This window comes from Acinetobacter sp. RUH 2624 (assembly GCF_000162375.2).
Taxonomy (GTDB): Bacteria; Pseudomonadota; Gammaproteobacteria; order Pseudomonadales; family Moraxellaceae; genus Acinetobacter; species Acinetobacter nosocomialis.
Genome location: NZ_KI391940.1, coordinates 1 through 57,671 on the forward strand (window position 1 = coordinate 1; position 57,671 = coordinate 57,671).

50 protein-coding genes, 2 tRNA genes, 2 rRNA genes and 1 pseudogene (1 of these 55 running past the window's edge) are annotated in these 57,671 nt (G+C 40.1%); 18 read left to right on the top strand and 37 right to left on the bottom strand.

The window, feature by feature from the left end:
• Positions 1-22 precede the first annotated feature (22 nt).
• The 4 genes from HMPREF0014_RS22095 to HMPREF0014_RS22110 form a co-directional block, all read right to left on the bottom strand.
• Positions 23-2,913, bottom strand: a 23S ribosomal RNA gene (locus tag HMPREF0014_RS22095).
• Positions 2,914-3,261: 348 nt separating this feature from the next.
• Positions 3,262-3,337 (bottom strand) — tRNA-Ala (locus HMPREF0014_RS22100).
• 55 nt (positions 3,338-3,392) lie between these two features.
• Positions 3,393-3,469: transfer RNA gene (locus HMPREF0014_RS22105), tRNA-Ile, on the bottom strand.
• A 59-nt stretch (positions 3,470-3,528) separates the two neighbouring features.
• Positions 3,529-5,066: ribosomal RNA gene (locus tag HMPREF0014_RS22110) — 16S ribosomal RNA — on the bottom strand.
• The 16S and 23S rRNA genes sit together here with 2 tRNA genes alongside, the layout of an rRNA operon.
• Positions 5,067-5,637: 571 nt before the next feature.
• Between HMPREF0014_RS22110 and HMPREF0014_RS22115 the strand changes: the two genes are divergently transcribed.
• From HMPREF0014_RS22115 to HMPREF0014_RS22145, 7 genes are all read left to right on the top strand, one after another.
• Positions 5,638-6,537, top strand: a complete 900-nt coding sequence (locus tag HMPREF0014_RS22115; protein ID WP_004883104.1) for a VacJ family lipoprotein — start codon at positions 5,638-5,640, stop codon at positions 6,535-6,537.
• 115 nt (positions 6,538-6,652) lie between these two features.
• On the top strand, positions 6,653-7,621 hold the full coding sequence (gene gigA, locus HMPREF0014_RS22120) for an RsbU family protein phosphatase GigA (RefSeq protein WP_002054548.1): 969 nt from the start codon (positions 6,653-6,655) through the stop codon (positions 7,619-7,621).
• Between the two features lie 102 nt (positions 7,622-7,723).
• The gene (gigB, locus tag HMPREF0014_RS22125) at positions 7,724-8,245 is read left to right on the top strand and encodes an anti-anti-sigma factor GigB (protein ID WP_000103065.1); all 522 of its coding nucleotides are present in this window, start codon (positions 7,724-7,726) and stop codon (positions 8,243-8,245) included.
• A gap of 26 nt (positions 8,246-8,271) precedes the next feature.
• Complete coding sequence (locus HMPREF0014_RS22130; RefSeq protein WP_006581347.1) at positions 8,272-9,096, top strand: carbon-nitrogen hydrolase family protein; 825 nt, start codon at positions 8,272-8,274, stop codon at positions 9,094-9,096.
• A 14-nt stretch (positions 9,097-9,110) separates the two neighbouring features.
• On the top strand, positions 9,111-9,488 hold the full coding sequence (locus HMPREF0014_RS22135; RefSeq protein ID WP_002054542.1) for a DUF4951 domain-containing protein: 378 nt from the start codon (positions 9,111-9,113) through the stop codon (positions 9,486-9,488).
• Between the two features lie 159 nt (positions 9,489-9,647).
• Positions 9,648-10,085: a MarR family transcriptional regulator gene (locus tag HMPREF0014_RS22140; RefSeq protein WP_004710519.1), complete on the top strand. Its 438-nt coding sequence runs from the start codon at positions 9,648-9,650 to the stop codon at positions 10,083-10,085.
• Between the two features lie 87 nt (positions 10,086-10,172).
• The gene (locus tag HMPREF0014_RS22145) at positions 10,173-10,604 is read left to right on the top strand and encodes an organic hydroperoxide resistance protein (protein WP_000051124.1); all 432 of its coding nucleotides are present in this window, start codon (positions 10,173-10,175) and stop codon (positions 10,602-10,604) included.
• 55 nt (positions 10,605-10,659) lie between these two features.
• Here HMPREF0014_RS22145 and gspE read toward each other — a convergent pair whose 3' ends face one another.
• Positions 10,660-12,150 carry a type II secretion system ATPase GspE gene (gene gspE / locus HMPREF0014_RS22150; protein ID WP_016805398.1) on the bottom strand — a complete coding sequence of 497 codons (1,491 nt, stop codon included), beginning with the start codon at positions 12,148-12,150 and terminating at the stop codon, positions 10,660-10,662.
• A 96-nt stretch (positions 12,151-12,246) separates the two neighbouring features.
• On the opposite strand from gspE, the gene HMPREF0014_RS22155 reads away from it, so the two are divergent.
• Complete coding sequence (locus HMPREF0014_RS22155) at positions 12,247-13,068, top strand: hypothetical protein (RefSeq protein ID WP_002054549.1); 822 nt, start codon at positions 12,247-12,249, stop codon at positions 13,066-13,068.
• 9 nt (positions 13,069-13,077) lie between these two features.
• A complete protein-coding gene (locus tag HMPREF0014_RS22160) occupies positions 13,078-13,995 on the top strand; it encodes a mechanosensitive ion channel family protein (protein WP_004883114.1) in 918 nt (305 codons plus the stop codon).
• Here HMPREF0014_RS22160 and HMPREF0014_RS22165 read toward each other — a convergent pair.
• A complete protein-coding gene (locus HMPREF0014_RS22165; RefSeq protein WP_006581349.1) occupies positions 13,985-16,792 on the bottom strand; it encodes a DUF2339 domain-containing protein in 2,808 nt (935 codons plus the stop codon). The two genes, HMPREF0014_RS22160 and HMPREF0014_RS22165, sit on opposite strands and share 11 nt — an antisense overlap.
• Positions 16,793-16,946: 154 nt before the next feature.
• Here HMPREF0014_RS22165 and polA point away from each other — a divergent pair, with 154 nt between their 5' ends.
• A complete protein-coding gene (polA, locus tag HMPREF0014_RS22170; protein ID WP_006581350.1) occupies positions 16,947-19,718 on the top strand; it encodes a DNA polymerase I in 2,772 nt (923 codons plus the stop codon).
• 58 nt (positions 19,719-19,776) lie between these two features.
• Here polA and HMPREF0014_RS22175 read toward each other — a convergent pair whose 3' ends face one another.
• Genes HMPREF0014_RS22175 through ppx form a run of 5 tightly spaced genes read right to left on the bottom strand, consistent with a single transcriptional unit; the run spans position 19,777 to position 24,876 of the window.
• Entirely contained in the window at positions 19,777-20,346 is a 570-nt protein-coding gene (locus HMPREF0014_RS22175; RefSeq protein WP_006581351.1) for a YggT family protein, read from the bottom strand.
• 21 nt (positions 20,347-20,367) lie between these two features.
• Entirely contained in the window at positions 20,368-21,204 is an 837-nt protein-coding gene (gene proC, locus HMPREF0014_RS22180) for a pyrroline-5-carboxylate reductase (RefSeq protein WP_081404856.1), read from the bottom strand.
• Complete coding sequence (gene tilS, locus HMPREF0014_RS22185) at positions 21,179-22,579, bottom strand: tRNA lysidine(34) synthetase TilS (RefSeq protein WP_006581353.1); 1,401 nt, start codon at positions 22,577-22,579, stop codon at positions 21,179-21,181. The genes proC and tilS overlap by 26 nt, the downstream gene beginning before the upstream one ends.
• Entirely contained in the window at positions 22,516-23,337 is an 822-nt protein-coding gene (locus HMPREF0014_RS22190) for an acetyl-CoA carboxylase carboxyltransferase subunit alpha (RefSeq protein ID WP_002054564.1), read from the bottom strand. Before HMPREF0014_RS22190 ends, tilS begins: the two co-directional genes overlap by 64 nt.
• Before the next feature lie 18 nt (positions 23,338-23,355).
• Positions 23,356-24,876 (bottom strand): exopolyphosphatase, encoded by a 1,521-nt coding sequence (gene ppx, locus HMPREF0014_RS22195; RefSeq protein WP_002054555.1) that lies wholly within the window; start codon positions 24,874-24,876, stop codon positions 23,356-23,358.
• Positions 24,877-25,155: 279 nt separating this feature from the next.
• On the opposite strand from ppx, the gene trxA reads away from it, so the two are divergent.
• Positions 25,156-25,482 carry a thioredoxin gene (gene trxA, locus HMPREF0014_RS22200; RefSeq protein ID WP_002054512.1) on the top strand — a complete coding sequence of 109 codons (327 nt, stop codon included), beginning with the start codon at positions 25,156-25,158 and terminating at the stop codon, positions 25,480-25,482.
• Between the two features lie 319 nt (positions 25,483-25,801).
• Positions 25,802-27,070, top strand: coding sequence for a transcription termination factor Rho (gene rho, locus HMPREF0014_RS22205; RefSeq protein ID WP_001054522.1), 1,269 nt, complete (start codon positions 25,802-25,804; stop codon positions 27,068-27,070).
• A gap of 184 nt (positions 27,071-27,254) precedes the next feature.
• On the opposite strand, the gene HMPREF0014_RS25665 is transcribed toward rho, so the two are convergent.
• Positions 27,255-27,389 (bottom strand): hypothetical protein, encoded by a 135-nt coding sequence (locus tag HMPREF0014_RS25665; protein ID WP_017393480.1) that lies wholly within the window; start codon positions 27,387-27,389, stop codon positions 27,255-27,257.
• 93 nt (positions 27,390-27,482) lie between these two features.
• On the opposite strand from HMPREF0014_RS25665, the gene HMPREF0014_RS22210 reads away from it, so the two are divergent.
• A complete protein-coding gene (locus tag HMPREF0014_RS22210; protein ID WP_006581355.1) occupies positions 27,483-27,734 on the top strand; it encodes a hypothetical protein in 252 nt (83 codons plus the stop codon).
• A gap of 168 nt (positions 27,735-27,902) precedes the next feature.
• Here the strand turns inward: HMPREF0014_RS22210 and HMPREF0014_RS22215 are convergent, their stop codons facing one another.
• From HMPREF0014_RS22215 to pheS, 3 genes are read right to left on the bottom strand one after another with little or no spacing between them, the layout of a single operon-like run.
• A complete protein-coding gene (locus tag HMPREF0014_RS22215) occupies positions 27,903-28,199 on the bottom strand; it encodes an integration host factor subunit alpha (protein ID WP_000126166.1) in 297 nt (98 codons plus the stop codon).
• The gene (gene pheT / locus HMPREF0014_RS22220) at positions 28,196-30,577 is read right to left on the bottom strand and encodes a phenylalanine--tRNA ligase subunit beta (protein ID WP_006581356.1); all 2,382 of its coding nucleotides are present in this window, start codon (positions 30,575-30,577) and stop codon (positions 28,196-28,198) included. The genes HMPREF0014_RS22215 and pheT overlap by 4 nt, the downstream gene beginning before the upstream one ends.
• 32 nt (positions 30,578-30,609) lie before the next feature.
• A complete protein-coding gene (gene pheS / locus HMPREF0014_RS22225) occupies positions 30,610-31,590 on the bottom strand; it encodes a phenylalanine--tRNA ligase subunit alpha (protein ID WP_002054514.1) in 981 nt (326 codons plus the stop codon).
• A gap of 157 nt (positions 31,591-31,747) precedes the next feature.
• On the opposite strand from pheS, the gene HMPREF0014_RS22230 reads away from it, so the two are divergent.
• On the top strand, positions 31,748-32,749 hold the full coding sequence (locus HMPREF0014_RS22230; protein ID WP_020992365.1) for a hypothetical protein: 1,002 nt from the start codon (positions 31,748-31,750) through the stop codon (positions 32,747-32,749).
• Between the two features lie 6 nt (positions 32,750-32,755).
• Here the strand turns inward: HMPREF0014_RS22230 and HMPREF0014_RS22235 are convergent, their stop codons facing one another.
• From HMPREF0014_RS22235 to HMPREF0014_RS26370, 5 genes and pseudogenes are all read right to left on the bottom strand, one after another.
• The gene (locus tag HMPREF0014_RS22235; RefSeq protein ID WP_006581358.1) at positions 32,756-33,259 is read right to left on the bottom strand and encodes a GNAT family N-acetyltransferase; all 504 of its coding nucleotides are present in this window, start codon (positions 33,257-33,259) and stop codon (positions 32,756-32,758) included.
• 59 nt (positions 33,260-33,318) lie between these two features.
• Positions 33,319-33,876 carry an NADAR family protein gene (locus tag HMPREF0014_RS22240; RefSeq protein WP_020992366.1) on the bottom strand — a complete coding sequence of 186 codons (558 nt, stop codon included), beginning with the start codon at positions 33,874-33,876 and terminating at the stop codon, positions 33,319-33,321.
• 91 nt (positions 33,877-33,967) lie between these two features.
• The gene (rplT, locus tag HMPREF0014_RS22245) at positions 33,968-34,327 is read right to left on the bottom strand and encodes a 50S ribosomal protein L20 (protein WP_000124858.1); all 360 of its coding nucleotides are present in this window, start codon (positions 34,325-34,327) and stop codon (positions 33,968-33,970) included.
• 11 nt (positions 34,328-34,338) lie between these two features.
• Positions 34,339-34,533, bottom strand: a complete 195-nt coding sequence (rpmI, locus tag HMPREF0014_RS22250) for a 50S ribosomal protein L35 (RefSeq protein WP_002054552.1) — start codon at positions 34,531-34,533, stop codon at positions 34,339-34,341.
• Positions 34,534-34,544: 11 nt separating this feature from the next.
• Positions 34,545-34,652 (bottom strand): annotated as a pseudogene (locus HMPREF0014_RS26370) (hypothetical protein); the annotation flags it as partial.
• Between the two features lie 129 nt (positions 34,653-34,781).
• On the opposite strand from HMPREF0014_RS26370, the gene nreB reads away from it, so the two are divergent.
• On the top strand, positions 34,782-36,032 hold the full coding sequence (gene nreB / locus HMPREF0014_RS22255; RefSeq protein WP_006581361.1) for a nickel resistance MFS transporter NreB: 1,251 nt from the start codon (positions 34,782-34,784) through the stop codon (positions 36,030-36,032).
• Between the two features lie 40 nt (positions 36,033-36,072).
• Here nreB and HMPREF0014_RS22260 read toward each other — a convergent pair whose 3' ends face one another.
• From HMPREF0014_RS22260 to thrS, 4 genes are all read right to left on the bottom strand, one after another.
• Positions 36,073-36,501, bottom strand: coding sequence for a YqaA family protein (locus tag HMPREF0014_RS22260; protein ID WP_006581362.1), 429 nt, complete (start codon positions 36,499-36,501; stop codon positions 36,073-36,075).
• A 52-nt stretch (positions 36,502-36,553) separates the two neighbouring features.
• Positions 36,554-37,174, bottom strand: coding sequence for a glutathione S-transferase N-terminal domain-containing protein (locus tag HMPREF0014_RS22265; RefSeq protein WP_002054551.1), 621 nt, complete (start codon positions 37,172-37,174; stop codon positions 36,554-36,556).
• A gap of 205 nt (positions 37,175-37,379) precedes the next feature.
• A complete protein-coding gene (gene infC, locus HMPREF0014_RS22270) occupies positions 37,380-37,931 on the bottom strand; it encodes a translation initiation factor IF-3 (RefSeq protein ID WP_079377112.1) in 552 nt (183 codons plus the stop codon).
• A 5-nt stretch (positions 37,932-37,936) separates the two neighbouring features.
• Positions 37,937-39,859 carry a threonine--tRNA ligase gene (gene thrS, locus HMPREF0014_RS22275; protein ID WP_004710556.1) on the bottom strand — a complete coding sequence of 641 codons (1,923 nt, stop codon included), beginning with the start codon at positions 39,857-39,859 and terminating at the stop codon, positions 37,937-37,939.
• Between the two features lie 412 nt (positions 39,860-40,271).
• Here thrS and HMPREF0014_RS22280 point away from each other — a divergent pair, with 412 nt between their 5' ends.
• Positions 40,272-41,900 (top strand): acyl-CoA synthetase, encoded by a 1,629-nt coding sequence (locus HMPREF0014_RS22280; protein ID WP_006581363.1) that lies wholly within the window; start codon positions 40,272-40,274, stop codon positions 41,898-41,900.
• A 59-nt stretch (positions 41,901-41,959) separates the two neighbouring features.
• Here the strand turns inward: HMPREF0014_RS22280 and yjgA are convergent, their stop codons facing one another.
• From yjgA to mazG, 9 genes are all read right to left on the bottom strand, one after another.
• Positions 41,960-42,496, bottom strand: a complete 537-nt coding sequence (gene yjgA, locus HMPREF0014_RS22285; protein WP_004710561.1) for a ribosome biogenesis factor YjgA — start codon at positions 42,494-42,496, stop codon at positions 41,960-41,962.
• A 2-nt stretch (positions 42,497-42,498) separates the two neighbouring features.
• Positions 42,499-42,768 (bottom strand): HPr family phosphocarrier protein, encoded by a 270-nt coding sequence (locus HMPREF0014_RS22290; RefSeq protein WP_021510640.1) that lies wholly within the window; start codon positions 42,766-42,768, stop codon positions 42,499-42,501.
• A complete protein-coding gene (gene rapZ, locus HMPREF0014_RS22295; protein ID WP_002054547.1) occupies positions 42,765-43,616 on the bottom strand; it encodes an RNase adapter RapZ in 852 nt (283 codons plus the stop codon). The genes HMPREF0014_RS22290 and rapZ overlap by 4 nt, the downstream gene beginning before the upstream one ends.
• Positions 43,617-43,638: 22 nt before the next feature.
• Positions 43,639-44,487 carry a pantoate--beta-alanine ligase gene (panC, locus tag HMPREF0014_RS22300; RefSeq protein WP_002054580.1) on the bottom strand — a complete coding sequence of 283 codons (849 nt, stop codon included), beginning with the start codon at positions 44,485-44,487 and terminating at the stop codon, positions 43,639-43,641.
• A gap of 3 nt (positions 44,488-44,490) precedes the next feature.
• The gene (gene panB / locus HMPREF0014_RS22305; RefSeq protein ID WP_000624763.1) at positions 44,491-45,300 is read right to left on the bottom strand and encodes a 3-methyl-2-oxobutanoate hydroxymethyltransferase; all 810 of its coding nucleotides are present in this window, start codon (positions 45,298-45,300) and stop codon (positions 44,491-44,493) included.
• Positions 45,301-45,345: 45 nt separating this feature from the next.
• Positions 45,346-45,828: a 2-amino-4-hydroxy-6-hydroxymethyldihydropteridine diphosphokinase gene (gene folK, locus HMPREF0014_RS22310; RefSeq protein ID WP_006581366.1), complete on the bottom strand. Its 483-nt coding sequence runs from the start codon at positions 45,826-45,828 to the stop codon at positions 45,346-45,348.
• A complete protein-coding gene (pcnB, locus tag HMPREF0014_RS22315) occupies positions 45,825-47,288 on the bottom strand; it encodes a polynucleotide adenylyltransferase PcnB (RefSeq protein ID WP_006581367.1) in 1,464 nt (487 codons plus the stop codon). Before pcnB ends, folK begins: the two co-directional genes overlap by 4 nt.
• A gap of 125 nt (positions 47,289-47,413) precedes the next feature.
• Entirely contained in the window at positions 47,414-47,824 is a 411-nt protein-coding gene (locus HMPREF0014_RS22320; protein ID WP_006581368.1) for a ComEA family DNA-binding protein, read from the bottom strand.
• Positions 47,793-48,599, bottom strand: coding sequence for a nucleoside triphosphate pyrophosphohydrolase (mazG, locus tag HMPREF0014_RS22325; protein WP_006581369.1), 807 nt, complete (start codon positions 48,597-48,599; stop codon positions 47,793-47,795). The genes HMPREF0014_RS22320 and mazG overlap by 32 nt, the downstream gene beginning before the upstream one ends.
• Positions 48,600-48,711: 112 nt before the next feature.
• On the opposite strand from mazG, the gene HMPREF0014_RS22330 reads away from it, so the two are divergent.
• Entirely contained in the window at positions 48,712-49,485 is a 774-nt protein-coding gene (locus HMPREF0014_RS22330) for an SDR family oxidoreductase (protein ID WP_002054535.1), read from the top strand.
• Positions 49,486-49,527: 42 nt separating this feature from the next.
• Here HMPREF0014_RS22330 and HMPREF0014_RS22335 read toward each other — a convergent pair whose 3' ends face one another.
• From HMPREF0014_RS22335 to cysM, 4 genes are read right to left on the bottom strand one after another with little or no spacing between them, the layout of a single operon-like run.
• A complete protein-coding gene (locus HMPREF0014_RS22335) occupies positions 49,528-51,834 on the bottom strand; it encodes a bifunctional (p)ppGpp synthetase/guanosine-3',5'-bis(diphosphate) 3'-pyrophosphohydrolase (RefSeq protein ID WP_002054537.1) in 2,307 nt (768 codons plus the stop codon).
• 30 nt (positions 51,835-51,864) lie between these two features.
• Complete coding sequence (gene rlmD, locus HMPREF0014_RS22340) at positions 51,865-53,256, bottom strand: 23S rRNA (uracil(1939)-C(5))-methyltransferase RlmD (RefSeq protein WP_006581370.1); 1,392 nt, start codon at positions 53,254-53,256, stop codon at positions 51,865-51,867.
• A 9-nt stretch (positions 53,257-53,265) separates the two neighbouring features.
• Positions 53,266-54,084: a 3'-5' exonuclease gene (locus tag HMPREF0014_RS22345; protein ID WP_004710576.1), complete on the bottom strand. Its 819-nt coding sequence runs from the start codon at positions 54,082-54,084 to the stop codon at positions 53,266-53,268.
• Between the two features lie 12 nt (positions 54,085-54,096).
• Positions 54,097-55,029: a cysteine synthase CysM gene (gene cysM / locus HMPREF0014_RS22350; RefSeq protein WP_002054567.1), complete on the bottom strand. Its 933-nt coding sequence runs from the start codon at positions 55,027-55,029 to the stop codon at positions 54,097-54,099.
• Between the two features lie 172 nt (positions 55,030-55,201).
• On the opposite strand from cysM, the gene HMPREF0014_RS22355 reads away from it, so the two are divergent.
• On the top strand, positions 55,202-57,671 hold the 5' portion of the coding sequence (locus HMPREF0014_RS22355) for an ATP-binding protein (RefSeq protein WP_006581372.1). It continues 338 nt past the right edge of the window; 2,470 of the gene's 2,808 nt are visible here — the first part of the coding sequence; it begins with the start codon at positions 55,202-55,204; its stop codon lies off the right edge, out of view.

Genomic DNA, 57,671 nt, shown 5'->3' on the forward strand with positions numbered 1-57,671 from the left:
TATACAACTGCTTGGGTGTTGTATAGTCAAGCCTCACGAGCAATTAGTATTGGTCAGCTTCACATATCACTATGCTTCCACATCCAACCTATCAACGTCCTAGTCTCGAACGGCTCTTTAGAGGAATAAATTCCTAGGGAAATCTTATCTTGAGGTAGGCTTCCCGCTTAGATGCTTTCAGCGGTTATCCCTTCCGAACATAGCTACCCGGCGATGCGACTGGCGTCACAACCGGTACACCAGAGGTTCGTCCACTCTGGTCCTCTCGTACTAGGAGCAGATCCTCTCAAATTTCCAGCGCCCACGGTAGATAGGGACCGAACTGTCTCACGACGTTCTAAACCCAGCTCGCGTACCTCTTTAAATGGCGAACAGCCATACCCTTGGGACCTGCTTCAGCCCCAGGATGAGATGAGCCGACATCGAGGTGCCAAACACCGCCGTCGATATGAACTCTTGGGCGGTATCAGCCTGTTATCCCCAGAGTACCTTTTATCCGTTGAGCGATGGCCCTTCCATACAGAACCACCGGATCACTAAGACCTACTTTCGTACCTGCTCGACTTGTGGGTCTCGCAGTTAAGCGCGCTTTTGCCTTTATACTCTACGCGTGATTTCCGACCACGCTGAGCGCACCTTCGTACTCCTCCGTTACTCTTTAGGAGGAGACCGCCCCAGTCAAACTACCCACCAGACACGGTCCTCGTCCCGGATAACGGGACAGAGTTAGAACCTCAACATTACCAGGGTGGTATTTCAAGGACGGCTCCATTGGAACTAGCGTTCCAACTTCAAAGCCTCCCACCTATCCTACACAAGTAAGGTCAAAGTTCAGTGTCAAGCTGCAGTAAAGGTTCACGGGGTCTTTCCGTCTAGCCGCGGGTACACTGCATCTTCACAGCGATTTCGATTTCACTGAGCCTCTGCTGGAGACAGCGCCGCCATCATTATGCCATTCGTGCAGGTCGGAACTTACCCGACAAGGAATTTCGCTACCTTAGGACCGTTATAGTTACGGCCGCCGTTTACTGGGGCTTCGATCAAGAGCTTCGCTTACGCTAACCCCATCAATTAACCTTCCAGCACCGGGCAGGCATCACACCCTATACGTCCACTTTCGTGTTTGCAGAGTGCTATGTTTTTAATAAACAGTTGCAGCGGCCTGGTTTCTGCGGCTGTCATCAGCTCAGGAAGCAAGTTCCATCACCAACAACAGCGTACCTTCTCCCGAAGTTACGGTACCATTTTGCCTAGTTCCTTCAGCAGAGTTCTCTCAAGCGCCTTGGTCTACTCGACCTGACCACCTGTGTCGGTTTCGGGTACGATTCCTGTGTAACTGAAGCTTAGAGACTTTTCCTGGAAGCATGGTATCAGCCACTTCGCTGTACAAGTACAGCTTGCTATCGGATCTCAGTATAGAGTACCCCGGATTTGCCTAAGATACATACCTACATCCTTCCACCTGGACAACCAACGCCAGGCTGACTTAACCTTCTCCGTCCTCTCATCGCATTACACAGAAGTATTGGAATATTAACCAATTTCCCATCGACTACGCCTTTCGGCCTCGCCTTAGGGGTCGACTCACCCAGCCCCGATTAACGTTGGACTGGAACCCTTGGTCTTTCGGCGAACGGGTTTTTCACCCGTTTTGTCGTTACTCACGTCAGCATTCGCACTTCTGATACCTCCAGCATACTTCTCAATACACCTTCATCGGCTTACAGAACGCTCCCCTACCACTTGACTAATGTCAAATCCGCAGCTTCGGCACATAGTTTTAGCCCCGTTACATCTTCCGCGCAGGCCGACTCGACTAGTGAGCTATTACGCTTTCTTTAAAGGGTGGCTGCTTCTAAGCCAACCTCCTAGCTGTCTATGCCTTCCCACATCGTTTCCCACTTAACTATGATTTTGGGGCCTTAGCTGGCGGTCTGGATTGTTTTCCTCTTGACTACGGACGTTAGCACCCGCAGTCTGTCTCCCGGATAGTACTCATAGGTATTCGGAGTTTGCATCGGTTTGGTAAGTCGGGATGACCCCCTAGCCGAAACAGTGCTCTACCCCCTATGGTATTCGTCCGAGGCGCTACCTAAATAGCTTTCGGGGAGAACCAGCTATCACCAGGCTTGATTAGCCTTTCACCCCTATCCACAAGTCATCCCCTGGCTTTTCAACGACAGTGGGTTCGGTCCTCCAGTTAGTGTTACCCAACCTTCAACCTGCTCATGGATAGATCGCCTGGTTTCGGGTCTATACCCAGCAACTAAACGCCCTATTAAGACTCGATTTCTCTACGGCTCCCCTATACGGTTAACCTCGCTACTGAATATAAGTCGCTGACCCATTATACAAAAGGTACGCAGTCACACCACGAAGGTGCTCCCACTGCTTGTATGCATGCGGTTTCAGGATCTATTTCACTCCCCTCACAGGGGTTCTTTTCGCCTTTCCCTCACGGTACTGGTTCACTATCGGTCAGTCAGGAGTATTTAGCCTTGGAGGATGGTCCCCCCATATTCAGACAAGGTTTCACGTGCCTCGCCCTACTCGTCATCATTATGTGTGCCCTTTCGTGTACGGGAATATCACCCTCTACGTTCGCACTTCCCAGAGCGTTCCACTAAAACACACATAACTTAATGGGCTGATCCCCGTTCGCTCGCCGCTACTGAGGGAATCTCAATTGATTTCTTTTCCTAAGGGTACTGAGATGTTTCACTTCCCCTCGTTCGCCTTGCAACACTATGTATTCATGTTGCAATACCTACCTTAAAGTAGGTGGGTTCCCCCATTCAGACATCTCCGGATCAAAGGATATTTGCCGCCTCCCCGGAGCTTTTCGCAGGCTATCACGTCTTTCATCGCCTCTGACTGCCAAGGCATCCACCACATGCACTTAATTACTTGACTATACAACCCCAAACAGTCGACGTTACCTACAAGTTAGTAACTTCAACATTTCAGTTTAGAGCACTGTGTATTTAAACACTGTACAGCTTCAATCTAAATTCATATACCAAAACGCTTGATTCAGTTAATTTGCTAGTTCTCAATTAACTCCAAGATCAGAATTACTTCATCTCTCTTTGTTATTGAGTGAACAATTTATTTCAGACTCAATTTTGCCAATCTGTTAATGAATAAACATGCCTTCGTCAGGTCATGCTTAATACCGTGATACTTAAATCACAGAAGTTAATAAACCAAGACCGAAATCTCTATTTACTAATTTCTGTAATCCGAACTTATCTTAAGTTCTGGTGGAGACTAGGAGAGTCGAACTCCTGACCTCCTGCGTGCAAAGCAGGCGCTCTACCAACTAAGCTAAGTCCCCAGCTTACATCATCAGTCATGTATCTTTTATCTATAACTTCAACCAGTCAAAGTCATGGTGGGTCTGACAAGACTTGAACTTGTGACCCCACGCTTATCAAGCGTGTGCTCTAACCAACTGAGCTACAGACCCTCAGATACATCTATGAAGAACAACTTGTTGTGGATTCTTACCAATCGTCAATCTTTCGTTAAGGAGGTGATCCAGCCGCAGGTTCCCCTACGGCTACCTTGTTACGACTTCACCCCAGTCATCGGCCACACCGTGGTAACCGCCCTCTTTGCAGTTAGGCTAGCTACTTCTGGTGCAACAAACTCCCATGGTGTGACGGGCGGTGTGTACAAGGCCCGGGAACGTATTCACCGCGGCATTCTGATCCGCGATTACTAGCGATTCCGACTTCATGGAGTCGAGTTGCAGACTCCAATCCGGACTACGATCGGCTTTTTGAGATTAGCATCACATCGCTGTGTAGCAACCCTTTGTACCGACCATTGTAGCACGTGTGTAGCCCTGGCCGTAAGGGCCATGATGACTTGACGTCGTCCCCGCCTTCCTCCAGTTTGTCACTGGCAGTATCCTTAAAGTTCCCGACATTACTCGCTGGCAAATAAGGAAAAGGGTTGCGCTCGTTGCGGGACTTAACCCAACATCTCACGACACGAGCTGACGACAGCCATGCAGCACCTGTATGTAAGTTCCCGAAGGCACCAATCCATCTCTGGAAAGTTCTTACTATGTCAAGGCCAGGTAAGGTTCTTCGCGTTGCATCGAATTAAACCACATGCTCCACCGCTTGTGCGGGCCCCCGTCAATTCATTTGAGTTTTAGTCTTGCGACCGTACTCCCCAGGCGGTCTACTTATCGCGTTAGCTGCGCCACTAAAGCCTCAAAGGCCCCAACGGCTAGTAGACATCGTTTACGGCATGGACTACCAGGGTATCTAATCCTGTTTGCTCCCCATGCTTTCGCACCTCAGCGTCAGTGTTAGGCCAGATGGCTGCCTTCGCCATCGGTATTCCTCCAGATCTCTACGCATTTCACCGCTACACCTGGAATTCTACCATCCTCTCCCACACTCTAGCTAACCAGTATCGAATGCAATTCCCAAGTTAAGCTCGGGGATTTCACATTTGACTTAATTAGCCGCCTACGCGCGCTTTACGCCCAGTAAATCCGATTAACGCTTGCACCCTCTGTATTACCGCGGCTGCTGGCACAGAGTTAGCCGGTGCTTATTCTGCGAGTAACGTCCACTATCTCTAGGTATTATCTAAAGTAGCCTCCTCCTCGCTTAAAGTGCTTTACAACCATAAGGCCTTCTTCACACACGCGGCATGGCTGGATCAGGCTTGCGCCCATTGTCCAATATTCCCCACTGCTGCCTCCCGTAGGAGTCTGGGCCGTGTCTCAGTCCCAGTGTGGCGGATCATCCTCTCAGACCCGCTACAGATCGTCGCCTTGGTAGGCCTTTACCCCACCAACTAGCTAATCCGACTTAGGCTCATCTATTAGCGCAAGGTCCGAAGATCCCCTGCTTTCTCCCGTAGGACGTATGCGGTATTAGCATCCCTTTCGAGATGTTGTCCCCCACTAATAGGCAGATTCCTAAGCATTACTCACCCGTCCGCCGCTAGGTCCAGTAGCAAGCTACCTTTCCCCGCTCGACTTGCATGTGTTAAGCCTGCCGCCAGCGTTCAATCTGAGCCATGATCAAACTCTTCAGTTAAAATCATTTTGCACCTTATTTATAGACAAGGTGCCAATTCTGGCTCATCAATTACTGACTTAAATTTCGCTCAAATAAACTTCGAGTAATTTAAACCAATCAATCAATGAAAATTATTTCGATTAATCAACCAGTAAAAATCCACACAAGTTGTTCTTCAATTCTCTTAATGATCTTCTTCCTGGTTCGTCACCAGCAAGCTAGGTCGGCTATATTACTCTTAATCTCTTAAAAGTCAACAGGTAATTTCGATATTTTTAAAACTTATCTTTCAAACCAACTTAACATTAAATTCACCACTTAAAGTAACCAATCTAATCTCAAGTAACTGTTTTTCAACAAGTTTCTATCTGCATCACCGCCGATGGATGTGCATTATAGACCATTAACTTACCTTTGCAATACCTTTTTAACATCCCATGCATCAACAGATCATTTTTTAGGCTTTTTAGTCATTTTTCTATATTATTTGACCAATTTTACATTGATAATAGCTTATCGCTTCTGTATTAAAATATATCTCTATCCAACTGCATATTGAACAGAGCCTGGCTAGCGGTTAAGGAATTATATGAATTATTCTAATTTACTATTATCGAGCTTATTAACTGTGGGTCTTTATACCTCAGCACACGCTCAGGAAAATCTTACTGAAGAATCTGCCGCTAGTCCGGAAGATGCTACTTCGACAGAGGCTCAGCAGGGCCGCCCCCGTTCACAAATTATTAAAGACTTGAAAGCACTAAAAGCTAAAGATTTAAAAATTAATGCAAACGCTGCTCAACCGGATACAGTAAAAGATCCATTACAGTCATTAAACCGTCCGATTTATTCTTTTAATGACATGTTGGATCGCAATATTCTTCGTCCAGTTGCAGTTCAATATAATGAGAAAACTCCAGAAGATGTGCGTGGCTCTTATCGTCAGTTCCGTAAAAATCTTGGAGAGCCATGGAATGCTGTTAACCAGTTAATTCAAGGACGCCCTGGGCGTGCAGCAAAAACACTCGGCCGATTTACTGTTAATACATTAACAACTTTAGGTTTAGCTGACCCTGCTAGTCGCTTAGGCCTTCCGCCTGAAGATGAAAGCTTTGGTGTAACTCTTGGTTATTATGGCGTTCCTTCTGGGCCATTTTTGATGTTGCCTTTCTTTGGACCGAGTACATTACGTGATGGGATTGGCTTAGCTGTAGATTCTCAGGCTCGTCCACAAAAGTACATCATGGATAACCAAGATGGTCTTTACTGGTCAACTAATGTCTTACAGGCCATTGATACACGTGCTCAATATCTAGATTTGGATCAAACCATACAAGGTGATCAATATGCGATGATTCGCGATTTGTATCTCCAACGTAAGGCTTTCCAGATTGCTGAGAAAAAAGGTAATTCAGCAGACGTATCTTTTATTGATGATGACGAATCTGAAGATGTACCAGATGATAGTCAAACTAAAACTAAAAAATAATTAAAGAAGAAATCAAGGTATTGTAGTCTTCATATAAAAAGGCAATACCTTGATTTTGATCATACATCCTCTATGATGGATAAAGTGATCTTGTAAAAGGACTACCATATCTTCTATGTATTTTATTAAACCGACCCGCTCTATTCCTTTCTTAGAGCAAGCTCTGGAAGCATTACCAGACTTACAAGTCATTCACATAGATGATCTCGATTTATATGATCCAACAATTATCGCAATTGCAGATGTACAAGATTTCCTGACTCATAAATGGCGTTTACCTACCATTGTGATTGCTTTTGAGCATGAAGGTAGTGCTTTAGCTCAAGCATGGGAAGCAGGTGCTCTTGCGGGATGGGTATGGAACCAGTTACCTCAAGATTTAAACAAGGCATTAACAAGGATTGATGCTCAATATAAACGCAATCAAGATAGTCGCGATTTACCTTCCGCCGCAGAATTGCAAAAACGTTTATTACCAAATCCTATTGATTTATTAAATTATGAAGTTGAAACTTTTTTTCAACCTTCCGCCTATCTATCAGGTGACTGGTATGATTATTGGAAATTAAATGATAAAGAGGTTTTATTCTATCTAGCCGATGTATCGGGACACGGTGTTACAAGCAGTTTATTAACTTCATGGATGGCTGCCTTTCATGGTCGTTCAAAAACACCGCGACAGTTGATTAAAAAATTAAATGGAATGTTAGTTCAAGAGAATATTGAAAAACATATTACGATTGTAGTTGGTATTTTAAATCTGGAAACACATAGCCTTCGTTGGTCTAGTGCAGGTCACTACCCTCCTCCAATTATTTTTGAACCTAATCAACCTCCAAAAATTTTAACAACTAGTAGCTTTCCTTTGGGTTTAACTGACGAACTAGAAGTTGAAGAACACGTTTGCACATTAAATCGTCATGCACGTTTCATAGTTTGTTCAGATGGAGCATTAGAACCATTTGATGGCGGATTGAATGATCAATTTCAACAATTGGTTCAACATTTGCAAAATCAATCATTCCAAGCCCCTGATCATGTTGCTGATGACATTGCCATCTTTAGTCTTTGTCGAATGAATTAATTTAAAAATCAAACAATTAAAAAATATACGACTTAAGGACTCTTGAGTCTGAGATGGCACTATGTGATAATTTTTCTATCCTTCTCTGAAAATGGCATTTATATGTCAACAGGTCATGTTGAATATGCAAGCTTAAATGGAACGCATATTTTCAAACTTATTGGTGAAGTGCGAGCCCATTCTTGTATAAGTCTAGACAAACTTTTAAACAGAATTGAACAGCAAGAGAATGTTGTTGGTGCAATCGTTGATTTAACCCAAACAACATTTATTGATAGTACTGTATTAGGTATCTTAGCTAAGCTAGGTTTAAAACTGAAACAGACTCATCATATTCAAGCTGTGATGCTATCTACCAATCCAGATATCACAACCTTAGCCAACAGCATGGGGCTAGGGCAGGTTTTTGTCATTCTGAATTATTGTGGCGATCCTAACGTTTGTACTTTAACGTTAACGGATGAACACATTACTCATAATGCGATGCTAAGAACTGTTCTGGATGCGCATAAGACATTGATGAAACTCAATGCAAATAATCAGAATATGTTTGAGCCACTTGTTAAGCAATTGCAGAAAGAACAAGATACGCTTGAACAAGTATCTGATAAGCAAAATGCCTAAATTTTATTGCTAATCGGGATTTGTATATGACTCTTGTTTCAGTTGTTCAAATGAATTCTCAAGATGACATTGAAAGCAACTTTCAAATAATTGAGTCATTGATTCAGCAAAGCAAGGCTCAAAATGCTAGCTTAATTGTTTTTCCCGAGAACTTTGTATGTTTCGCTGCTAGTAAACAGCGTGAAACAGCTGAGCAATTTGAATCGATCCAGCAAAGACTTGAGAAACTTGCGCATCAATATCAAATCTGGATTGTTGCAGGTACTCTGCCCTGCCCATTCCGTCCAGATGGATCTATCATTCAAGATGGCCGCGTGCGCACAGTAAGCTTATGTATCAGTCCTGAAGGTACAGAAGCACGATACGACAAAATACATTTATTTGATGTACAAGTTGGCGATGCTGTCGGTGGATATCAAGAATCCCGTTTCTTTGAGCCTGGAACAGACGTTGTAGTCACATCTACTCCTTTTGGCAATATCGGCCTAATGGTATGTTATGACTTGCGTTTTCCCGAATTAGCTTTAACCCTCAGACAACAAGGCGCTCATCTATTGACTGCTCCAGCAGCATTTACCTATACAACAGGGCAAATGCACTGGCAGCTGTTGTTGCAAGCACGTGCAATGGATAGCCAATGCTATGTTTTAGGAGCGGCACAACAAGGTTGGCATGGGGAAAAACGTCAAACTTGGGGACATGCAGGAGCAACTGATAGCCGTGGACAAATTTTAAGTATGATTGAACATGAAGGTAATGGTTTAATTACTGTACCTTTTGATTTAGCTGCTCAAGAACTTGTTCGCACTTCAATGCCTTTAATGACTCATCGTAAATTAATTCACTATTAAAAGCTTAATTATTCATGTGGAAATACTTATTTAGCATTTTTTGCTTAGGGGCAAATATTCACTGTTACGCAGCGGATTTCGGTGCAACAAATCATTTTGTTTCTCCAAATTTACAGCTTAAACAAAATACTTTTCCACCTACTCCAAAAAATATTCCTCTTCCTGCTTTTGGGCAACGAATTATTGGCTGGGGAACTGGTGCTGAAGGTGCAAGACAACGTTTAGAAAACATTCAACCAGCTGATGTTTCTATGATAAAAAAACAAGGCACAACCTTGGAAATGATTACTGCTTGGCAGGATTTTTACGAACAAGAGCAACAACGCGATGAGAACAATCCAACTGCAAGATACCGTGCTCGTTTAATGAAAAAAATTGCTGACCTCTGGTAATTGTTTCAAATTCATATTTTAAAGTTATAGAGTAATCCTTTGATTACTCTTTTTTTTGCGTTATCTGATTTTTATCAATAACTCAGAATTATGAGCATTTAAGAAATTAAACATAAAGCGATATACTAGAAAAGCACCCATTAGTTTTCTGAGGAATATATGGACCAAGACTGTCAAAACTTAAAGCTTGAGAATCAATTATGTTTCCTCATTTATTCAACAAATTTAGCTCTTAATCAACTTTATCGTAAACTTTTAACTCCATTAGGTATTACCTATCCTCAATATTTGGTGATGTTGGTTTTATGGGAAAAAGATGAGATTACTGTTTCAGAAATTGGCAGCAAGTTATTTTTAGAGTCCTCCACCTTAACACCAATTTTAAAAAAGCTAGAAGCACTGCAATTTGTTAATCGTACTCGTTCAAAAGAAGATGAACGACAAGTAATTATTACGTTAAGCGAAAATGGGAAAAAACTTAAAGAACGGGCAGTGAATATTCCAGCTCATATATTGGAAGCAAGTTCTTGTGATATGACCACGTTACTCGGCCTAAAAGATCAACTGACACAGCTTCGTACAAATATAGCTAAATAATCACCACTTTTTTTACAAAATTAACTTGTCAAAATATTTAAGTCGTGTACGATATATTTGCATTCAATTTAATTTAGGAATAAAAAGATGTCTTTAGAAAAAGTTGTGTATCGTGCAAAAGCTAAAGCAACTGGTGGCCGTGATGGTCGTGCAACTTCATCAGACGGTGTATTAGACGTACAACTTGGTGTACCTAAAGAAATGGGTGGCGCTGGTGGTGCTGTAACCAACCCAGAACAATTATTTGCGGCGGGTTATTCAGCATGCTTTTTAGGGGCTTTAAAATTTGTTGCTAACCGCGATAAATTCAACATTAGTAAAGATGCTTATGTTGAAGGTGAAGTTGGCATTGGTCCAATTCCTACAGGTTTTAGTATTGAAGTTACTTTAAATGTTTATTTAATTGGTATGGACCGCGAAGAAGCTGAAAAATTAGTTGCAGCAGCTCATATTGTTTGTCCATATTCAAATGCGACTCGTAACAATATTGATGTAACTTTTAATATTGTGACTGAATAATTATTCATATTGAAACATGCCCGAATATTATCGGGCATTTTTTATATCTTTCGTATTATGCTTCACTTGCTTCATTAGTTACACGAAGTACTTCTTCAAGTGTAGTTTTGCCTGAGAGCACTTTACGCAATCCATCATCTCGAATAGAACCAGAATACTGACGGGCATGATTTTCTAATTCAAACTCTGCTGCATTACCATGAATGAGTCGGCGCATAGGTTCATCAATAGGTACAATTTCATAAATCGCTGTACGGCCATTAAATCCTAAGTGGGAACATTGCTCACACCCTTGAGCTTCCGGTAACTTTAAAGTTGGCTCATGCGAAATATGCTGAAAAACCTGCTTTTCAAAAGTATCGGCTTCACGCCATGTCATACAATGTGGACATAAGGTACGAACCAAACGCTGAGCAACGACCCCAATTAAAGAACTTGAAAGTAAGAACGGTTCAATTCCCATATCTTTAAGACGAGTAACCGCACCAATAGCAGTATTGGTATGTAGTGTCGATAAAACCAAATGACCTGTTAATGATGCTTGTACTGCAATTTCAGCAGTTTCTAAATCACGAATCTCACCAACCATTACAACATCTGGATCTTGACGTAACATTGCCTTTAAAGCACGAGCGAATGTCATATCCACTTTGGTATTAACTTGTGTTTGCCCTATGCCTTCAAGTTGATATTCGATTGGGTCTTCGGCAGTTAAGATGTTGCGTGTATTATCATTTAAATCAGATAAAGCTGCATATAAGGTAGTGGTTTTTCCCGAACCCGTAGGACCTGTAACTAAAATAATTCCGTGTGGACGATGTACCAATTGAGTTAAACGCTCATAGTCATTTGCCATTAAACCCAAGTGAGTCATATTAAGGCGACCCGCTTGTTTATCAAGCAAACGCATAACAACTCGCTCGCCATGAGACGAAGGCAAAGTAGATACACGCACATCGACTTCACGTCCAGCAAGACGTAAAGAAATACGCCCATCTTGCGGCACACGCTTTTCGGCAATATCTAGTTTCGCCATAACTTTAATACGTGAAACAAGTAACGGTGCCAACTCACGGCGCGGCTGTACAATTTCACGTAATTGACCATCTACCCGCAAACGAACCGATAGCTTTTTTTCAAAAGCTTCAATATGGATATCAGAAGCACCTACACGGATTGCCTCAGAAAGAAGTGCATTAATTAGACGGACAATAGGTGCATCATCTTCTTGGTCCATTAAGTCTTCTGTTTCAGGAACCTGATCGGCCAAACTCAATAAATCTGGATGATCTTCTAGACCTGCTGCAACTTGTTGCGACTCCCCTGTGTCACCAGCGTAACTCGTACTTAATAAACTATTAAACTCTTGTTCAGTACATAGCTGATAATGTGCAGGCTTCCCCAAAATTCGTCTTGCTTCCTGCAATGCAATTTTTTCTGTATTTTGACGTCTAACAATAAAAACTTGATCACCGTCATAACGAAATAAAACACCATGACGCTTGGCAAAACTATATGGAACTTGTATTTGTTTCAATATTTGCATCACAATTTATAATGATGAGTAAGATGATTTTGAGTGTACTCTAAGCAGATTACAGCGTGAAGTCTGTTTAACAACTCGGTAGAGGAATTTTACGTCTTGTTTGAAAATAATGAATATCAGCCTCGCCCCCAGAATTCTTTAAAATGGTGGGGTGAACAGCACTTTGAAATTAACCAGTCCAAAGCATGGCAATTCGGTTCAATGCTCTTCCGTTTAACGCGGGGCATAAAAGAATGGCGTATCGAATATTATCGTCCCACTCTCCAAGATGATAATGAACAAGATTGGCACATTATCTCGGATGCAAATTTTGGTTTCCCCCATACTGTTCAAGTCGAACGTTACATGTTTAGAAAAACTAATCCAAAGTTTCTACTCATGCCTCGTTTAGCAGACCGATCTGTTGTGATTAAACCTGTTGATCCAATTTATATTCCAGCAGGTCAACGTGGGACACTTTATATTAGTACTCCTTTATGGATTGCAGGTTTAGTTGAAAGTCAGCATGAACCTTTATTTGAGATTCCTGTAATTCAGCCTAAAGATACATGGTTTGGACCCAATGCACAGCAAGGTGAAATTTGCTATGCCACCTCTGTTGATGGACGTACCGATTTAAATCTATTAACACCACGTGCTTTTAGAGCAGTTACGCCGATTGATTTTCACAATACCAGTAATCATCAATTACGCTTTGATCGTATGAATGTTCCGGTTACCGCCCTACCGCTATTTTATAGTGAAAGTACGGGACGCTTATGGACCTCACAGATTAAAGTTTATTATGAAGGGTCTGACCGCCCTGCCCGCATTCGTATTGAAAACCGTACACCGCCTCTTGCAGGTGAAGTGACTTACGTACATCCCCCACGTTCACCTGGCGGTGCACTATTTAATATGTTTGATTCATTTTTCTAAGGGGGTTCTATGGCTGATTCAAATATTCCTAGAGATATCGCTGATAGCCTCAAAAGTATATTCACCAATATTAACACCGAACGTATCAGTGAAATTTTAGTCGGTGTTGTGCTTTGTTTTATTGGTTTTGTCCTTGCCCGTATTATTTCAAATACATTTATTAGAACCGTTGGCTCACGTTTTAATGCTCATCAGCGTCTGGTATGGCGCCGCGGTATTTTCTATTTTATTTTCTTACTCTTCATTATGACGAGTTTAAAAGAAGCCGGGTTCAAACTTAGTGTATTTCTAGGGGCAGCGGGGATCTTAACAGTAGCACTCGGTTTCGCATCACAAACATCTGCCAGTAACTTGATTAGTGGTTTATTTTTGATTGGTGAAGGTTCATTTGAGGTCGGTGATACGATTCAAATTACACTTATTCGCGGGAATACGATCGAAGGCGAAGTTATCTCAATTGATTTGCTTTCGGTAAAGTTACTTACACTCGACAACGTCTATATTCGTTTACCGAATGAACAACTTATTCGTGCCCCTGTACACAACTTATCTAAATACCCGATACGCCGTATTCCAATTACACTCGCCATTAATTTTCATGAAGACATTATTAAAGTCCGTGAGGTTCTACTTAACGTCGCAGCAAATTACCCACTCGTGTTAGATGACCCAAAACCTGCGGTTACAGTGACTGCATTTAGGGAATCATCGATTGAGCTTTTATTTGCAATGTGGTGCCGTCAAGAAAATTCTTTAAAAGTTCGAGATGAAATGCAAGAACGTATCCGAAATGGCTTTTTAGATAACCAAATTGAGATTCCTGTTCCTAAAATGGGATTAATTGATCGACCATCTACTATTTTTGCTGAAGACGATATCGATCAATACAGTAATCAAAAAGAGTTAAAAAGAGAGCCTAAAGCTTAGGCTCTTGATTCTTCTTTACAGAGGATGATGGTGGTAATGGTGCAAGATAAGCAATAATCAGCATTACCCCACCTGCTCCAATAAATGAAATAACTCGAGTTAACGTTGCACTTTGCGATAGATCAAGCAAAATCAGCTTTAATACAACAATCCCTAAAAGTGCAGCGCCTACAAACCAGAGTTGACGAATCATTTTTCGACTAGAGAATGTCGTCAATACAAATGCCAAAATAACCCAAAGTAAGGTCAAACTTAGCTGTACTACACCATTTGTCCAAATTGAAGTACTCCATAGCGGTGTTGCCCAGTAATGGTGCAAGCTTCTGACGACTACACTACTAAATACCAGTAAGCCCACTAAAATTGTTGTAATTTTAAAAGTCCACTCCAGTGACTTATCTTGATCAAAATCATGTTGATAAATAATAAAAAGTAAACCTGCAAATACCGCAATTGAAAGAAAGTCCGTTAAGTTAATTAAAGGAATAAAATAAAGGTACTCGGCAGAATGACCATCAAGACTCACCACAAGCAACCACAGTAAGCTTAAACACCACACCGGAATTTGATGCAATAGTGTCGTTTTATGAGTTTTATAAGCCCAAAGCGAATAAGCCACAGGAACAAAAGCCAAAGCGACTATTGGCATTTTTGGGAAAATAGCCACGCCAACTATCGCTAACGCTAACCAGCTTAAACCAGCCCAGACTTTTAAGTATCCAGACTCACCCGTCTGCGGTTGAGCCATAATAAATAAACCGCTCAGAATAATTGTAGCGACTAGGAAAGTAGTTTGCTGTAATGAGTCTCCCCATTTAAACAACGTAAATACTTGACTAACAGAGACCTCCCCCAAAATTAACAACAGTAACAGGCTAATTAAAATTAACTGCAAACTTTGCCATTGCACACGAAGTTTATAGTGAACAATAGCACTAAATATTGCGATTAGGGCTACAGCGAAGATCAAATACGGACTTAAACCATGATGATGCCATGCCATTATTTCTATACCAGCTACGGCGCCCGCATACATACCTAAGCATAAGAAAATACCGCTAAACATACTTGCGCTAAAATAGCGTTGCTCTTTACTGTTGTATTGCAATAAATAAAAAGCAGAAATGAATTGAGCAATTGCATAAATGCTAGTGCTTAGCGTTGGAAACTCTTCATTTGCCCAAACCTGATAAAACAGTGCAAGTGAACTGAGTAAAACTAAAACTACGCCAATATATCGGCTTAAACGATAGCGCTCAGTTACTCCCCAAACGATTAAAGCCGTACCTTGTGCGACCCAGCCAATAGCAGTCCAGTGCGCTCCCTTTGCAAGTGGAAAAATTAAGGCAAAAAAAGCAACCGCGAGTATAAAAAAACTTTTTGCAAGAACTGAAAGTTGTGGATGGGATTTTTTAATCCAATAAGTTAATACCGCATAGGTACACGCTAATACAGCAGCACCAATGGTCAAAGCTTGGGTCGACTCATGAACTAAATAGGCATGAAGCGTAAAGCCTAATACAGGAACACTAAAAATAAGGCCAACATCTAAGAGTGGAGATACACGAATCCCTTCTTGTTTTTCATGTGCTGAAACCCGAGATATATTTTGGCTATAACGAACACTTAACCAAATAAACAAGGCAATATGACACCATAAAATCCAGTCTAATGTGCCAAATTTTGCTGGCTCGGCATAAAATGCGATTGCACTACCACCAATAAACATTGTGGCAAAGAAAGCAATTTGATTTAAAACTTTCCATGGCTGAATAAAGTTAACGGCAGCGACCGCAAGATTAATGACAAAATAGTAACTAAATAGAAAAATCACATCAGGACGATATTGCGGAATCACTAAAGGAGCCGCATAAGCCATACCGAGTGCCAGTATTGCTAAATAAATGGCTTGTTGTTTTAAGCTCAGGAATACCGTAATTGATAATAAAATAGCAAATAAAATACTCGCTGTAGTTAGACTTGCGATTACACCGAAATGATGCGAGAACACAAGCGTTAGAAAGACAATCGCTAACCCGACACCTTGCAACGCCACAGCAAATAACTGATTTTTCTTTTGCAAGGTATATCCAAATGCTGTTAATACACCTCCTGCAATGGCAATAAAACCAAGTTTCACACCTAAGCTCAACTGCCAATGCTCACTGGCAAAACGCAGTAAGAGCACCACCCCAACCATAAGCACAGCAACAGCAACTCTTAAAATTGGATTACCATGAATCATCCAATCGACTGCTGGTTGCCACCATGCGGTGGTCTGTGTACGAGCTATTTGTTCTTCTTGATCTAAAGCTGTTGTTTCAGGTAAAGCTGACTCGGCAATATTGTTTGGATCAGCTTGCTCTGATACAGGCATTATCACTTCTGTATGTATAGATTCATTTACACTTACTGTTTGCTTGGCTGACTCGAGGAACAATAGACGAGTATGAAATGTACTAATAGTTTGAATCAAACATAACAATAAAACCAGTAATGTCCCACCAGCAATCCACGTCCAATGATTGATATAAGCAACTAATGCAACTAAAGCAGCCGCATAAATGACTGTGCGTTGTATGTGAATAGAATAAAGTGGGGTTCTCTGCCGAGAAAACTGTTGTTCTAAATGAGTTAAACGTTGATGTAGATTTGATAACGACTGAACTAGTATGGCAGTAAGAGCAATAGATAAAGCAACAACGGCACTCTGAAATTTAAAACCAATTGAAATGGCTAAAAACAAAGTCAAAGCGATCAAAACAACGATCATTCCCTGTTTGTCTTTTTTATACATGGGCTTAGCAATATGACACCTTCATTACATATCATCTTACTTCAAGCCAATACAAGCGTATATTTATACATACAAAATACTGCAAAAATCATAAACCTGCATTCATAGCCGTTTTCACGTAAAATACACCTAATTCAAATTAAGGAATTGTTCAATGCCACCATTTGTCTTGGTTGATGGGTCCTATTTTTTATTTCGTGCATATCATGCATTACCACCATTGACGACCTCTACAGGGTTACATACCAATGCAATACGTGGGGCAATTTCTGCCATTCAAAAATTAATGCGCCGTATGCAACCAACACATATGGCCGTCATTTTTGATACGCCTGAGCCAACTTTCCGTCATAAGCTTTCACCTATTTATAAAGGTGACCGCCCAACCATGCCGGAAGAGTTATCTCAACAGATTCCATATTTACACGCTCTAATTAAAGCGCAAGGAATTCCTTTATATAGCCTTCCGGGTGCTGAAGCTGATGACATTATCGGGACACTGGCTAAACGCGCCGTAAAAGAAGGTCATCATGTCCTTATCTCAACCGGAGATAAAGATATGGCCCAGCTGGTTAATGACTATGTAAAACTTGAAGATAGCTTTAAAGATCGCGTAATGGATACCGATGGCGTATTTGAAAAGTTTGGCGTTTGGCCGAATCAGATTATCGATTACTTGACTCTAATGGGCGATGCGTCTGACGGTATTATGGGCGTGCCTGGCGTGGGAGCAAAAACAGCAGCCAAGTTACTGACCGAATATGGCACTTTAGATAATATCATTGCTAATGTAGACCAGCTTAAAGGCAAACTGAGCCAAAATATTAAAGACAATTTAGATAACATTAAGCTTGATCATCAGTTGGCAAGTATTGTTTGCGACCTTCCTTTAGAACTCGACTGGCATGAGTTAAAGCTTACTGATCCAAACGTAGAGGCTTTGCGTAATCTATACACTGAGCTCGAGTTTAGAAACCAATTACAGTCGCTTGATCATCCAAACAATCCAAATAGCTCAAGCTACAAACAGCAAGCTTCACAGACCGTGGTTCAAAATGAAGTTAAACCTGCTGAAACAATAGAAACAGAAGATCAAGCTAGCTTAACTAGTCAAGATGATCAGCTTGGGACTGCAAATTATCATACTGTTTTAACTCAAGAAGCTTGGGATCAACTCTGGCAACGCATGCAAAATGCCGATCATTTTGCTATTGATACAGAGACCACAAGTCTTGATTACCGTATTGCCGAAATGGTTGGTTTTTCAATCGCCTTTGATGCAAAAGATGCCTATTATGTGCCTTTAGCACATAACTATGAAAATGCGCCACAGCAGCTGGATCGTGAACAAATTCTGGCTCAAATTAAGCCAGTATTAGAAAATGAAGCGGTTAAAAAAATCGGTCATCACCTTAAATATGATGCGCACATTTTTGCTAATCACGGTATAGAACTTAAAGGCTGGTATTTCGATAGCATGCTGGCATCTTATGTATTAAATGCAGCAGCAACTCGTCACGGTATGGATGATGTTGCTCGTGTCTATTTAAGTCACTTAACTACAACTTTTGAACAAATTGCTGGTAAAGGTGCTAAACAGAAGACTTTTAATCAAATTGAGATTGAAGTTGCAGCTCATTATGCAGCCGAAGATGCACATGTGACTTATCGTTTATATGAAGTCCTTTCAAATAAACTTAAAGCACATCCTGAGCTAGAAAATATTTTATATAATATCGAAATGCCGGTTGCCCGAATTTTGTCAGGCATGGAAGAAGATGGTATTCGTTTAGATCATGCATTCTTAGATAAATTAAGTGTTGAATTTGCAAAAACCATGGAAGGCCTTGAAAATCAGGCTATGGAAATTGCAGATGAAACTTTTAACATTGCTTCACCTAAACAAGTAGGCGAAATCCTATTTGATAAATTAGGTATTAAAGGTGGTAAAAAAACTGCAACTGGACAATACAGTACCAGTGAAAGTGTTTTAGAAAAAATCGAACACCCATTAGCGGAAATTATTCTAGAACATCGTGGGTTAGCAAAGCTAAAAAGTACCTATACTGACCGTCTAGTTGAACAATCTCATAACGATACCCATCGCGTACATACAAGTTATCACCAAGCTCTCACAGCGACAGGTCGTCTATCTTCTTCGGATCCTAACTTACAAAATATTCCAATTCGTAGACAAATTGGCCGTCAAATTCGTAAAGCATTCATTGCACCAGAAGGACGAGTTTTACTAGCAGCCGATTACTCACAAATTGAACTTCGTTTAATGGCTCATTTTTCTCAAGATGATGCTTTAGTACATGCGTTCCAGCACGGACAAGACGTTCACCGCCGTACTGCTGCAGAAGTATTGGGTATTGCGATCGAAGATGTAACAAACGATCAGCGTCGCCAAGCCAAAGCTGTAAATTTTGGTTTACTTTACGGTATGTCCGAGTTTGGCTTAATTCGTCAGTTAGGCTTCACACGTCAAGAGTCGCAAAACTATATTAAGCAATACTTCCAACGCTATCCGGGTATTTATGAATACATGCAACGTACCCGCCAAGTAGCATCGGAGCAAGGCTTTGTTGAAACTATTTTAGGACGTCGTCTTTATACACCAGATATTGATGCTCGAAATGTGATGGTACGTAAGGCTGCTGAACGTGCTGCGATCAATGCGCCTTTACAAGGTAGTGCAGCTGATATTATTAAACTTGCAATGATTGCAGTTGATAAAATCTTGCCAAAAGATCAAGCAAAACTACTACTTCAGGTACACGATGAATTAGTGTTTGAAGCCGATCAAAACATTGCCGAAGAACTTTCTAAGCAAATCGCAAGTGTTATGGAATCCGTTGTCGAAATTTCTGTGCCTTTAGTAGTTGAAGTTGGGCAAGGGCAAAACTGGGATGATGCACACTAAGTCATCAATAAACCAATAAAAAAGGGCTGTGAAATACAGCCCTTTTTATCGTCTCAACTTAAAGTCCAGTTAAAAGAACTTTAGCAACTTCATTCATTAAGATCTCAGCAATATAGAGCGCTAAGAATGCCAAAATTGGCGACAAATCAATCATTCCCATATTAGGCAGTAAGCGACGGAACGGCGCTAATAATGGTTCTGCCAAATCTTGAATGACTTCAATATAAGGTGAACGAGATTGAGTGAACATCACCACCCAACTCAAAATGATTGTCGCAAAAATTAAATAACGACAGAAACGAATCAAATCTTGGATCATTGTCACAAATGTCAGAATCACTAAATGAATCGGACTATTTGGCATTGAACCTGAAAGATACATCACACCAAAAATTTTCAGTAAATATAAAATAATTAAAAGAACTAACGCGGCTAAATTGAATCGGCCTTTTGCGACTGTTGGAAAAATTCGGGCAAAAATATCAACAATCTTCGTCGCCTTTACTGTCGATAAAACCACAGGATTATAAGGACTTACTGCCGCCAATTGCATTAAGAACCGGAAAAAGACCAATAAAATCGCAACGTTAATTAAAATTCCAAAAATTAGCGCAGAATTTGCACCCATAGTTGTCTTATCCTATTAAAGCTATTTTGCACTGTCACTCAGTTCTTGAGCCAATTCTTGACTACGTTTCTGTGCAGCAGCTAATGCAGATTGAATATTTTGAGAGATTTGTGCACGATCAAAAACTTCAAGTGCAGCTTGTGTTGTACCATTCGGTGATGTCACATTTTTACGTAGTTCAGACGGAGTATTTGAACTCGTAATTGCCATTTGAGCCGCACCTAATGCTGTTTGAAGAGTTAAAGCAGTTGCAACTTTTTCATCTAGGCCTAGATTTTTACCTGCACGGATCATACTTTCCATGAGGTAGAAGAAGTAAGCCGGGCCTGAACCTGAAACTGCTGTTACCGCATCAATTTGAGCTTCGGAGTTTACCCAAATTGTTAAACCAGTTGCTGCTAAAATTTGACTCGTTAATTCACGGTCTGAAGCACCAACTACATCATTCGCATAAATACCATGTGCGCCAGTTTGAACTAATGCTGGCGTATTCGGCATAACACGAACAATTCGTTCGCTATCAATAAGATTTGATATTGTCTTAATTTCCGCACCAGCAATGATGGAAATAACCAGTTTATCCGATAATAAGCCTTTCAGCGGACGTAGAACATTCGCTAGAACTTGTGGCTTTACCGCAAGTACGACAACATCCGCATTTTTAATTGCAGCCACATTATCTTGGGTTACATGAACTTCTTTTTCTTGTAATAAATGACGGATTTGTTCAACTGGATCTGAAACGGTAATACGTGTTGGTGGCAAGCCTCTTGAAATCAGCCCGCCGATCAACGCTTGGGCCATATTACCACCACCAATAAAACAGATATTACTATTTACTGCACTTGTCATAACCATATTCGCCATTTACCAGATCACAAGAATGAGAAATTAAATCTGGTTGCCATCCTCCTTGCTCACAATACGGAGACTGAGCCAACCAAAATCCTTTCGGTGTAAAAACCCCAAGCATAACATTATCTATGACTAATATTTGAATTGTATGACGAAGCCAAGGCAAAATATGTGCTTCTTGAATCGCTTTTTTTAACGGCCATTGTCCAACACGACCATATAGATGAATCTTTTCCCCACCTTGGCGTCGAATTATTTTCAATTTTTTATTCAATAAAGAATGACTTAAACCAATTTTTTTACTCTCAATATGGAACAGTCCTGCTGCACCCTGCCATTCTTCTTGTAATTTAAATGAATGCTCCAGTTCGGCTTCAACCGGATTTAATTTTTCAGCAAGATAAATCTGTTTACTTAACCTATAAAGAATATTTTGATAACGGACGTAATAAAACTGGTTCCAATGTAAAGCGGCTTGTGCATCAGATTTAGAATCAATGACTTCTTTTTTTAAGCGCTCGACCATTTCAAATGCAGGCCGATATTGCCCATCACCCTTCATCCATGCAGAAAGTAACTGGCGCTGTCGTGCAAAAGATAACTCAGATAATTTCGTTAAATCTAAATAGTCAGCTGAACCCGAATATTGCCAATCATTTTTCAGAACTTCTTCTAAAATTTCGGAAGCATCCTGCATGAGATAACTGGTTCGGCTCAGCGCCTGCTGCATTTTTGGAAATCTTTTTGATAAAAATGGCCAAAGCTCTTCACGACACCACACACGGTCATAATGGGTATCATAATTCATTGGATCATCAATATACTTCACTTCAAGCTGAGCAGCCCAAGAAGCAATTTGCTCACGTGTTAAATCCAAAAAGGGACGCCAAATTGTCATATTTTCACGGTAATCAATGGCTTGCATTGCAGCAAGTCCATCTACACCTGTACCTGACAATAAACGTAAAATAGCTGTTTCGGCCTGATCTTGCTGATGATGAGCAAGCAATAGAATTTCATTTTGTTGTAAATGTTGCTGATAAGCTTGATAACGTGCTTGACGTGCTTGAGCTTCCAGATTCCCATCAGAAATCTGTACTTTTTGAATAATATAAGAAATATTTAAACTTGTTGCCTGACTGGCAACAAGTTTCCCCCATTCTGCACTTTGTTCTTGCAGTTGATGATCAATGTAAATTGCTCGGATCTTTTGAGGGAAAATTTGATTCATTAAATGTAGTAGTAGCATTGAATCCATGCCACCACTACATCCAATAAGAAAAGAACTATTTTCTGAAAACTCTTGAGCCTGCTTTAAGACGTGATGCCTAAATTTTCGCTGCCAAACTTCATTAAACGTTGATAACGTGCTTCGCATCGTTCATTTGCATCCATCGGTAGCAATTCATCCAAAGCTTGCTTTAAAACTACTTTTAGGTTTTGCATCACACGCTCAGGGTCTAAATGAGCTCCTTCGCCTTCATCTACTACATATTCAACAATACCTAGAGATTGTAGTTTATCTGCTGTTAAACCTAAAGCTTCACTCGCTTGAGCTGCTTTTTCAGCAGTCTTCCATAAAATAGATGCACAACCTTCTGGTGAAATCACAGAATAAATACTATGTGATAGCATAATCACACGGTCAGCAACCCCAATACCTAGAGCACCGCCAGAACCACCTTCACCGAGTACTGTTGCAACAACAGGAACTTTCAAACTTGAAAGTTGAGCAAGACTAGTGGCAATTGCTTCAGCTTGTCCACGTTCTTCAGCACCAACACCTGGATATGCACCCATCGTATCAATAAACGTGAAAACCGGAAGATTAAAACGCTCAGCCATATCTAGTAAACGCTGAGATTTACGGTAACCTTCTGGGTTCGCCATACCAAAGTTGTGCTTTAATTTTTCACGGGTACTACGACCACGGTGTTGTCCAATGACCATCACAGGTTGACCGTCAAAACGAGCAAGACCACCTACCATCGCACCATCGTCACCAAACAAACGATCACCATGCAAGGCATCAAACTCTGTAAAGATTTCACCGACATAATCTAGAAACTGCGGACGATCAGGATGACGTGCAATTTGAACCGTTGTCCACGCTTTGGACTGAGTAGCTTTTTTCATAGGTCGAATATTATCCCTTTAATCGATAAATTTTTCCGACTGAATATTCAATTCAATGTCCCAATGCTTAAACTGCTCTTGCTCATCATGCAAGTCGGCAACTAACAATGGCCATTGTTTGGCATCACCAGAAACACTAAGCTGCCATTGTTGATCATTTATGATGGTCAATTCAATGGCAGGAAGCATCTGATCACTGCGACTATGGTTGAGTAAAACTGCAAGGCGAAGTAATAAACTTAGGTAGAGTAATTTATTACCGCCCGCCTTTAAAACTTCATTTTTTACATCATTACGTAATTTACGACGATGATGAGCAACTAAATGTGAAAGATGGTTTTGATCAATTTGTGAGAAACCAGGAATATCAGAATGCTGTAATAAATAAGCACCATGACGATGATAACCACCATGACTAATTGCTAAACCAATTTCATGCAAATATGCTGCACGGCGCAGTAAGTCACTGTCTTCACTGGTTAAATTCAGAGATTCTGCTACCCCATCAAATAAGTGTTGAGCTGTATTCACAACTCGTTCTGCTTGTTTCGGATCAGCGTTATAACGTCCCATTAGGGCTTGCACACTACGATCTCGGATATCTTCATGCTTAAAACGACCTAAAAGGTCATACATGACTCCTTCACGTAATGCACCATCAGAATATGCCAAATGTTCAATTTCTAATACTTCAAAAACTGCGTACAAAATTGCCAATCCGGCTGGCAAAACTGCTCGTCGATCTTCTCTAAGTCCTTCAAAATCAATTTCAGAAATATTTTTGAACTTGAGCAACTTATCTTTAAGTTTATAGAGGCCTTCACGAGTAACATTTTCTTGCTCGTCACTTAACCCCATATTTACCATAATTTGACGGCAGGCTTTAATTGTACCGCTAGAACCAACAACAGTATCCCAACCTTCCATCTTATAAGTTGTTGCGATCGCTGAAAGTTCTTTGCGCGCAGCAACCACTGCCTTATCAAAAGCTTTTTGGGTAATTTCACCATCAGCAAAGTAGGCTTTAGTATATGCTACACAACCCATCTGTAATGATTCGGTATAAATCGGCTCGAATTCTTCGCCAATAATAAACTCAGTAGACCCACCACCGATGTCAACAACTAAGCGGCGTCCACCATTTGCCATCGTGTGAGATACACCAAGATAAATCAGTCGTGCTTCTTCACGGCCTGCAATAATTTCAATAGGTTTAGGTAAAATTTCAGCAGCTTTTTGAATAAACTCATGGCCATTTTTAGCCTGACGCAAAGCATTTGTTGCCACTATTCTTAAACGATTAGGTTGAACCGACCCCAAACGCCCGACAAAACGAGCCAAACATGCCAAGCCACGTTGCTGTGCAGCTTCTGTTAAGTTTTTATTTTCATCCAGACCAGCTGCAAGCTGTACTTTTTCTGACATTGAAGCCACTTTTTTAACTTCACCGTGATCTACCCGTGCAATGGCAAGGTGAAAACTGTTCGACCCCATATCTATGGCAGCAAGTAATTCTTCATCAATCAGAAAGTCAGACATTATTGAACTAAACCCATAACAATTCACGCCTAGAGTAATTCACAAGAATGCAATTGAAAAGCCATTTTCATCAACAATTAATAGCCATCGATAATTTTCGATTTGTTAAACGATTGTACAAGCCGATGGTGAATATCGTGAGCATCCATTAGACAAATTTAATTAAGCCTTGAATAATAGCATCAAACCCTTACATTGAACTAAGTAGCTATGTAATACTGATAGAGATTATATCCTCCTATAGTGATAGCACTTTTTTCTAAAAATTGGAGCCGTACCATGTCTGCGACTATTGTAAATACAACTGATGATAACTTCCAAGCAGATGTTCTAGATGCAGAAACACCTGTACTTGTTGACTTCTGGGCAGGTTGGTGTGCACCTTGTAAAGCGATTGCACCTGTTCTTGAAGATTTATCAAGTGAATATGCTGGTAAAGTAAAAATCGTTAAAGTTGACGTGACTTCTTGTGAAGATACTGCAGTGAAATACAATATCCGTAATATTCCTGCTTTATTACTTTTCAAAAATGGTGAAGTAGTAGCGCAGCAAATCGGTGCTGTACCTCGTTCTAAACTCGTTAGCTTCATTGACGAAAACGTTTAAGTCCGAACGTTACAGATGAAATACGCTATATCTCTATAGCGTATTTTTTTCGGCTATAAATTGACAAATTAGCTGATCTCACTTATATTGCATGCTCAAGAGGCACTGAAGGGAATCGTCTTCTGTCCGGCTTCTTACAAGACACAAACATAAAGATCGCCACTCGGCAACAGAAATTGTTTTTTCACATTTCTCTTCGAAACAGTTAATTAGACTTCTGAATTGTTATTGTGTAAATACAATTGCGATACTCTTTTTTGTATGCGAGCGATTTTTCTTCTTTTAAACCACACTCTATTCTTTCCTAATTCTGACCCCTATGAACTTAACTGAACTCAAGAAAAAACCAATCGGCGAACTAATTAAAATTGCTGAATTTATGGGCCTTGAAGGTATGGCTCGTAACCGAAAGCAAGATATTATCTTTGCCATCTTGAAACGCCATGCAATGAATGGCGAAGAAATTTTTGGTGACGGCGTTCTTGAAATTCTCTCTGATGGTTTTGGTTTTTTGCGCTCTGCCGCAGGTTCGTATTTAGCTGGTCCGGATGATATTTATGTGAGCCCCTCACAAATCCGACGCTTTAACTTGCGTACAGGTGATACCATCACAGGTACTATTCGCCCTCCGAAAGAAGGTGAGCGTTATTTTGCGTTGCTCAAAGTTAACCAGATTAACTATGACACGCCAGAAAATTCTCGAAATAAAATTTTATTTGAAAACTTAACTCCCCTTTTCCCAACCGAACAATTGGTTATGGAACTTGGTAATGGTACAACAGAAGACTTAACTGCCCGTGTTGTCGACTTAGTTGCGCCAATTGGTAAAGGACAACGTTCTATTATTGTTGCACCGCCAAAAGCGGGTAAAACAATGTTACTTCAAAACATTGCACAATCTATTGTGAGAAACAATCCGGAAGTGTTCCTTATTGTTTTACTTATTGATGAGCGTCCAGAAGAAGTAACTGAAATGGAACGTACCGTACGCGGTGAAGTCGTTGCCTCAACATTTGATGAAGCACCAGCACGTCACGTACAAGTAGCTGAAATGGTCATTGAAAAAGCAAAACGTCTTGTTGAACATAAAAAAGATGTTGTGATTTTACTTGACTCTATCACACGTTTAGCTCGCGCATACAACACTGTAATTCCTTCATCAGGCAAGGTATTGACCGGTGGTGTAGATGCACATGCATTAGAACGCCCAAAACGTTTCTTCGGTGCTGCTCGTAACATCGAAGAAGGCGGTTCTTTAACAATCATCTCTACTGCTCTTATTGAGACTGGCAGTAAAATGGACGATGTAATTTACGAAGAATTCAAAGGTACTGGTAACCAAGAAATTACACTTGATCGCCGTATTGCTGAGAAGCGTGTCTTCCCTGCCATGAATATTAAGAAGTCAGGTACACGTCGTGAAGAACGTTTAATGGATGAAGATAAATTACGTAAAGTCTGGATCCTCCGTAAACTCCTTCATCCTATGGATGAGTTGGCTGCTATGGAATTCTTACTTGACCGTATGAAAGAAACCAAAACAAATGATGATTTCTTTGATCAGATGAAACGTAAAGCTTCAACTTAATCATTATGTTGTTTTCCAAAAAGCTACTCTCATGAGTAGCTTTTTTATTTGGTTGACATGCTTTACACAAAAATACATTTTGTTAAACCTTATGTAAGGATATATTTAAGCTTTTGAAAACAAATATTTTTAATATAAAAAAATTATGTTTTTTAGTAGCTTACTTATACCTTTTCCAATATATCTAATCTAATTGATTGTTTTTTTCTGTTAAAAAACAGGCTGTTTTTTCAATTTTTCTGCGCTTTTTTGACAGGTGACAGTAGTATTTCAACATTTGCAGTGATAGCATAGCGGCAGACCAGTTAGACTGCTCCATGCGTTGTTACCTAGCTACGTTTAGGAATAATAAAAGCAAAACAGCCTAACTTAGGTTTTTTTAATCTCAAATTTTTTTTGTGAGAGTGATGCCATGTTATTCAAAAAATTCGCTGTTGCTGCTGCTGTTGCCGCTACTTTAGCTTTCGTTGGTTGTTCTAAGAAAGAAGAAGCTCCAGCTGCTGCTGCTGCTTCTGAAGCTGTAGCTGCTGCTGCTGCTGCTTCTGAAGCTGCTGTTGCTGTTGACGCTGCTGCTTCTGAAACTGCTGCTGCTTCTGACGCTGCTGCTTCTGCTTCTGACGCTGCTGCTGCTGCTACTGACGCTGCTGCTTCTGCTGCACACTAATCTAGAATCTAGATTAGATAAAAAGAGGACGTTATGTCCTCTTTTTTTATGCTTAAATTTTATGATTTAAACAAATATATATTCGATATATGATTTAAATGAATTTGATCGCTCCATAAAACATGTTAATTCTAAAGCTATAAAAAAATTATGAATAAAAAAAGCAGATCAATCGATCTGCTCATTTCCAACGCGTTGTCTAAATTTCTGACCTGCTCTAAAGGTCACTACACGACGGGCAGAAATCGGAATTTCTTCGCCTGTTTTAGGATTACGTCCCGGACGCTCGCGTTTATCTCTAAGCTCGAAATTACCAAAACCAGAAAGCTTAACCTGCTCACCCGCGATAAGCGCTTGGCTAATTTCGTCAAAGAACAACTCGACCATTTGTTTTGCTTCACGGCGATTTAAGCTGGTTAACTCACTTAAATGATCAGCCATGTCTGCTTTAGTTAGTGCTGTCATGAGGCCCTCAATGTCGCTTGATAAGTGTTTTCCAACACTTGGATTATATTGTCCATACCAGATTTAATTTCAGCATCTTCAAGCGTACGTGAAGGATGTTGCCATAATAGTGCAAACGCTAATGAACGTTTACCTTCTTCGACACCCTGCCCCGTATACACATCGAATAACCAAGTAGAGTCTAAAAGCTCTCCACCAGTTTTTTCGATTAACTGCTGAATATCTCTAACATTTATATTATCAGAGATTAAAAGCGCAATATCACGTCTAACCGAAGGAAAACGTGATAATTCTGTAAAATTAGATACATAAGATTGCAAAACTGCTGCCTGATCAAGCTCAGCAACCCAAGTTGTGCTCAAATCGAGCTCATTTTCTAAAGATGGGTGCAAACGACCTAGGTAACCAATTGATTTACCATCAACTAAAATTTCAGCAGACTGTCCTGGATGTAACCATGAACGCTCTGAACGTACATATTCAACTTTGACACGTCCAGCAGCTAAAACTTCCTCTACTTCACCTTTAAAATCGAAGAAGTCCATTGGTTGTGGCTTAGCATGCCATGATTCTGGTTCACGAGAACCTACAGCAATTAAAGCTAATGTCGGGATTTGTTTTAAGTCTTGAATAGAATTGGCATCTTGATAATCAAAACGTAAGCCAAGCTCAAAGAAACGTACACGGCTTTGCTGACGATTTAAATTATATTGCACACAAGGAATTAAACTAGAAAGCAAAGTGCTACGCATTGCTGCCAAATCACTTGAAATTGGATTTGCTAGCATAAGTGGATTGACTTGCGGGTTTAACTGCTTTTCAAGTTTTGCATCAGCAAAGCTAAAGCTGATTGCTTCTTGGTAACCTAAAGTAACTACTGTTTGGCGTAGCTGTGCAATTTCAAAACGATCTTGGTACTTAGCAAGCTGAACATCCATGCTTGGTAAGCTGATCTGAATATTGTCATATCCATCAATACGAGCAACTTCTTCAATCAAATCTTGATAAATTGCCATATCATAACGATGTGATGGTGGAACTACGCTCCATTCGCCATCAGCTTTAACAGTTACTTCACAACCTAGTCGAGTTAAAGCATCTGTAATAAATTCAGCAGCAACTTGATATCCCAATAATTGGTCTACCTGAGCTTGCTTAAGTTCGATCGCTTCACGTTTAGGAAGTAAATCAGATTTTTCAGCTATAGTAATTGGACCAAACTCACCACCTGCCAACTCTTGAATAAGCTGGGAAGCACGGTTCATCGCAATCAAAGGTAATTCGAAATCTACACCGCGTTCATAACGTTGCGAAGAGTCTGTGTGTAAACCAAAACGACGAGCACGCCCGGCAATCGCAAGCGGAGCAAAGAATGCACTTTCTAAGAAAATGTCTGTCGTATCATCAGTTACACTTGACGCTAGACCCCCCATAATACCGGCAATTGCTAAAGCTTTCTGGTCATCAGCAATAACCATCACATCTTCTTGCAATTCAACTTCTTGATCATTCAAAAGTTGCAACTTTTCTTGCGGCTTAGCTTGGCGAACTTCTACAGTACCTTCGATTTTAGCCAAATCAAAAGCATGCATTGGCTGGCCTAATTCCATTAGAACGTAGTTCGTTACATCAACTAAAATACTGTGTGTACGAATTCCTGAACGTGCTAAAGCTTGTTCCATCCATTCAGGAGTAGCAGCTTTCACATTGACATTTTTAATGACACGTCCTAAATAGCGTGGAGCACCCTCTGTACTGATAACAACCTTTTTCTCATCAGTGATTGTCGCATCAACCGATTTAATTTCAGGTTCATTCATTTGCAGTTGGTTAATCACTGCAATTTCACGTGCGATACCACGGATACTGAAACAGTCACCACGGTTTGGCGTAATACTAATATCGATGACGTTATCATCAAGTTTTAAGTATTCACGGATGTTTAACCCTACTGGAGCATCGGCAGGTAGCTCAAGCAAACCATCGATTTTATCTTCAAGATCAATTTCAGAAGCGCCACACAGCATACCTTGTGACTCGACACCACGAAGCTTACCTTTTTTGATTTTAAAATCGCCTGGTAATACTGCGCCAATAGTTGCTACAGGTGCTTTCATTCCAGCACGAACATTAGGAGCACCACATACAATTTGCAGAGGCTCACCTGAACCAATATTCACTGTTGTTACACGTAGACGGTCTGCATCTGGATGCTGTTCAACTGTTAGAACTTCACCAACTACAACTCCGGTAAATGGCTTAGCAACAGGCGCTAGTTCATCTACCTCAAGACCAAGCATAGTCAACTGATCAGATAATGTATCACTATCAATTGCAGGGTTAACCCATGTGCGTAACCAATTTTCGCTAATCTTCATCTTTATAAACCTTATTTAATCCTGAAAAAATGTTAGGCAAATTGGCGTAAGAAACGCACGTCATTTTGATAGAACATACGCAAGTCATTAATGCCATAACGCAACATTGCAAAACGTTCTACCCCTAAACCAAAAGCAAAGCCTTTGTATTTATCAGGATCAATACCCGCAGCACGCAATACATTTGGATGCACCATGCCACAGCCTAATACTTCTAACCAACGTCCACGCTCATCCATGATATCTACTTCTGCACTAGGCTCTGTAAATGGGAAATATGATGGGCGGAAACGGACTTTTAAATCTTTCTCAAAAAACTCATTAAGTAGGTTAATTAATAAACCTTTTAATTCAGCAAAGCTGGTGTTCTCAGCAACGTACAAACCTTCGATTTGATGGAACATTGGCGAATGCGTTTGGTCTGAGTCACAGCGGTATACACGGCCCGGACATACAATACGAATTGGCGGCTGACTTGTTTCCATGGTACGAATTTGCACACCAGAGGTATGCGTACGCAACAAGTGGTTTGCATCAAAATAGAAAGTATCGTGCATGGCACGTGCAGGGTGATGCCCAGGAATATTTAATGCTTCAAAGTTATGATAGTCATCTTCAACTTCCGGTCCTGTTGCAACTGTAAAACCAGCTTTAGTAAAGAACTGGCAAATACGTTCTTGTACTTGAGTAACAGGATGAACTGTACCAATGCGCTGTCCACGACCTGGTAAAGTAATATCAATGGTCTCATTTGCTAGTTTTTGCGCTAGCGCAGCTTGTTGTAATGCCGTTTGACGCTCAGTTAAAGCGCTATTAATTGTTTCTCGAACAGCATGAATCGCAGCACCTTGTACTTTGCGTTCTTCAGGGTCCATTTTCCCTAATGCTTTCGATTGTTCTGCAAGCTGGCTTTTTTTCCCTGTAAATTGCACACGCACCTGATCAAGTGCAACAAGGTCTTGAGCTGCTGCAATGGCAGCAAGCGCTTCTGTGGTCAGGGCTTCCAGTGACATATTAACTCTCAAAGCAACAAATTTAAAAATATAATAAAACACTGCATTCTAACAGTTTTTCACCGTATTGATGAAGTTTATCCATCATGAAAAATGTATTAGGCAACAAAAAGATAAAACGTATAAAATAATACTATCGTCAATGAGATCAATTATTATGGCGCTCAATCAGATTTGGAAACAACAACTTACACTTGTGACCTACGGTAATGAATACCTTCGCCAGAATTTAAGCTTTAACCAATGGCGACAACATCATATTTTTGACCAGCATAGTTTTCAATTTCGTGACTTAATTTCACAGCATTTACTTGCTCAACATTTCCAAGTTTGGTTAGAAGCACTCAAAAAGCAAGGAACAACCCAGATCTCTCTTCATTTATCAACAATCTTGAATGAAGAGCAAAATCCGAATAATAATGTCGAACTTTTACCTTATACTCACTTTATTGTGAGCCATCAAAACAATAAGAAAATTGCGTGGATTTTTGGCCATGAACTTGCCGAATGGTATAGCAGCGATAACGAGTTTGAACCACCTTTAAATCAGCGTAGTGATTTACGTTTAGAAACTTTTTGGCGTTTTGAGCTGAACGAAAAATTATCTAAAAAAGTCGAAGCTGACTTAAAAGCCCCTCAATGGGATGAAATTGCTGACTTTATGGAATCTGAGTTATTTCGAAGTAAGTATGCAGCAGGTTTTGAAGAACCTAAATTTGAGAAAAAATATTTTGATGGGTCAACTCATCAAATCGCTATAGATCATCAACCAACTCTTGCTCTTATTCCTGAAAACTACCCAGCTGATTGCGCACACCAACTCCTCTACCGCACTCAGGCTTTATCCGACTATTTAGAGCAAAAGAAACGCACTGCAAATGATCCTTTAGGGGAAGACTTAGATCAAGAGCAAATTATTAACTTAAGAAATTTTACCCACAAAACTGACGACCTATTTGCAAAGCTGATTGTGAAAGCAGCAAATCACTATCAAACAGCTCAATTAAAACCTGTTGAGAAACCCTCTCCTTTTGATGCAACAAATGAGTCTGTAACTCATTTAAAAGCACCTCATCATAAAACTGGTGGAACAGGTGTAATCAAGCTCATTGTTCTAACCGTCATTATTTGTGCCTTAGCTTATTATTTTGGGCTTTAATCTTGATTAAAGTTCCCATTGATAAGGTAATTCTGTTATTCCGAAGCCGAACTCTGGTAGTTCGGCTTCATTAATTAACTGTGCTCCCATTTTTTCATAGAAGAAACGGCTCGGATTTTTATTAAAGACTTCTAAACAAATAAAAGCATAACCTTGATTTAAAGCGCATTGATAGAACTTTTGGAATAATTCACGACCTATACCTTGTTTTTGAACTTCTTTTAAAAGATAAAAAGCAAGAATTTCAGCAATATTACTTTCTGGGTTTAAATAGCCATCAAGAAAGCCTTTCACTACCCCATTTTCAGTATAGATAAATAACTTATGATCAGGACTTCTGCTTATCTCTTTCCATAACTGTTCTTTATCTAGTACGTTAAGCTCATCTAATATTTCTTGCTTAACCATACCGGCATAGGTTTCTTTCCAACCTTGCACATGTACTTCTGCAATAGATAATGCATTGTTAAATGATGCTATACGAATATCTGAATTATTTAATGACTTCAATTTGCTCCCCTCACCTTACTACTTTTTTAAAGTGAAGCATTGGTTGATCTCACACCAACCTATTCAGTTAAAAGCCGCTCTCGAACATGCATTAAAGCAAACCCCAACAAATTTAGACCTTGCCATAGAGATGGATCTTGGACATGTGGATGGTCTTGCGCCATACCAATACCCCAAATTTTATCGACAGGAGATGCTTCAACCAAAATACGGTCTTTCGTTGCTAATAAGAATTTTTTCAATTCAGAATGCTGTGAGAATTTCGCAAAATTCGCCTGCACCACTATGTCAAAACGATTTTCTTGCCATATCTGTTCATCATAGTTACGCACTTTACGACCGAGTTGCTTTGCTTCATTCGGATGTTTAACCTGCAAAATCTGTGCAAAAATTTCTTCATCATTAAATAATTTTGCTTTTTGCGCCATCATATAGTGTTCAGCAGTAAAATACTCGACACCTTCTACTTTGAATTGCGCTGGGAACCACTGGCTAAAACAGCTTTTATCAACAAGATCAGCTTGTTTAGGAGTATGTCCCCAAAAATATAAGTATTTATACTGGTGACCTTGCTGTACTTTTTGAATTAAGTCATTTAGAAATTTTTCATCTTTCATCATTTATCTCTGATTATTTTCTCTTTTTAAAATAGAACCATTAAAAATAAAAAAGACCGCTAAAAAGCGGCCTCTTTTTGAATCTCTAAGCTTATGCAGCTAATGCACCTTTAGCTTTTTCAGCTAAAGCAGCAAATGCTACTGCATCATGCATAGCGATGTCAGCTAATACGCGACGGTCGATGATCACTTGAGCTTTTTTCAAGCCATCGATCATACGGCTGTAAGACAAACCGTTTTGACGAGCACCAGCATTGATACGCGCAATCCATAGAGCACGGAATTGACGTTTCTTTTGACGGCGGTCACGGTAAGCGTATTGACCAGCTTTGATTACCGCTTGGAACGCTACGCGGTAAACGCGTGAACGAGCACCATAGTAACCTTTAGCGCGAGCAAGAATTTTTTTGTGACGACGATGAGCCACTACACCACGTTTTACACGAGCCATTTATAATCTCCTTAGATGTATGGGCACATACGACGAACTGAATTCATGTCAGAAACATGAACCATTACACAGCCGCGTAATTGACGGATACGTTTAGCAGATTTTTTGGTCAAGATGTGGCGCTTGAACGCTTGTTTACGCTTAAAACCGTTTGCAGTCGCTTTGAAGCGTTTAGCTGCACCACGGCGAGTTTTTAACTTAGCCATAGTAACCTCTTTTAGGCACCTGTTCGGCGCGATTGCACCATTGCAAAATCGACCTGCAGGTAAGGAAGCGCGTATTTTATAGTATGCTGACTAAAATTAAAACTACTCGTAGTGCTTTTTTAGATGAATGTCTTAATAAATTAAAAATTCATATCATTTTTTTAGAGATTGGTCACTGCTAATAAATTCAACATTATGGCTTGTTTAGCTCTATAATATGTTCAAATTATCAACATACGATATTTCAAATGCAGAAACATGATGCATTAGCTGCACTGCGCTATAGAGATTTCTCTATTGTTACCATTAATCAATTTTGCTTAACGTTAGCAATTTTGATTCAAGAAATTATTGTTGCTTATTCACTTTATCAAATTACCAAAGATCCTCTAACTTTAGGTTTAATTGGACTAGCAGAAGCCATTCCATTTATTGCCCTATCCCTTTGGGGTGGCTATTTTGCTGATAAATTTAATAAACAGGTCATAATGAAAATCTGTTTATTTTTCTCGGTACCTCTACCTTTAGTTTTGTGGTTGCTGTTTCATTTGCATGGTTTAGGTCATATCAGTGTAAATTTCCTTTCGTGGGGTATTTACGCAGTCATCTTTGGCTTAGGTACGATACGTGGGTTTTATAATCCCTCTGCCACCTCATTGAAACCGTTCTTAATTCCACGCGAGCTTTATGCCAATGGTGCCACATGGACAACAATTGGTTGGCAAAGTGGCGTGATTATTGGGCCTATGCTAGGCGGTTTTATGCTTGCTTACTTAGGCAGAGAAACCAGTCTTTTTAGTGTTGCTGCCCTACTCAGCATCTGTTTTATTCTTATTAATTTATTACAAAAACGAAGCTTTCCTAAAATTGAAACTGCGAATGTATTAGAAAGCTTAGGTGATGGTTTCCGCTTTATTTGGAAAACCAAAATCGTTCTCTGGGCTATTTCTCTAGATCTTGCCTCTGTTTTATTTGGAGGTGTGATTGCCTTACTGCCTATCTTTGCAGAAGATATTTTAAAAGTGGGACCAGAAGGCTTAGGTTATTTACGTGCAGCGCCATCTATTGGTGCCCTCATTACCATGATTGCTTTGACTCGTTTTCCTCCAACTCAGCACGCATGGCGTAACATGCTATTAGCAGTTGCCGGGTTTGGTGTATTTACGATCCTTTTCGCTTTCTCGAATAATATGTGGTTATCCCTATTTGCACTGGCCATGACAGGTGCTTGTGACAGTATTTCAGTTGTGGTTCGACAAACCATTTTGCAAATATTCCCACCAGAAAATATGCGTGGTCGGGTAGCGGCTGTAAATGGCATGTTTGTGTCATCCAGTAATGAGCTGGGTGCATTTGAATCAGGGTTGGCTGCTAAATATTTGGGGACTATTGCAGCGACTATTTTTGGTGGTTGTATGACGCTTGCAGTGGTCACGTTCTGTTGGTTAAAAACCAATGACCTATTTAAAGTCGACATTACCAAAAGCTCGGAAGACTAAATAAATAGTTTTAATATAAGCATCTTCGGATGCTTGTATTTTAAATAAAGTCTGTAATTACCCAATAAATGAAAATATAACGCCCAGCCTTAGCAATAAGAACCATAAATAAGAAGCGCCAAAAATTTTCTTTGAGTAAGCCAGCAACCAAAGTAATAGGGTCACCAATCACAGGTGTCCAACTTAAAAGTAGCGAATAAAAGCCATACTTATGATAAAAACGTTGAGCTTGTTCTAGACGTTTTTCAGAAACTGGAAACCATTTTTTATGTTTAAACTGTTCTATTTTTAAACCTAACCACCAGTTCACACATGAACCGAGTACATTTCCAAAAGTAGCAATCGAAATAAGAAGAAAAGCGGACTGTTGATTTTTTAATAATAAAGCAACGAGTACAGCTTCTGATTGTAATGGTAATAATGTAGCAGCCCCAAAAGCACTCAAAAAAAGTAAAAAGTAACTTAGCATTCTAATTAAACCAAACTACCTTTCACTTTATTCATTGTGCTACCAAGCAAAATTAGATAACTTTAATTGATAAAGCTTTTTGTACCGCAGGACGTGCTGTTAGGCGGACAATGTATTCTTGTACATAAGGATAATCCTCTAATTGAATCCCCTGCCATTCATAGCGCAGAATCCAAGGTAAAATTGCCATATCAGCAATTGAGTATTCCCCCGCAACAAATTTTTGCCCTATAAGTTGTTTGTTTAATACGCCATATAAACGCTTAGTTTCATTCACATAACGTTCAATTGCATAAGGAATTTTCTCTGGCGCAAAGCGGTTAAAATGATGATTCTGCCCAAGCATAGGCCCTAGCCCACCCATTTGCCACATGAGCCATTGTTCAACTTCAACCCGCTCTTGTTCATCTGTTGGATAAAACAATCCGGTTTTTCGACCTAAATATTGTAAGATCGCGCCTGATTCAAATACTGAAATTGGCTCACCACGTGGACCGTCCTGATCAACAATTGCGGGGATTTTATTATTCGGGGAAATTTTCAGGAAATCTGGTTGAAATTGATCATTTTCTAAAATATTAATTGGATAAAGGGTGTAATCCAGTCCCATTTCTTCTAAGGCAATTGTGATTTTATGTCCATTGGGTGTTCCCCAATAATATAGATCAATCATTCTATTTTCCTATTCATCGTTATCATGACTGCGTCTTGCGTTATATCATGTTTTGACTAATACAATGATATGTCCAACACCAAAAAACACATAAAATTTGAGAATAACTTTGGTTTAAAAAGTTATTAAATCGCACTTTAAAGGAATTAAATCAAGAAATGACGGGCATAAAAAAGCACTGCGTTTGCAGTGCTTTTTTTGAGTATTACTTTTTCTTTTTCGGTCCAAGTAACATACCCATTTGTCGACCTTCCATTTTCGGAGCTTGCTCTACAATACCAAACTCAGCTACGTCTGCTTCAATCTTTTGCAATTGAGCTAAACCAAGTTGTTGGTGAGCCATTTCACGACCACGGAAACGTAAAGTGATTTTGACTTTGTTACCTTCTTCAAGGAACTTCAAAATAGCACGAAGCTTAACTTGATAATCACCTACATCAGTTGCTGGGCGTAGTTTGATTTCCTTCACTTGCACTTGATGCTGTTTTTTCTTGGCATCTTTTTGCTTCTGTTTCAGGTCAAACAAGTGCTTGTTGTAATCCATGATTTTACAAACAGGCGGCTCAGCGTTTGCGACAATCTCAACAAGGTCAAGATCTGCATCCTCAGCAGCACGCAGTGCTTCATTTAATGAAACAATTCCTTTTTGCTCACCATCAGCAGCGACGAGGCGTACTTCTTTTGCACGGATCTCATCGTTAATTGCTGGACGGTTACTCTTTGCACCTTGTTGTTGGTTACGGTCAGGCTGTTTAATCTTTCTTACTCCACAATATACCGGCCACGTTCGGCGACGGCAGATTTCACTAAGTCAATGAAAGCATCCACTGACATAGTACCTAAATTTTTTCCTGAGCGAGTACGTACATTCACTGTACCTTCTTCAACTTCTCGATCACCAAGAACTAACAGGTAAGGAATGCGCTCTAGAGTACGCTCACGAATCTTAAATCCGATTTTTTCATTTCTCAAGTCAGAAATAGCGCGAAGGCCATTTTCCTTGAGTTTTGCCACAACTTGCTCACTTGCTTCAGCTTGAGCATCGGTAATGTTCATGACACATGCTTGTACAGGTGACAACCAAGGTGGCATGAAACCAGCGTAGTGTTCAATTAGTATACCAATAAAACGCTCAAAACTACCAAGAATTGCACGATGCAACATTACAGGCTGATCACGTTCGTTTTCTTCAGTTACATAAGAAGCGTCTAAACGAACTGGCAAGTTGAAGTCACATTGAATGGTACCACATTGCCATACACGACCAAGACAGTCTTTTAAAGAGAACTCAATCTTTGGACCATAGAATGCACCTTCACCCGGCTGCAATTCCCATTTAAGACCAGCTGCATCTAAAGCATCTGCTAAAGATTTTTCAGCTAAATCCCAAAGAGCGTCATCACCTACACGTTTTTCTGGGCGAGTAGACAACTTCATTTGAACTTCTTCAAAGCCAAAGTCTTTATAAACGTCTAAAGTAAGTTGAATAAAATCTGCAACTTCTTTACCAATCTGTTCTTTAGTACAGAAGATATGTGCATCATCTTGTGTAAAGCCACGAACACGCATAATACCGTGTAAAGAACCAGATGGTTCATTACGGTGACAAGAACCAAACTCAGCTAGACGAATCGGTAAATCACGGTAAGATTTTAATCCTTGGTTGAACACTTGAACATGACAAGGACAGTTCATTGGTTTTACAGCATAGTTACGACTTTCTGAATGAGTCGTAAACATGTTTTCTGCATAGTTTGCTGCGTGACCAGATTTCTCCCAAAGCGTAAAGTCTACGATTTGCGGAGTTTTAATTTCTTGGTAACCATTGTCTTGCTGAACTTTACGCATGTACTGCTCTAGTACTTGATAAATAGTCCAACCGTTTGCATGCCAGAACACCATACCCGGTGCTTCTTCTTGCATATGGAACAAGTCTAACGCTTTACCAATTTTACGATGGTCACGCTTTTCAGCTTCTTCAATACGCTTGATATAAGCTGCTAACTGTTTTTTATCAGCCCAAGCAGTACCATAAATACGTTGAAGCTGTTCATTCTTCGCATCACCGCGCCAGTAAGCGCCAGAGATTTTGGTAAGTTTGAATGATTTTAAAAATTTAGTATTTGGTACGTGCGGACCACGACACATATCTAAATAATCTTGATGGTAGTACAAGCCCATTTGTGTTTCTTCAGGCATGTCTGCAATCAAGCGTAATTTGTATTCTTCACCACGAGCAGTAAATTCAGCAATAACTTCATCACGTGGAGTCATTTTTTTAACAACGTCGTAATCTTGATCGATGAGCTTTTTCATACGCTCTTCGATTGCTGCCATATCATCTAATGTAAAAGGACGTGGCATCCAGATGTCGTAATAGAAACCTTCTTCGATGACCGGACCAATCACCATCTTTGCTTCAGGGAAAAGTTGCTTTACTGCATGCCCTACAAGGTGTGCACAAGAGTGGCGAATGATCTCAAGACCTTCTTCATCTTTTGGAGTGATAATTTGTAAGGTCGAGTCTTCGGTAATTAAGTCACATGCATCAACTAAGCGATCATTTACTCGTCCAGCAACGGTATTTTTTGCTAAACCAGGCCCAATACTTTGAGCGACTTCCATAACAGATACAGGGTGATCAAAATTCTTTTGATCGCCATTTGGCAATGTGATAATTGGCATAGAAAAATCCTTAAGGAGTGATGCCCTATACGAAGGAGCATTTCACCGCGAGATTATGATCGAGGCAAGCCTCAAAATATAAAAACGGTGTAAATCAAAATTAAAAAACCTGAAAGATTTTACACTTGTTCAAGCCAAGTGAAAACCTTTGTACTCATAAAATCATAAATACATTTTGCTTATACGGTAAACAGCAATAAGTGACTTTAATAAGTGCTCTACCTAAATTTTAAGAAATACATAAATAGGATAATTATTCATCAGAACTGTTTTAAGATGTTGAAAATAGCATTTGTGCTCATTTCCTGACTGAGGGGTATTTCTGTTTAAGACTAAAGCATTAATGCTTTGATTAATATTAAGTCATATTTTCAAAGAATGAATTAAAAAATAGAACATGGAGTTATTTCACATGGTTAGTGCATACGATGAATTACCACGCACACCCGCAAACTTTGTTGCGTTATCCCCTCTGCGCTATTTAGAACGTGCAGCTTATATCTATCCAGACCAAGCGTCTATCATTCATGGTAATCGTCAGATTTCATGGAAAGAAACTTATCAGCGCTGCCGTCAATTTGCATCTCAGCTTCAACAATTAGGTATAACTAAAAACGATACCGTTTCAGTTTTATTGCCAAATGTACCAGCAATGATTGAAGCCCATTTTGCTGTCCCTATGGCAGGTGCCGTTCTTAATACACTAAACACCCGTTTAGATGCTAAAACCATCGCTTTTATGCTAGAGCATGCTGAGACGAAAGTGCTTTTGGTTGACCCCGAGTTTGTTAATTTAGCCCGAGAAGCCCTATCACTCATTCCAAACCAACATATCATTGTGATTGATGTAGCTGATGAAGAATATGAAGGTGAAAATCAATTTCTTGGTTCGTTTGAATATGAAGAATGGATAGCTCAAGGCGATGCTAATTTCGAATGGCTTTTACCGCAAGATGAGTGGGATGCAATTAGTTTAAATTACACATCAGGAACAACGGGTAATCCTAAGGGAGTGGTTTATCACCACCGAGGTGCTTATTTAAATGCAGCTAGTAATATTTTAGCTTGCGGTATGAAACCTCGAGCTGTTTATTTATGGACACTTCCTCTTTTTCACTGCAATGGTTGGTGCTTTGCGTGGAGTATTGCAGCAAGTGGCGGAACCAATATTTGTTTACGCAAAGTTGACCCCGAACTGGTGATGCAGCTTATTGCTAAACATAAGGTTGATTACTTCTGCGGTGCGCCAATTGTTCTATCCATGATTATTAACCTACCGAAACAAAAACAACCAAGTATAGAACATCATGTTGAAGTTATGGTGGCAGGTGCTGCTCCACCTGTCGCTGTAATTGAAGGTATGCGAAATATTGGGATTAATGTCAACCATGTGTATGGTTTAACCGAAACCTATGGACCATCTGCCCTTTGTGCCTCTCAAGCAGGATGGAGTGACCTGTCAATTACTGAACAAGCGCAACTACACTCTCGTCAGGGTGTGCCTTATCCACTTCAAGATAGTATGCGAGTATTAGACCCTGAAACGATGCAACCAGTTCCAAATGACGGTGAAACCATGGGAGAAATTATGTTCCGTGGCAATATTGTTATGAAAGGATATTTAAAAAATCCAAAGGCAACTGAAGAAGCTTTCGCTGGTGGCTGGTTTCATACTGGAGATTTAGCTGTTTGCCATCCAGATGGTTACGCAAAAATTACTGACCGCTCTAAAGATATTATTATCTCGGGCGGAGAGAATATTTCATCTTTAGAAGTTGAAGATGTTTTATATAAACACCCTGCGGTTTTAACAGCGGCTGTTGTGGCAAAACCTGATGAACGTTGGCAAGAAGTACCATGTGCATTTATTGAATTAAAAACGGGTGCTACAGTGACTCCTGAAGAAATTATTGCACATTGTCAAAAAGAACTGGCACGTTTTAAAGTTCCCAAAGACGTAGTGATTACTGAAATTCCAAAAACCTCAACAGGCAAATTGCAAAAATTCATTTTGCGTGAATGGGCAAAAGAACGCGTTTAAACAATATCGGAAATAAAAAAGCGACGTGTTAAACGTCGCTTTTTTTAGTTAAAACGAAATTAACCTTGATCTGACAATAAAGCGACTTGTTGCACGTAGTTAATAAACTTACCTTTAGATGCTTCAAGATCTGCTTCTGGAACTTGCTGAGTCTTATCACGGTTAATTCTTAACACATGCTGACGCAAAGTATGACGTTCTGATGCATTATAGATTTTACTAAACTCGTTAATTGCAGGATCACCTTGCTCGATCATACGATCTACCCAACGCATAAGTTGAGCTTGTTTTTTCGCGCCTTGTTGAGGAGTCAAATAAGATAAAATGACTGTCTCATCTTCATTACGCAAGAGTTTACCAACACGTTGAAATTGGCGACGGCGTGCTTCAAACGAACTAATATTCTGGACTTCTAAAAGAGCATCAATTAAACGCTCATCAACCGGAAGCTTTTGAATCTGTTTGATAGAAAGTTGTGCTAACTGCTCACCTAAAGCAGCCATACGTTGAACTGCTTTTTTCTGTTCGGTTTTACTTGCACGTCCTTCTAAAGAATCAAAATCTTCTTCAGTATAACGCTGGGGACGACGTGCCACGATTAATCTGCCTCATAAAATTTTGCGGCGAATAACGCCTGTACTTCACTTAATGCCTGTTCTTCGTCAGTGCCATCAATGACCAAACGTAAAGTGGTCCCTTTTCCTGCACCTAACATCAGTAACGACATAATATTCTTAGCATCTACTAAATGATCGCCCTTACCAATCTGAATTGACGAACGAAACTTTGTAGTGACCTCTATCAGTTTTCCTGATGCACGTGCATGTAAACCGAGTTTATTAATTACATCAACAGTTGTGTCTATCATGACCAGTGCTTCATTTCTCTGTGTAAGACCTGAACAGACCATTCTGCCTCAAGTGCTTGTTTTAGTCTATCTACCATATAAACTGAACGATGCTGGCCGCCAGTGCAACCTATTGAAACCGTCATATAGTGACGATGCCCTTCAGCAAATGCCGGCAGCCATTTTCTTAAGAAGTGGTGTATATCCTCAAACATTTCGTTTGCTTGCGGACTTGCTTCTAAAAACTGTTTAACTGGCTCGTCTAAACCAGAAAAGCGGCGTAATTCTAAATCCCAATGCGGATTTGGTAAATGCCGTACGTCAAAAACATAGTCGGCATCTAAAGGAATGCCATGTTTATAACCAAATGACTGCAATATAACAATCAGATTATCTGACTGCCCTAATTTTGACAGCAAGATATGTTTTAAATCATGAACACTTTTATCAGTGGTATCAATATGAACCGTTGCTCGGAACTGAATTGGAATCAGTAACTGCTTTTCTTCATGAATACATTGCAAAAGGCTTTTGAAGCGATTCGCCAACGGATGTGGACGACGCGACGCACTAAATCGTGCAATCAAATCCTGATCTTGTGTCGTCAGATAAATCACATCAACCGTACCATGTTTTTGTAATTGCTCAAAAACATGGTCGAACTCTTGCATATCAGCCCGAGTACTTCGGACATCTACACCTAAAGCCAGCTGTTCAAGATTATTTTCATGATCTAGCTTTGCCACAATTTCAGGCAGCAATGCCAAAGGTAAATTATCAATACAGTAATAGCCCAAATCTTCTAATACTTGAAGAGCTGAAGATTTTCCTGAACCAGACTGTCCTGTCACGATAAGTATACGCTTCATGGCATGGCTGTCCTTTTATGTATTATTGAGGTGTAAAGGCAACTTGTAAATTATCAATTAAACGTGTTCCGCCCAACTTAGCCGCGACAAACAACACAATATCACGATCAAATTGAGACACAGCCAACAAGTTTGGCTGACGAGCTTCCACATAATCCACAACAAAACCATTGTCTGTCAACAACGTTTTTAAATCTGCCAAGACTTGTTGTAAATCTTTACCTTGGTGTAATTGCTCTTCAGCTTGCTTTAGACCTTGATAGATGACTGGCGCAATCTGACGTTGTTCAGGAGTCAAATAACCATTTCTTGAACTCAGTGCTAAACCATCTGCTGCACGAACAATGGGTACGCCAATCACTTCTAATGGAATATTTAAGTCTTGTACAAACTGGCGAATCACCGCCAACTGTTGATAATCTTTTTGACCAAAAAAAGCATAATTCGGTTGCACAATATTAAAGAGTTTTGTCACAACCAGCGCTACACCGTCAAAGTGCCCAGGACGTGAACTACCGCATAAGTCATCGGTAATCTGGCTTACACTAATATTAGTTAAACGAGGTTGTGTACCGTACATTTGCTCAACTGAAGGCGCAAAAATAATATCACAACCAACATCAGCAAGTAGACGACTGTCCTGCTCTAAAGTACGTGGATAGTTATCAAAATCTTCACCCGGACCAAATTGGGTCGGGTTTACGAAGATACTCACAACCACAACATCACATAACTTTTTCGCTTCACGAACAAGGGTGAGATGGCCTTCATGTAGATTTCCCATAGTTGGGACAAAACCAATGATTTTACGTGCAGCTCTAGCAGGATTTAAAGAAGCAGCTAAGCCTTGTATAGTGGTTTCTGTTTTCATGAATTACAGCTCAACTTGGAAAGTATGTTCTTTGGCTGGGAACGACTGGTCCTGTACAGCAGCATGAAACGCTTTAAAAGCATCTAAAATTGCTGTTTCACCAGATTGCTCTTTCATAAAGTTACGTACAAACCGCGCAACTCGACCAAAAGTTAAACCTAACATGTCTTGTACTACAAGTACCTGACCATCAGTTGCATTACCTGCCCCAATACCAATCACAGGAGTATTCGGGAATAATTCAGCAATTTCTTGACCCAATTGTGCCGGAACGCACTCGAGCAATAAAACTGCCGCGCCCGCTTCAACCACCGCCGTACAGTCAGCAATAAGTTGATCAGCTGCTTCACGGGTTCTAGCTTGTAGTTTGTAGCCACCAAAAACATGTACAGACTGAGGGGTTAAACCTAAATGTACGCATACAGGCACACCATTACGTGTTAACACCTGTACAGTTTCACTTAGCCATGCGCCACCTTCGATTTTGATCATCTGCGCACCAGCTTGCATAACTGTTTTCGCATTCTGCAAAGCATCGTTTAAAGTGGCATAACTCATAAATGGTAAATCAGTCATAATTAAAGCATGCTGGTTACCACGGCGCACTGCCGCTGTATGATAAGCCATGTCTTCAACAGTTACAGGTAAAGTTGAATCACGACCTTGAATTGCCATTCCAAGAGAATCACCAATTAAGATAGTATCAATTTCAGCAAGTTCCATTGCTTTTGCCATACTTGCATCGTAACAAGTTAGACAAGAGAACTTACGTCCTTCGGCTTTAAATTTTCTTAAGTCACTTAGACTAATCATGATGGTATCCTCTACAGGAGTTTGCAGAACGTAATAAGTCAGACTTTAAGCCCAAGACTCATCAGCAAGTACAGTCAGCGTTGGCTGCTGTAAGAGTTCTAAATTCTTAAGTGGCTGATCATTGATATGTAAATCAGCGTCTAAATCTAATAAAGGAATCACAACAAAATCTCGTTGCATTATTCCTACATGCGGCACCGTTAAGCGCTCATTTTGTATTTTTTCATCACCATAAATCAGCAGGTCTAGGTCCAAAGTTCGCTCCCCCCAATGACGGAGTCTTACTCGCCCAGCTTCTTGCTCAAAACGCTGTAAATGATCGAGTAAGTCAAGCGGAAGTAACTCAGTTTTTAGCTGAGCTACTGCATTTAGATAATTGGGTTGATCTTGGGGACCCATTGGTGGGCTTTGATACAGTTTGGATACCTTCACTTCACCAATAGTTTTAAGCTTGGCTATCGCCTCAGATAAAATCTGGCGTGAGTCACCTAGGTTACTTCCTAAGCCAATATATGTGGTTACTGTCATTGTGTCGGCCCAAAAATAACTTGGCTCAAATCACGTTGTACCCGCTTGCGCTTTAAAATTGGGTGATCGCTCGTCATATTGGTTTGTGATGTGGAAGATTTTTCCATAAAACGATCGACAGACTGCTCTTGTCGTGCACGTTCTTTCTTACCACGACGGCTTCGAGGCTCTGGAACATCCACCAAAGGCTCAATTTCTGCATCAACTCTATTGTTCTCAACAGGTTCAGCAGCAACCTTACGACGACTTTTCGCTTTTTGACGATTATATTGGCTAATCGCAGCTTCTTTTTCGTCATTTGACATTTCTTGGTAAGCATCCCACCAGCTTCCCATTCCTTGTGTTGTGTCATCACCTGACTTTTCACGAAGTAATAAGAAGTCAAAGCCTGCACGGAAACGCGCATGGCTTGCCAATGCTTCAATTTGCTGTGGCTTTGGGTTAAGCAATCGGGTTTGCATTTCCCAAACTTCACGAATAAAAGTTTCGGCAAAACGAGGAATGACTGTACGTGTCGCTTGACGTTTTAAAACATCTAAACCTGCTTGAGCACGTGCTTCGGCTGGAACAACGCCTTTTGATAAATAAAAGTCACAACGCTCTAAAAATGGCTGCCACAATAAAACTGCATAGAAAAATGCAGGGTTAATGGTTTTACCAATTTGAATGCGTTGATCTGTATTTTTTGCAGCGCGTTGAATAAATGGCGTCAGATCTGGACGAATATCAGCAAAAAGCTGCTTCCACACGCCAAATTCAATTAGCATTGGTAATACACGTGCCAAATGACCCATTGTGAAAAGCTTCTGAGACTCATCGTATAAACGGTGCGGAGAAACATCACGAAGCAATTGTGTCATCTCAACATCAAAAATATCGAGAATTGCTGGATCAATTTTAAAATTTAGCTTAGCTGCAAAACGTAACGTCCGTAGCATACGCACCGGATCTTCTTCAAAACGTTGCACAGGATCGCCCAATAAACGCAAAGTCTTATTCTTGACATCATCAATTGCTTTACAAAAATCGAGCACAATACCCTTACGTGGTTGGTAATAAAGCGTATTGATAGAAAAATCGCGTCGAGCAAAGTCCTGTTCGATGGTTCCCCAGTTATTGTCACGCAAAATCATGCCAGAAGCATTGGTAACTGCTTTTTTAGGAGGAGCACGGAAAGTCGCAACTTCGATCAGCTCACGTCCTGAATAGACATGTGCCAATTCAAATCGACGGCCAATAATTCGGCATCGACGACCAAAAACTTCTTTAATTTGAGAAGGTGTTGCATTGGTGACTGCATCGAAATCTTTAGGATTGAGTCCTAGCATTAAATCACGGACACCACCCCCAACAATATAAGCTTCATAGCCTGCTTTGGTCAGACTATCGATCACATCTAAAATCGAAGAAGGAAGTTGGGCTGTGGACAAACCACATTTTGACGCTCGCAAGGTTTGCAAAAGACGCTGTCTCCTACGTCAGGACGTAAATAACAAGTTGTCGCTAATCATAGCTCTAACACACACAAAGGGCAATTTGATTCTCTTTAGATTGCGCAGGAAATGATAATTGACGAACAGAACTTTTATAAGGCTAAACGTGATTTATTTTTTTCAAAAATAGCGGGTCCGATTCCTTTGACGTTTTTAATTTCATCAATATTTTTAAAACCACCATTCTTTTGCCTGTATTCCACAATCGCTTGAGCCTTTTTCTCACCTATACCTTTTAACTGCCGAAACTCATTTACAGTAGCCTGATTTAAATGAATTTGCGCAGTAGAATCATTTAAACTGTTCGTTTGAGAAATTTTAGAACCATAAGAATGAGAAGACTTAGAGACGTTTAACTTTTGGTCGTACATCTGCTGTTTAGCCTTCCATTCCTGAAAATTCTGATCAAAAGATTGAGCAAAAACCGAAGGTGAAATCACACCTAAGCACAACATCATTAAAATAAAACAATTATTTTTCCAAAGTCTCATGCTGTATCGCATGTCGTTTTTCCCCTGAATGTAATTGCCGTTTTGCTTGGTTCCACAATTCATCCATCTCGGACAAGGTCATGTCTTCTAATGTTCTTTGCTGTTTTATGGCTTGCTCTTCAATAAAAGCAAAACGACTTCTAAATTTATGCATGGTTGATAAAAGTGAAGTTTCACTTGAAATGTTAAGTTTACGTCCTACATTGACCAATGAAAACAGACAATCGCCAAATTCGTCTTGAATTTCATCAATATTTTGATTTTTAAGGGCCTCTTTGAATTCACCCAATTCTTCTTCTAGTTTTACATAAGCATCTTCTACTGTTTCAAAATCAAATCCGACTTTTGCAACATTCTTTTGAATTTCGTGTGCTTGAGACAGTGCAGGACCATGTTTAATTTCATCCAATCTTGATTGCGGCTTACCTTGCTTCTCTTGTTGTTTAATTTGTTTCCATAACTCGCTTACTTGTTCTGGTGTTAAGTTATTAAATTGATCAGCCTGGAAAACATGTGGATGACGTCTTACCAATTTTTCACTAATTGCCTCAACTACATCTTGAAAATTGAACGCTCCTTGTTCGCTAAACATTTGCGATTGAAATACAACTTGTAATAACAAATCACCCAACTCATTTCGGATTTCATCAATATCGCCCTGACGAATGGCAGCCTCGACCTCATATGCCTCTTCAATCGCATATTTAGTCAGTGACATTGGAGTTTGCTCTTGGTCCCACGGACATTTTTCACGTAGCTCTTGCATAATTTTAAGCAATTTATCCATGGTAACCCTCAAGTTCAAAAAGTCGGTCAGTAAATTTAAAATCTTAATTTGCTATGATCAAAATTAAAGCGGCAAATCATTCGTCATATTGTAACGATAAAGAGAAAAAAAGATGAAACATAGCATTCTGATTAGTGGCGCAGCTCAAGGTATTGGAGCAGAAATTGCACGAGTATTTTACAAACAAGGGTATAAAGTAGGTATTTATGATATTAACGAATCACTTGCTCAAAGCTTAGCAACAGAGTTAGGACCCAATGCATGCGCTGGTTATTTAGATGTCAGTGATTACGAGCAATGGCAACATATATTAAAAGAATTTACCGACTGGGCTGGCGAGCTTAATATTTTAGTGAATAACGCAGGAATTTTATATTCTGGGGCCTTTGAACACATCGATATCAATTCACACCAAAGAACAATCAATATTAATGTAAACGGCGTCATCAATGGCTGCCATGCTGCTCTTCCTTATTTAAAGCAAGCTTCTTTTGCACGCGTCATTAATCTCTCTTCAGCTTCTGCAATTTATGGGCAAGCTGATCTCATTTCATATTCAGCCAGTAAGTTTGCAGTTCGCGGAATTACCGAAGGTTTAGATGTGGAATGGAAAAAATATGGTATTCGTGTTTTAGATGTGATGCCTTTATTTGTACAAACCGCAATGGTCAATAATATGGATGCAGGTAGTATTCAAAATATGGGCGTTGACTTAACTCCAAATGATATTGCTCAGCAGGTCCTTTCACTTGTCGAGAAAAAAGCTCATTTCTGGACTCCTACTCATACTCCTGTTGGCATAAAAACCAAATTGCTTTATCAACTCTCAACGATAAGCCCCCAGTTTCTAAATCGTTTAACTAATATTTATTTATCGAGAAAATAGCTTATAAAAAAGGCCGTCAAATGACGGCCTTTTTTAATTTAATTAAACACCTTGAATCATGCGTCGTGCGCTAATAATTCCAGGTTGTTGCTCTAAACGAGCTAACAAACGTGAAAGTTGAGCCAAACCTTTCACCTCAATAAGCAACTTCATATTGGCAATACCATCTGCCTCAGAAATTGTATTCACCTGACGGATATTAATTTGGTCAGAGAAAATCACTTGAGTTAAGTCTTTGAGCAAACCACGACGATCGTAAGCTTCAACCACAATTTGAACACTTTGACCACGAGTTGGCTGCATTTCCCAATCGGCTTCAACAGCACGTTCTGGTTCTTGCTTGATCATGCGTTGATAATCAGAGCACAAGACTTTGTGAATACTTACACCACGATTCAATGTGATATAGCCAGCAATTGACTCCCCGTGAACCGGTTGGCAACACTGCGCAATATGTAACTCAACATTGTCTAAACCATCAATTAGGATGCCATGCGCAGACAAAGTATGACTGGCGCGCGGATTTAATGTTGGTTTAAGTACCAGCTCAGGCTCATCCTGATCCAGATGCATTTGACGATTAATCTGATTAATCAAGGCATGCAAGCTGATATCACCGCTGACCAGACTAACTAAAATATCATCCCCTGTTTTCACATTAAAATGTGATGAGTAGTCGTTCAGGTCGATACTCTTAGGGTGAATCGCCAATCGAGACAATTCTTTGTTTAATAACTCACGGCCAACTTCAAGGTTCTTGCTACGATCTTGCTGTCTGAACCAATGGCGTAGTTTGTCACGTGCACGAGCTGTCTTGATATACCCTAAAGAGTTCACCAACCAGTCGCGGTTAGGCTCACGGTCTTTCTTGGTTAAAATCTCGACCTGTTCACCAGTTTTTAGCGTATAGGTTAATGGTACATAGCGTTGGTTAACACGTGCCGCATAACACTTGTTTCCTACTTCTGTATGCACATGGTAAGCAAAGTCTAAAACCGTTGAACCACGTGGTAATTCTTTAATATCACCATCACGGCTGAAAACATAAATCTTTTCAAAACCTTCAAAGTCTTGAAGCTGATCAAAGCCTTCCGTCTCATCTTCGTTTTGGTGTACGGTGGTTTCATTACGTTCTTGGTAATGTTCCAAAACGGCACGAAGCGAATGTAAACGATGGTTAAAAGAATGGTCGGTATTCTTCGAGCCTTCTTTGTAGTTAAAGTGCGAACATACGCCTAATTCTGCTTCATCATGCATCTCATGAGTACGGATTTGTACCTCTAAAGATTTATTTTCAGCAATTACAGCAGTATGTAATGAGCGATAACCATTAGCTTTCGGGTTGGTAATATAGTCATCAAACTGGTGTGGAATATGGCGCCAGATTTGATGAACAATACCTAATGAGTGATAACACTCCGGCACGCTATTGACTAACACACGTAAGGCACGAATGTCATAAAGCTGATCGAAACTCAGGTTTTTACTTTTCATTTTTCGATAAATCGAATAAATGTGTTTTGCTCGACCTGTAATTTCCGCCTCAATACCGTAAGATGCCAATTCATTTTTTAAGCGGTCGATTACGAACTGAATATAGTGTTCGCGCTCAAGACGCTTTTCATTGAGTAATGAAGCAATCTCTTTATAACGGTCTGGTGCCAAATAACGAAAGGCTAAATCTTCTAGTTCCCACTTAAGCTGTGCAATACCCAAACGGTGCGCCAATGGCGAATAAATAGTTAGAATTTCACGCGCTACACGCTCTTGACGCTCACGTGAAGAGTTGGCCAACTCACGTAAAGAATAAGTACGCTCAGCTAACTTAATTAAAACAACACGGACATCTTCAGTCACTGAAATCAGCATTTTATAAATGCCGCTTAAATGTTCCCTCTGGTTGTTATTAAAATGGTCTTCTAGTCGTTTATTTTTTTCAATGAGTTCTGAAAGCTTACCCATTGCCAAAGTACCTTTGACAAGGTTATAGACTTGCTCACCAAACTTGCGCTTTACTTCTTCTATATCAGTAATGTCTTCACGAACACTACGATAAAGCATTGCAGCAGATAAAGTATCTTCATCTACATGTAAATGCGCCAGAATATCCGCCATTCCAACACCAGTAGCAAATGTATTGGAACGATGATTAACCGTTGAATCTAACTCTTTTTGCAGGGTTAAATGCGCAACCTCTTCGAGTTGTTTAAGCTCTGCCCCATCTAATATTTCACGAACCCGATCCAACCATGAGGCTAAACCGACTTGTGTTTCGGCGGCATGCTCTACAGTCGTTTCCTCTGACAACTCAGTTAGTTGTTCAGGTAACTGTTCACGTACTGTGACCATACCATTCTCCTGGATATGTAACTCATGTTTTTAATCGTTTATCTCTTGAATTTTTTCAAATAAAGCAATTGATTCAACATGTTCTGTGTGCGTAAACATGTCCATAACCGCTGCTTTTTTTAACTTGTATCCATGTTGAGCCAAAACACCCGCATCCCTTGCTAGTGTTGCTGGATTACATGATACATAAACGATTCTTTTTGCTCCAAAGTTTGGTACATACTGCATAATTTCATATGCACCAGCACGAGGAGGATCAATCAATAATGCATCAAATCCTTGATTTGCCCAAGAATGATGCGAAAAATCTTTTGTTAAATCTTGTGAAAAGAAGTTTACTTGCACCAGATTGTTGCACTTGGCATTATCCGTTGCTCGCTGCACCATTTCTTCACTTGCTTCCACACCAACAACTTGTCCATTTGCACCAACACATCGTGCAAGTGGAAGCGAAAAATTACCTAATCCGCAAAACAGATCCAGTACTCTTTCACCCTGCTGCAATTGAAGCAATTCACATGCCAATTGCACCATTTGTTCATTTACTGTGCCATTGACCTGCGTAAAATCCAATGGCGAAAAAGCAAAATTTACTTCAAATGCATTTAAAGCATAATGTAATCGCATAGCGCCTTGCTCTTCATCAATACGACGGAGACTTTCGGGACCTTTAGGTTGCAAATACAACTGCCAGCCTTTGTGTAACGCGAATTGTCTTAATTGGTTGACATCAGAATTGTTTAATTTTTCTACATGGCGAACCAATAAAGAAATTTCATCATCACCTTTTGCTAATTCTACATGACCAATATGCGCTTTGCCTTTTAGACTTTGGAGTAAAGTACGCAATTCTGGCAGGCTATCTGATAACTTTTTATCCAAAACACTACAGGTATGGATAGAAGTTAAACGATTACTATGATGCTCACGAAACCCTAAAATCAAACGGTCCTGTTTTGGCAAATAGCGCACACCAATACGCGCTCGACGGCGATAATCACTTTGTAAAGATCGAATTGGCTCTAACCACTGTTCAGGTTGAATACCCGCAAAGTGTTGTAAATGTGACTGGAGTACATTTTGCTTTAAGCGGATTTGCTCATCTGGATGAATGTGCTGCATGCTACAGCCGCCACAAATACCATAATGAGGACAAACAGCCTCTACGCGATTTGGCGAAGGTTCTGCTAAAAGCTCAATCATTTCAGCTTCTTCAAGGCGCTTAGCCTCATGCGTAATTTGAGCCTTTACTGTTTCTCCAGGCAACGCATAACGGATAAATACCTTTTTACCATGCTTATCTGCCGCATGATGCGGATGAGAACCATAGTGCGCAATTCCTCGCCCCTCATGAGAAAGAGTTTCAACCTGAAAAATATATTCAGGTTGCTGAGCTTTGCGAGATTTGGCTTGCTGTTTCAAAGAATGAACCTAAAAATCTAAAGGATTAAAATAGTGGGATGTAAAGTCGGTATGTTTCGACGTACGTTGCCACACTTCAAGAAAATCGGCCTGCTGAGGCATAGTCTGTAAATATTCAATACTAGAACTAATCCAATGATTATGTTCATCTACATTGATTTGACCTTTAAGTAACAACCAACGCAAATAAATAAACCAAGTATTGAGTACATCACCCTCACAATAACTGGTTAACTTTAACCATTGCTGAGCACGTACATATTCAGGAACATGATACCCCGATTCACCACGCTTACCTGGTAAACCTAAAATACAGGCAACCTCATCAAGTTTCTGGAAATTACGGCCATTAAACATTGCCATCACATCCATTAAATCAATATGACGGTGGTGATAACGGTTTTGGTAATTATTAAAACGCTTCTGGCTATCAAGCTCACCTTGATCGAACAACCCCGGTGCAGAAAGACCATGATACATGGCACGGAATAAGATAACCGGCAAATCAAATTGTGAGCCATTCCAACTCACCAAAGTGGGATGGCGCTTGTCAAAAATAGATAGAAATTTCTGTAAAATTTCAGCTTCTGAATAGTGCTCTCGACTAAAAGAAAACAGTCTAAAGCCCGATTCATCAATCCATAAACCAGAGATACAAACGATTTCATGCAATGGCAAACGCTGAAAATCCATACCTGATTCTTGGCGGCGGATTTTTGTGAGTGCCTGTTCAACATCTGCCTCTGGCAAATCAAGATGATATAAATGCGCTCCCGCTTTTAAATCAGTTAAAGTTTCAATGTCAAAAACTAAAGTTGGGAAACGCATTCTTTCTCTCAATTATGAGTTATCGTCCTGTACTGAGAACAAACCTGTAGACAAGTAGCGGTCGCCACGGTCACAGATAATGCAAACAATAACAGCTTCTGGATTTTCTTCTGCAATCTTAATTGATGCCCAAACTGCACCACCTGAAGATGTACCTGCACTGATACCTTCCATACGAGCCAATTTACGCATGGTTTTTTCCGCCTCAATTTGAGGAATATCAATAATTCGGTCTACACGACTGCTATCAAAAATTGTTGGTAAGTATTCTTTTGGCCAGCGGCGAATACCAGCAATACTTGAACCGTCTGCAGGTTGTAAGCCCACAATCTGAATGTCTGGATTTTGTTCTTTTAAATACTTAGAAACACCCATAATGGTACCGGTTGTACCCATTGAGCTTACAAAGTGAGTAATTTTACCACCCGTTTGCTTCCAGATTTCAGGACCTGTCGTCAGGTAATGAGCTTCAACATTATCAGGATTACCAAACTGGTTTAAAACATGACCTTTGCCGTCTTTTTCCATTTGCAAAGCTAAATCACGTGCGCCTTCCATACCTTGCTGTGGAGTCACTTCTATCAGCTCTGCGCCATAAGCTAACATCGCATCTTTGCGTTCTTGGCTCATGTTATTTGGCATGATAAGTTTCATTTTATAGCCGCGCATTGCCGCAACCATAGCCAAAGCAATACCTGTATTGCCGCTAGTCGCTTCAATTAACGTATCGCCCGGTTTAATTTGACCACGCTTTTCTGCCTGCATAATCATGTTATATGCAGGGCGATCTTTTACAGAACCTGCCGGATTATTACCTTCCAATTTTGCTAAAACCGTTGCCTGCGTGTGACAAGCCAAGCGCTGCAAACGGACTAGAGGTGTTTTACCTACATAGTGATCTAACAAAAATTCGTCGGCTAAAAAATCAGGTTGTGTATTACTCATGATCAACACCTAAATCGGGGTGGCACTATTGTATGAAAAAATGATCGGTACTGCACCCATTTCACTATGCTTTTTAATTAAAGTGATTAAAGCCCAGTCAGTTATAAAATGCCGTCTGTTTTAAAATAAAGCGTGATAATATGCCCTACAGAGAGATCAATCCGATGTAGCCATGTCTAATTTCAATAAAACCTTATCGAAACGCTTACGTCTGAATCATGCATATGGGCAATTGATTGCTCTTATTTTTGTGCCCATGATGATTTTAACTGGTGTTGGTGCTTTTCTGGTTTTAACTGAAACATCTTACTCTGCAAAACAACAGCAACTGCATCATGCCTCAGCTATTTTGGCGCGTTATAATCAAATCGCTAAAGATCTCTATACATTAGTAGAACTCAAACCTGATGAATATGACCATGCTCAACATATTATGCAAAGCATGTTCAGTGAAAAAAATCTCAAGCGTGCTGCTTTAATTGACAGTAATGGTCAGACTTACTTAAGTGTAGGCTATCGAGATAATCGTTATTGGCCTAACTTTACGCAAAACAATAGTTTTTTTGGCCCGATCTCTTATAACAATAACAATATTTATGGGGTTCGCATCAGCAATATCACAGGTAAAACCCCTGTCTGGCTAGTGATTGAAATGGATAATCAACCACTAGAATTAGCACGTTATCGTATTCTGATCGCTTTAGTTATTACGAGTTTAATGACGCTGCTCTTACTTTTGCTCTGTCTAAATTTCTTCTCTCGTCGCTGGGTTGCACCAATGTACGAAATTCGGATGCAACTACAGCGACTCAATGCAGACACATTAGATCAGCATATGGTCATTAACAGTACGGGTGAATTACGCTTACTCCAACGTGATATCGCAAGTGTGGTGAAAAGACTACATTTTAGTTTTTTAGAGCTTAAAGAACACACCGAACAAACCGAAGAAGATTTACGTAGAACATTAGATACCCTCGAAGTTCAAAACATTACTTACCGTCAAGCACGTGACCAAGCCATTTCATCAAATCAGGCAAAATCTGTTTTCCTTGCCAATATCAGTCATGAGCTTCGTACACCGCTTAATAGTATTGATGGCTTTATTCATTTACTACTTCGCCAACAAAATCTAAGTAATGAGCAAAATCTCTATTTACAGACTATTCGAAAATCTTCTGCCCATCTATTAGCATTAATTAACGATGTATTAGATTTCTCAAAAATTGATGCAGGTAAATTAGAGCTTGAGACAGCACCGTTTGATTTAGAAGAAGCAATTTTCGATGTGATGGATATGCTGTCTCCATTGGCTGCGCAAAAGCATATTGCCATGGCATTTTATTATGCAGACAACATTCCTCAAGAAGTCATTGGAGATGCTTTACGCTTTAAGCAAATCTTGACCAACCTAATTTCAAATGCAATCAAGTTCACTCCAGACGGCGAAATTATTGTTCGTGTACGTATGGAACATGACGACATTGGTCAATGTTTGCTGCATTTTAGTGTTCAAGACAGTGGTATTGGTTTAAGTGGTACTGATCGCAAAAAATTATTTGAGTCATTTTCACAAGGTGATGCATCTGTTACCCGTCAATTTGGTGGTACAGGCTTAGGCCTTGCAATTTCCAAACAACTGGTTCATCTCATGCATGGTCAAATTGGTTTTGAAGATAACCAAGAGCGTGCGCCAACAGAAAAAGGTTCAACATTCTGGTTTACTGCACAGTTTGCTGTAGATGAAGAGCATGAGATAGAACACCCTCACTTCGAACACTTACAAGTGGTGTCTTATTTAGCACACCCTGCAACGGCAAGTGTTTTACGGTACTATCTTGAAAATTACCAAGTTCCACACATTGAAACTCAATCAATTTTGGACTTGTTTAGCCGCCTAAAACACCTCGATCAGAAAGACAATACATGGCTTATTGTTGATCATAGTGGCGATACAGAAGCTCTGCTTAAAGAAATTCGTAGCCGCTATCAGGGCAACTTAGCAGTTTACGGCTATCAAATGACCCTTGAGCCAAACATGCTCACTGAATATCGTGCTCGCCCACTTTATCAACCATTAAGCCGTAGCGGACTCATTCAATTATTAAGTGACCAACCTATTTTTGAAGAGGAACAACAAGACTTTAATGGTCAGGGTTTACATATTTTAGCGGTCGATGACCATTTACCGAACTTAATTGTTTTAGAAGCATTGTTAGGTGAGTTAAATGTTAAAACCACTAAAGCCTTAAGTGGACAAGAAGCGCTGAATATCATCCAAGAACGCATTGACCAAAAACTCAAACCGTTTGATTTGGTGTTTATGGATATTCAAATGCCAGTTATGTCAGGCATTGATACTACTCGCGCGATCCGTTCACTAGAGTCAACGCTAGATGGAGAAATGCAGCTTCCAATTATTGCGTTAACAGCCCATGCCCTTGCTGATGAAAAACAAAAGCTTCTGAAAGTTGGTATGAATGACTATGTCACCAAACCAATTCAAATGGAGCAAATCATTCAGATTTTAACGCAATGGACTAAAAACAATTTCACTGCACAAGCTTTAGATAAAGATCACCATGTTGTTACCGAGGCACTCGACCCAGAAATATTAAACTGGCAACAAAGCCTACAATTGG

Coding starts and splice junctions, on each gene's coding strand:
- HMPREF0014_RS22115 (WP_004883104.1), top strand. CDS start 5,638: ATGAATTATTCTAATTTACTATTATCGAGCTTATTAACTGTGGGTCTT.
- gigA (WP_002054548.1), top strand. CDS start 6,653: ATGTATTTTATTAAACCGACCCGCTCTATTCCTTTCTTAGAGCAAGCT.
- gigB (WP_000103065.1), top strand. CDS start 7,724: ATGTCAACAGGTCATGTTGAATATGCAAGCTTAAATGGAACGCATATT.
- HMPREF0014_RS22130 (WP_006581347.1), top strand. CDS start 8,272: ATGACTCTTGTTTCAGTTGTTCAAATGAATTCTCAAGATGACATTGAA.
- HMPREF0014_RS22135 (WP_002054542.1), top strand. CDS start 9,111: ATGTGGAAATACTTATTTAGCATTTTTTGCTTAGGGGCAAATATTCAC.
- HMPREF0014_RS22140 (WP_004710519.1), top strand. CDS start 9,648: ATGGACCAAGACTGTCAAAACTTAAAGCTTGAGAATCAATTATGTTTC.
- HMPREF0014_RS22145 (WP_000051124.1), top strand. CDS start 10,173: ATGTCTTTAGAAAAAGTTGTGTATCGTGCAAAAGCTAAAGCAACTGGT.
- gspE (WP_016805398.1), bottom strand. CDS start 12,150: ATGCAAATATTGAAACAAATACAAGTTCCATATAGTTTTGCCAAGCGT.
- HMPREF0014_RS22160 (WP_004883114.1), top strand. CDS start 13,078: ATGGCTGATTCAAATATTCCTAGAGATATCGCTGATAGCCTCAAAAGT.
- HMPREF0014_RS22165 (WP_006581349.1), bottom strand. CDS start 16,792: ATGTATAAAAAAGACAAACAGGGAATGATCGTTGTTTTGATCGCTTTG.
- polA (WP_006581350.1), top strand. CDS start 16,947: ATGCCACCATTTGTCTTGGTTGATGGGTCCTATTTTTTATTTCGTGCA.
- HMPREF0014_RS22175 (WP_006581351.1), bottom strand. CDS start 20,346: ATGGGTGCAAATTCTGCGCTAATTTTTGGAATTTTAATTAACGTTGCG.
- proC (WP_081404856.1), bottom strand. CDS start 21,204: ATGGTTATGACAAGTGCAGTAAATAGTAATATCTGTTTTATTGGTGGT.
- tilS (WP_006581353.1), bottom strand. CDS start 22,579: ATGCGAAGCACGTTATCAACGTTTAATGAAGTTTGGCAGCGAAAATTT.
- HMPREF0014_RS22190 (WP_002054564.1), bottom strand. CDS start 23,337: ATGAAAAAAGCTACTCAGTCCAAAGCGTGGACAACGGTTCAAATTGCA.
- ppx (WP_002054555.1), bottom strand. CDS start 24,876: ATGTCTGACTTTCTGATTGATGAAGAATTACTTGCTGCCATAGATATG.
- trxA (WP_002054512.1), top strand. CDS start 25,156: ATGTCTGCGACTATTGTAAATACAACTGATGATAACTTCCAAGCAGAT.
- rho (WP_001054522.1), top strand. CDS start 25,802: ATGAACTTAACTGAACTCAAGAAAAAACCAATCGGCGAACTAATTAAA.
- HMPREF0014_RS25665 (WP_017393480.1), bottom strand. CDS start 27,389: ATGGAGCAGTCTAACTGGTCTGCCGCTATGCTATCACTGCAAATGTTG.
- HMPREF0014_RS22210 (WP_006581355.1), top strand. CDS start 27,483: ATGTTATTCAAAAAATTCGCTGTTGCTGCTGCTGTTGCCGCTACTTTA.
- HMPREF0014_RS22215 (WP_000126166.1), bottom strand. CDS start 28,199: ATGACAGCACTAACTAAAGCAGACATGGCTGATCATTTAAGTGAGTTA.
- pheT (WP_006581356.1), bottom strand. CDS start 30,577: ATGAAGATTAGCGAAAATTGGTTACGCACATGGGTTAACCCTGCAATT.
- pheS (WP_002054514.1), bottom strand. CDS start 31,590: ATGTCACTGGAAGCCCTGACCACAGAAGCGCTTGCTGCCATTGCAGCA.
- HMPREF0014_RS22230 (WP_020992365.1), top strand. CDS start 31,748: ATGGCGCTCAATCAGATTTGGAAACAACAACTTACACTTGTGACCTAC.
- HMPREF0014_RS22240 (WP_020992366.1), bottom strand. CDS start 33,876: ATGAAAGATGAAAAATTTCTAAATGACTTAATTCAAAAAGTACAGCAA.
- rplT (WP_000124858.1), bottom strand. CDS start 34,327: ATGGCTCGTGTAAAACGTGGTGTAGTGGCTCATCGTCGTCACAAAAAA.
- rpmI (WP_002054552.1), bottom strand. CDS start 34,533: ATGGCTAAGTTAAAAACTCGCCGTGGTGCAGCTAAACGCTTCAAAGCG.
- nreB (WP_006581361.1), top strand. CDS start 34,782: ATGCAGAAACATGATGCATTAGCTGCACTGCGCTATAGAGATTTCTCT.
- HMPREF0014_RS22260 (WP_006581362.1), bottom strand. CDS start 36,501: ATGCTAAGTTACTTTTTACTTTTTTTGAGTGCTTTTGGGGCTGCTACA.
- HMPREF0014_RS22265 (WP_002054551.1), bottom strand. CDS start 37,174: ATGATTGATCTATATTATTGGGGAACACCCAATGGACATAAAATCACA.
- thrS (WP_004710556.1), bottom strand. CDS start 39,859: ATGCCAATTATCACATTGCCAAATGGCGATCAAAAGAATTTTGATCAC.
- HMPREF0014_RS22280 (WP_006581363.1), top strand. CDS start 40,272: ATGGTTAGTGCATACGATGAATTACCACGCACACCCGCAAACTTTGTT.
- HMPREF0014_RS22290 (WP_021510640.1), bottom strand. CDS start 42,768: ATGATAGACACAACTGTTGATGTAATTAATAAACTCGGTTTACATGCA.
- rapZ (WP_002054547.1), bottom strand. CDS start 43,616: ATGAAGCGTATACTTATCGTGACAGGACAGTCTGGTTCAGGAAAATCT.
- panC (WP_002054580.1), bottom strand. CDS start 44,487: ATGAAAACAGAAACCACTATACAAGGCTTAGCTGCTTCTTTAAATCCT.
- panB (WP_000624763.1), bottom strand. CDS start 45,300: ATGATTAGTCTAAGTGACTTAAGAAAATTTAAAGCCGAAGGACGTAAG.
- folK (WP_006581366.1), bottom strand. CDS start 45,828: ATGACAGTAACCACATATATTGGCTTAGGAAGTAACCTAGGTGACTCA.
- HMPREF0014_RS22320 (WP_006581368.1), bottom strand. CDS start 47,824: ATGCGATACAGCATGAGACTTTGGAAAAATAATTGTTTTATTTTAATG.
- mazG (WP_006581369.1), bottom strand. CDS start 48,599: ATGGATAAATTGCTTAAAATTATGCAAGAGCTACGTGAAAAATGTCCG.
- HMPREF0014_RS22330 (WP_002054535.1), top strand. CDS start 48,712: ATGAAACATAGCATTCTGATTAGTGGCGCAGCTCAAGGTATTGGAGCA.
- HMPREF0014_RS22335 (WP_002054537.1), bottom strand. CDS start 51,834: ATGGTCACAGTACGTGAACAGTTACCTGAACAACTAACTGAGTTGTCA.
- HMPREF0014_RS22345 (WP_004710576.1), bottom strand. CDS start 54,084: ATGCGTTTCCCAACTTTAGTTTTTGACATTGAAACTTTAACTGATTTA.
- cysM (WP_002054567.1), bottom strand. CDS start 55,029: ATGAGTAATACACAACCTGATTTTTTAGCCGACGAATTTTTGTTAGAT.